Source organism: Ruegeria sp. PrR005 (assembly GCF_010500245.1).
GTDB classification, from domain to species: Bacteria; Pseudomonadota; Alphaproteobacteria; order Rhodobacterales; family Rhodobacteraceae; genus Ruegeria_B; species Ruegeria_B marisflavi.
Window position 1 is genome coordinate 169,529 of sequence record NZ_JAAGOX010000054.1, and the last position, 55,123, is coordinate 224,651.

Below are 55,123 nucleotides of genomic sequence, written 5' to 3' on the forward strand. Positions count from 1 at the left end.
CACGCAAGGATTCGTGCCGCGGCCCGGCGGCGGCACCAAACACATCAACGCCGCACCGGCGGTTTACGGGTTGTTGTCCCGGATGCTCGCTGCACGGCTGTCGGGCCGCTGGCGGGAAACCCCGTTCTTTGATCCGACCACCGGCGATCCGGTGGCGGACCCCCATATCCTGACCAAGGACGAACGCCGGGCGCTCTACCCCTGACGGTCAGGCCGCCAGCCAGCCGCGCAGATGCTCCGTCACCGTTTCGGGAGTTTCCAGCGTTGGCAGGTGGCCCGCATCCTCGATCACCTTCAACTCGGCTCCACTGATCAGCTCCGCTAGGAACGTATGCCGCCGGACCGAGGTCATGCGGTCATGCGCGCCGCACAGGATGAGGGTCGGCACCTTGATCTTGCGCAGGGTGCCCTGCTGATCGGGGCGCCGTTGCAGCGCCTTCATCTGCCGCACAAAGACATCCGGGCCCAGCCCTACCCCCATGTCGCGCACCAGATCCAGCAGCGCCATCCGCCCTGGCCCCGGCGCCAGCGTCTCGGGCCGCATCATCTGGGCCAGGGCCTGGTCCAGCTTGCCCACCCGTGCGCTGATCATCAGCGGCTCGCGTCCGGCGGCGATCTGCGGCGTATCGGTTGTCGCGTCGGTGGACATCAGGCACAGCCGCGTGATCCGCTCGGGTGCCCGCCGCATCAGCTCCATCGCCACGATCCCGCCCATGCTGAGCCCCGCCAATGCAAACCGCGCCGGAAGCTGCGGCAGGATCGCCTTGGCGATCTCCTCGATGCGCTCGGCCTGGGTGATCGGACAGAAGGTGACGGCCCGGTCAGCCGACAAATGGCGGATCTGATGATCGAAAAGCCGCGCGTCACAGGCCATGCCCGGCAGCAAAACCAGGGGTTCGGTCATTGTCATCCCTTCCGCCACTCACCTCAACTGGCGGCAGAATGGGCATTTTCGGGCGACCGGACAAGCCCTCTCAGGGGTACCGGATGCCACGGAAGGGTGGAAAATCGGCATAGGCCGCCTGCCGCTTGTCCAGCGGCACCGGCGGCTCTTCTCCTGCCACCACCAGCCGCCCGCGCGGCGCGATATAGCTGTCGATCCGGCGCAGCGGCACGGGCCGCCACACCAGGTTGAAAGCGCAGAGTTTGGGAAAGAACCAGATCTCGGAATAGTCCAGGTGATCGTGCAGCCACCAGGCCAGATCGCGCCAGTCGCGCCCCTGCGCATAGCGGTCCGCGAACCAGGGGATCACCACCGAGGCCCCGGCGATGCGCGCCTCTCCTCGGCCCCGGTCCCAGATATGGCATTCCAGCGGATGATCGTTGCGGGCACAGTTCAGCCGGTTCTCGTTGCCGAACCGGTTGAGTGCCGCCGAGCGATAACCCGAGCGCACCGCGATACGGCCGAATGTCTCCTCCAGCGGGTCCAACAGCGTCTCGCAAAAGGCCCGCCCGGTCTCGATCGCCAGATCCGGATCGTCGGGAATGTTCTGCTGCGCATGAAAATTGCCGATCTCGGAATAAAGGAAATCGCGCATGAAGAAATGCCGCGACAGGCGCACGCGGCCCAGGGTTTCCAGGCTCCACATGCTGCCCGGGCGGCGCATCAACCGTACCCGTTCCAGCGAAACTCGCCATTGGGTCCCAGCGCCGAAAACGGGTTATGGGCGATCTCCCAGATGCTGCCATCCGGCGCGCGGAAGTAGCCGTGATAGCCGCCCCAAAACACCTCGGACGCAGGTTTGAGGATCTCGGCCCCCGCCGCTTGCGCCCGGTCGAGCAGCGCATCGACCGTTTCCCGGTCGCGGCAATTGTGGCTCAGCGTCATTGCCCCCTGCCCCAGCGCGCCCACCGGCAGGCCGATATCTTTGGCCAACGCGTCCAGCGGGTAAAGGCCCAGCACCTGCCCGATCAGGTCAAAGGCGATCACCCCGTCCGGGGTCTCGACCCGGCGCCATCCCAGCGCCTCGTAAAAAGATGCCGCCGCCTCGATATCCTCGGCGCCGACGGTGATCAGGCTCACCCGCTGGTCCATCACTCTATTCCCTGTTCCCGCAGCCAGGCGAGCATGCCCGCGACCGCGATATCGGTCTGCCCCGGCGACATGATATCGCCCGCGATCACATGCGAGGACGGGTCGTCGCCCGGCCCCATGGTGACAGTGCGCATCTCGGCCGGTCCGCCCCAGCGCTTGGCGACCTCGCCCGTCAGATCGGGGCGCACCACCTTGTCGTCGGGCGAAAACCAGAACAGGGCCGGCACCCGGGCCTGCCCGAAATCAAGCGCCATCACCGTCTTGACCAAAGCCGCCATCGGCACCAGCGCCGACCAGCTGTAACGGGTGGTCCAATAGGTGTTTTTCTCCGGATCGGGGCTGCTGGCATCCCGCTCGCCGCCCATGACCGAGGGCAACCAATAGCGCGCGCCCGGCAGGGTCGGAACAAAGGCCAGCGGATCGTTCACTCCGAAATTGGGCGAGACAAGGATCATCGCAGCCACATCAGCCGACATGCCGGGGTCAAGCGCCGCCGCCGCCGCCAGAGTGCCGCCGGTCGAGGTGGACAGGACGATCACCTTTTCACCAACCGCCCGGCCCGCCGCCAGCGCCTCGGCCGCGTCTCTCATCCAGCCGGACGCCGTGCCTTCGGTCATTGCCGCGCTGCCGCGCCCATGCCCCTGCAACCGGGTATAGACCAGATTGGCGCCCAGCGCCTGGGCGATGCGGTCGGGCACCGGGCGGATTTCCTCCGAGGTGGCCGAGAACCCGTGCAGGTAGACCAGCGCATAGGGCGTCCTCCGCTCGTACCCGTCGGGTGCCCAGATCACGCGTTTCGCCACGCCCGGGGTGATATCGGCAAAGCGGGATTCGATGCTCTCGAAATAGACCTGCACGCCCTCGCCGAACTTGCGCGGGTCGAACCCGGCCTTCAGATCGACGTTTTCATAGGGGCCGAACCACCAGGCCAGCCCCCCCGCCAGCGCAAGCACCGCAAGAGCACGCCCCAGAAACTTTCCAAACCGCCGCATCAGCCACCCCCCCGGACGTCGATCACGGCATCCTCGATGATCTTCAGACAGGTCTCGTCCGAGAACCGGTGATCGGCGTCCTTGACCAGCAACAACCGCATGTCAGGCCCCGTCGCCTGTTGCAAAAGCCGCACCGCAGTATCGACCGACACCGCCGTATCGGCGGTGCCTTGCAGGAAACGCACCGGAAACGGCAGGTGCAGCGGCGCGCGCAGCACCAGGTGGTTCCGCCCGTCCTCGATCATGCGGCGGGTAACGATATAGGGTTCCATATAGTCCGAGGGCAGCTCTACCCGGCCCTCGGCGGCCAGCTGCGCCCTTTGGCCCGCGTCAAACCCGGCCCACCAGCCATCTTCGGTGAAATCCGGCGCGGCGGCAACGGTGACCATGCCCGCGATCCGCCCGGGCCGCGCCCGCGCCAGCAACAGCGCCTGCCAGCCCCCCATCGACGAGCCGACCACGATCAGCGGTCCGTCGGTCAGGGTATCGACAACAGCCAGCGTATCCTCGTGCCAATCCCCGATCGCGCCTTCGTCGAATATGCCTGAGCTTTCGCCATGCCCGGAGTAATCGAACCGCAGAAACGCATGCCCCCGCGCCCGCGCCCAGGCCTCCAGATGCACCGCCTTTGTGCCCTCCATATCCGATTTCAACCCGCCCAGAAACACAATGCAGGGGCCGTCGCCCGGGGTGAGGTGATAGGCGAGGCTGCGCCCCTGGTCGGTTGTCAGAGTGTCGCTCACCGGGCTTTTCCTTTGCTGGTCGTTTTCCCGAGCCTCCAATGCTTTGGCGGCAGGTGCAAGAGCCATTACGTTACCATATTGTCACGTGACTATAGAATCACATATACTGATTCCATGGACACGCTCTTCAAAGCTCTCAACGACCCCGCCCGCCGCGCCATTCTGGACCAGTTGCGCCAGAAGGACGGGCAAAGCCTGAGCGAGCTGGAAAGCAAGTTCGACATGACCCGGTTCGGGGTCATGAAACACCTCAAGCTGCTGGAGGAGGCGCATCTGGTCCTCACCCGGCGCGAGGGGCGGTTCAAATACCATTACCTCAACCCCCTGCCCTTGCAGGACATGATCAACCGCTGGGTGGCGCCCTTCCTGCAACCGCAGGCACAGGGGCTGGCCGCGCTGAAAGACAAATTGGAAACGGAGAACAGAATGGGAAAGCCCGATTTCATGATGCAGACATTCATCCGCTGCACGCAGGACGCGCTCTGGGCGGCGCTGACCGAGACCGAACAGATGGCGGCCTATCACTTCCTCTGCAACGAGGTGCGCGGTGCCGTCTCGCCCGGCGAGACGGTCGAATTCATCACCCCAGCCGGGGGCGCCATGCTGCGACAGGTAACCCGGCGGCTGGACCCGAAATCGCGCATCGAGATGAGTTTCGAGCCGCTTTTCATGGGACCGGGTGCCATGGCCTCTGAAATGGTCTATCTGATCGAGCCGCAGGGCGAGATCTGCAAGCTGACCATCGAGCACTACAACCTTGCCGCCGGGCAAGAGGGCATCGGCGAAGGCTGGGCGCGACTGGCCGCCTCGCTCAAGAGTTATCTGGAGACCGGAACCGCGTTGAAAGGGGCCGCATGATGGAGAGCTTTCCCACCGAACTGGGCATCCTCACCTGCCTGATGATCCTCGCTGCCTCGCTCTGGATACCCTACGTCGTCGGCATCGCAACCGACCCCTCGCACGAAGAGGCCTTCGCCCGGCCCGCGCAGATCTCCAATCTGCGCCCCTGGGTACAGCGCGCCCACCGGGCACATCTGAACCTGTTGGAACAGGCGATGCCCTTTGCGGTACTGGTGCTGATCCTGGCGCTGATGAACGGGTTCTCGACGCTGACCTACTGGACTGCGATCGCCTTCTTCTGGATCCGGGTGCTGCACGCGGCGGGCATGATCTCGGGCTATGCCCGGATGCCACTGCGCCCGATCCTGTTCAGCGCGGGATGGGTATGCACCCTGCTGATGGCCTATGCCATCTTTGCCGCGCGCTAAGCGTGTGGCCTACCCAAAGTTTCACGAAACTTTGGGTACAGACTTTCAGTGAAAGTCTGCTGCCTTGACTTCGTCTGCGGCCCCTGCCAAATCGGGCGGACACCATAACCCGCAACCGGGCGTTCAGTGGGCGCCAAACCGACGAGGAGCCGCCAGCCATGGCCCAGATCTCTCTCACCTTTCCCGATGGCAATGCACGATCCTATGACGCAGGTGTCACGCCCGCGCAGGTCGCCGCCGACATCTCCACCTCGCTGGCGAAAAAGGCCATCTCGGCCACTGTCGACGGCAAGCATTGGGACCTGCAATGGCCGATCGCGGGTGACGCGCAGATTGCCATTCACACCATGGCCGACGAGGCGCAGGCCAACGAGCTGGTCCGCCACGATCTGGCCCATATCATGGCCCGCGCTGTGCAGGAGATCTGGCCCGCCACCAAGGTCACCATCGGCCCCGTCATCGAGAACGGCTGGTATTACGACTTCGACCGCGCCGAACCCTTCACCCCCGAAGATCTCGGCCTGATCGAGAAAAAGATGAAGGAAATCATCAACAAGCGCGAGCCCGTGACCACCGAGGTCTGGGAACGCACGCGTGCGATCGAATTCTACAAGGCTAATAACGAACCCTACAAGGTCGAGCTGATCGAGGCCATTCCCGGCACCGAGCCGATCCGTATGTACTGGCACGGCCACTGGCAGGACCTCTGCCGTGGCCCGCACCTGCAACACACCGGCCAGGTCCCCGGCGACGCGTTCAAGCTGATGTCCATCGCGGGCGCCTATTGGCGCGGCGACAGCAATCGCCCGATGCTGCAACGCATCTACGGCGTGGCCTTTACCGGCAAGGAAAAGCTGAAAGCCCACCTGCACATGCTGGAAGAGGCCGCCAAGCGCGACCACCGCAAGCTGGGCCGCGAGATGGACCTGTTCCACATGCAGGAAGAGGCCCCAGGCCAGGTGTTCTGGCACCCCAACGGCTGGACGATCTATACCGAGTTGCAGGACTATATGCGTCGCCAGCAGCGCAAGGGCGGCTATGTCGAGGTGAACACGCCCCAGGTCGTCGACCGCAAGCTGTGGGAGCGCTCGGGCCATTGGGAAAAATACCAGGAGAACATGTTCATCGTCGAAGTGGACGAGGAACACGCCCGCGAAAAGGCGGTCAATGCGCTCAAGCCGATGAACTGCCCCTGCCACGTGGAAATCTTCAAGGTCGGGCTGAAATCCTATCGCGACCTGCCACTCCGGATGGCCGAGTTCGGCTCGTGCAACCGCTACGAGCCCTCGGGCGCGCTGCATGGCATCATGCGGGTGCGCGGGTTTACCCAGGATGATGCGCATATCTTCTCGACCGAAGAGCAGATCGAGGCCGAAACAGCGGAATTCATCCGTTTCCTCAGCGCGATCTACAAGGACCTCGGTTTCGAAAGCTTCAAGGTCAAGTTCTCGGACCGGCCCGACACCCGCGCCGGGTCCGACGCGGTCTGGGACAAGGCCGAAAGCGCCCTCTTGTCTGCCACCCGCGCCGCCGGGATCGAACCCGAACTCAATCCGGGCGAAGGCGCCTTCTATGGGCCGAAACTGGAATTTGTGCTGACGGACGCCATCGGGCGCGACTGGCAATGCGGCACCTTCCAGGTCGATTTCGTGCTGCCCGAGCGGCTGGACGCCACCTATATCGGCGCCGACGGGGCCAAGCATCGCCCGGTCATGCTGCACCGCGCGACGCTGGGCTCGTTCGAGCGGTTCATCGGCATCCTGATCGAGGAACACGCGGGCAAGCTGCCCTTCTGGCTGGCCCCGCGCCAGGTGGTGGTCGCCTCGATCACCTCGGAGGCGGATGACTATGTGAATCAGGTGGTGGCCGAACTGCGCGCCGCAGGCGTCCGGGCCGAGGCCGACACCCGCAACGAAAAGATCAACTACAAGGTTCGCGAACATTCGGTGGGCAAGGTGCCGGTGATCCTTGCCGTCGGTCAGCGCGAAGTCGAGGAACGCACCGTCAGCGTCCGTCGCCTGGGCGAAAAGGAAACCCGCGTGCAGCCGCTCGCGGATGTTACAAAAGAGCTGGCGCGCGCCGCGACACCGCCCGACCTGCTGTAACAATTCTCACAAAAGACGTGCAGGCCAGCCTCCTCACCGGGGGCTGGCCTGTAACATTTCGGGGGGTTGTCAAAAGAATCCCTTTGTTTACGGCGTGACTTGCCCAAGAATTCTGACAGGAATGTGAGACACGGGGTCGTGAATTCAAACACGCATCCACCCACACTACCTTTGACTTGTCCAAGACGAAAACATCACACGATCATGAAGGGATGAACGAGATGTCGAACACCACGAAGACCCTGGCCATCGCGGGCGCCGTAGCTGCCGCGCTTTCCGCAGCCACTGTCACCACTGCCAGCGCCCAGGCCAAGGAAAAGTGCTATGGCGTATCGCTGGCCGGCAAGAACGACTGCGCCGCAGGCCCCGGCACCACCTGCGCCGGCACTTCGACCGTGGATTACCAGGGCAACGCCTGGACACTGGTTGACGCTGGCACCTGTGCTACCATCGAACTGCCCGCACAGGCCGATGGCTCGGCACGCAAGGGCTCGCTCGAAGCGCTGACCCGCGACCTGCCCGCATAAGACCCAACACCTTCAGGGGGCGGGCCGCCCACCGGCCCGCCCCTTTTCCTACCCCGCCGGGATTGCCGAAAGGACGATGTCATGCTGGATGCTTCTCGCGCCCCGAACGGCCTGCCGTCCGTACCCGGCGTCGGCTACAAGCCACAGCATTTCGCCGAGATCCTCGATGCGCCCGGTCCGGTCGGCTGGCTGGAAATCCATGCCGAGAACTACATGGGCGACGGCGGCCGCCCGCTGGCGCAGCTGCGCCATCTGTCCGAGCGGTTCCCGATCTCGGTGCATGGCGTCGGCCTGTCCATCGGTGGCGCGGGTCCGCTCGACCCTGATCACCTGGCCCGGCTGAAACACCTCGTAAGCTGGCTGAACCCGGCCAGTTTCTCGGAACATCTGGCCTGGTCCACCCATGACAGCCATTTTCTCAATGACTTGCTGCCGCTGCCCTATACCGATGCCACCCTGATCCGCCTCTGCGATCACATCGACCAGGTGCAGGACGTGGTTGGCCGCCGGATGCTGCTGGAAAACCCCTCCTCCTACCTCGCCTTTGCCGAAAGCACCTGGTCCGAGCCCGATTTCCTGCGCGAAATCTCCCGGCGCACCGGCTGCGGATTGCTCCTCGACGTCAACAACGTCTTTGTCTCGGCCACCAATCTCGATTTCTCGCCACAGGGCTATATCGACGCCTATCCGCTGGAACACGTGGGCGAAATTCACCTGGGCGGCCATGACGAGGATCATGACGACCACGGTCGCCCGCTCTTGATCGACAGCCACGGGCGCGAGGTGGTGGACCCGGTCTGGTCCCTGCTCGATTTCGTGCTCGACCGATCAGGCCCGAAACCGATCCTGATCGAGTGGGACACCGACGTGCCCGACTGGCCCGTTCTGCGGGCCGAGGCCGCGCGCGCCCAAACCGCGCTGGAGCGCTTACCGGCATGACCGTGACACAGGATGATTTCCATGCCGCTCTGCTCGATCCGGGCCGAGCGATCCCGGAGGGTCTGTGCGACGCCGACGCGCATCCGGCAGGCCGCCGGTTCAACGTCTACCGCAACAATGTCGCTGTGTCGCTGACCGAGGCGATGCACCAGGCCTTTCCGGTCATCGCCAAGCTGCTGGGCGCGCAGAACATGGACGGGCTCGCGGGACTCTTCCTTCGGCGCCATCCGCCGTCGACGCCGCTGATGATGTTCTACGGCGAGGCGTTTCCCGACTTCCTCGCCGGGATGGAACAGCTGTCGCACCTGGGTTACCTGCCCGATGTGGCGCGGCTCGAACTGGCGATACGCCAGTCCTACCATGCCGCCGACAGCACCCCGCTCGACCCAAAGGCGCTGTCCATCGACCCCGAGGCGCTGATGTCCGCGCGGCTGGACTTCGCCCCGGCCATGCGGCTGATCCGGTCGCCCTGGCCGATTCATGCGATCTGGCGGTTCAATACCGAGGACGGCGCGCCGAAGCCGCAACCGGGCGGTCAGGATGTGTTGATCACCCGGCCCGAATACGACCCGATCCCACAGCCGCTGCCCCCCGGCGGCGGCGACTGGATCGAAGCCCTGCAAGCCGGTGCGACCATCGGCGCGGCCTATGAAGCCGCCGCCGAAACGACACCCGATTTCGACCTGGGCGCCACATTGGCCCTGCTCCTCCAGGGGGGCGCCCTCACCTCACTCACAGAGGAAGGACAAGAGCATGAACCCACTCGTCTCGATCCATGACAAGGTCTTTGGCCTTGTCGAAACCGCCGGAACCTGGCTCTTGCCGCTGCTGGCCCGGTTCACCTTTGCCGCCGTGCTGCTGATCTATTACTGGAACTCGGGCCTGACCAAGCTCGGCGATGGCATCCTTGGCCTGTTTAGCCCCTCGATCGGCGCCTACAGCCAGATCTTTCCCAAACAGCTGGAGGCGGTCGGCTATGACGTTTCGCAACTGGGCCTGTACCACTGGGCCGTGGTCATGGCGGGTACCTATGCCGAGTTCATCCTGCCGCCGCTGATCGTGATCGGCCTGTTCACCCGGCTGGCCGCCCTCGGCATGATCGGCTTTGTGGTGGTGCAGTCGCTGACCGATGTCTACGGCCATGGCGCCACCGATCTGGCCACGCTGGGCGCCTGGTTCGACAACCAGTCCGGCAGCGTGATCATGGACCAGCGCCTGTTCTGGGTTTTCACCCTTGGTATCCTGGTGATCCGGGGCGCGGGCGCCCTGTCGGTCGACGCGCTGCTGCGCAACCGCGCCCAAAGCACCGCCATGGCCTGACCCGCAAGGATCGGCCCGCGCATTGCGGGCCCTTCCCTGCTCAGAAATGCGCCTTTTCCTCGTCCGGCTTGCCGGCTGCCACCGCCAGAACACCGGCCACCCCGGCAAAGGCGATGGGGAACATCGTGAACACGTTGAAGCCAAAGGCATGGTACATGCCCGCCGCCGAGATCAGCAGCAGCACACCGCCCCACAGCGCCCGCGCCCGCGCCATCGCCCCGCCCGCAATCGCCAGCATCGGCGCGATGACCGAAGTCATCTGCACCAGATCGGTATTGGCCACCTGTTCGGCCACGCCCTCGATCTCGCCGAAATACTCCACCGCCTCGACATAGCCAAAGCTGACAAAGCCGACGAGCATACCGATCAAACCGGCAATGATACCAAGGACAAGCGCCGCATTGCGCATTGGGTGACCTCCAATTCAGATACCGGGTTCACATAGGCCCCCATTCAGTCCACGCCAAGGGCGCGCCGGGTGTCAGGGGTCCAACCCAGGTAAAATTCCCCCCCGGCCTCGATCAGCGGCCGCTTCATCAACGCCGGGTGCCCGGCGATCAGGTCCAGCGGGTCGCGCGCCCGCTCTGCCTCGTCCAGCCCCCGCCATGTGGTCGAACGGGTGTTGAGCAGCGCTGCGCCGAATTCCGCCCATGCGCGTGCCAGAACCTCCTTGCCGATCCCATCGTCGCGAACATCGACCAGACGCGCATTCGGCAATGCTTTCAGAGCCTTGCGGCACGTGTCACAGTTCTTCAACCCGTAGATCAGCATGAAACCTCCATCCTTTCCGCCCAAATATCGTGCAAAATGAACCGGGCACAGTCCCTTTTTCTTGATTTTTGGCGGCACCGTGCAATCTTGAGGCCGGATCCGGTGTTTACCACCCTCTGACCCGGCACAAGGGGAAGAGCCCGGTCGCCACCGGCCACCCGCCCATGGCCCCGCATATTCGGGGACGATTTGAATGTCAGAAGGAGACACGGGACATGCCTACCGGCACCGTGAAATGGTTTAACGCAACTAAAGGTTATGGGTTTATTGCCCCCGACGGCGGCGGCAAGGATGTTTTTGTCCACATTTCGGCTGTCGAGCGGTCCGGTTTGACCGGTCTGGCCGACAATCAGAAAGTGTCGTTCGAGTTGCAAGACGGCCGCGACGGCCGTCAGATGGCCGCAGACATCAAGCCGTTGTAAATCCACGGCAGAATCACGTCAGGGGTTCGGCGGCCAGCGGCCGCCGGCCTGTTTTTATGTCCTGAAACCCGGCTGGACCGTGTCAACCGGTCGCTCCGCTATCACGACCGGCCGATGACGTCCTGGAACTCGCGCCATTCGCGCGCCGACAGGCCCGAGTTCTCCTGCGTGACCGTTTCCCCCGCCAGCATCCGGCGCAGGCTGTCGACCATCTGCGCCGACAGGTTTACCGCGCCCAGCCGGTAATCCTCGAACGCCTTGTAGGCGAACGGCACCCAGTCGGCGACGATCCGGCACATGGTTTCGGCATAGACCCGGATCTCGTACTGGGCATGCGCGTCGGCACGCAGCCGCAGGAAATGGAACAGGTTGTGCAGGTCCACCTTCCAGTACCACTGAGTATAGATACTCGCAGGCAGGTTCATCCGCGCCAGTTCGCGCGCCAGCCCCTGCTGGCCCTCCTGCCCGATCATCGCCTCGTAATTATCATAGCAGCGGGCGCTGTCGGCCTTGAGGATCTCCAGAACCCGCGCCGCCTCGGCGCCTTCCAGCGTGTCGCCACGCCCCTGATTGTTGACCGCAGATTGCGCCGCCACATGTTCCGGCGCCGGGATATAGAACTCGCGGTCCAGGATCGAATAGCGCGCCGAATATTCGTTCACATTCGCGGTCCGGTGCCGGATCCACTGCCGCGCGACAAACACCGGCAGCTTCACATGCAGCTTGATTTCACACATCTCGAACGGGGTCGAATGCCAGTGCCGCATCAGATAGCGGATCAGCCCCTCGTCGTTCTGCACCGATTTGGTGCCCTTGCCATAGCTGACCCGCGCCGCCTGGCAGATCGCCGCATCGTCGCCCATATAGTCGATCACCCGAACAAAGCCATGGTCCAGCACCGGGTGCGCGGTATAGAGATGCTCTTCCATGCCCGGCGAAACCACTCGCCGCGTCGTCGCTGTCTGCGCCCGCTGGGCATCGATCTCGGCCAATTGCTCAGGCGATAGCGGCATCGGGGGTCCTTTCACTAGATGAGTCGCCACAATACTATATCTTGCATTATTAGCCACCGAAACCGCGACATAAGGTATGGCTTTTTGGGCACCCTCTGGGGACAAACCCAAGCCCTGCACTCGAACCATTTGACTTTCCACAACCAAAGCCAGACTATGACTGAAAAATCTCTCTAACAAAGAGCAGAGGCAGGCAGTGATGAGACCCTATTTCGTTGCACTGGCAACGTTCGTTGCGTTGTCCGCATGTGGCGGATCGGATGCAGTTTTCGGAACAGACGACGGCACCGATACCGGATCAGGCAGCGGCAGCGGCGGCGGTACGGATACCGGCAATCCAATCAACAGCGATCGCACGGTACCGCCCGGCACCGCATCGCCCTCGCCTGCCGTCGCCATCTTCCGGTCCGAACCGACCAGCACCGACGGAACCTATGACGGCAACGGTTTCGCTCGCGACATCAGCTATAATTCCGCCAACGACACCTTCACGGTGGACAATCTCGGCTTTGATGGCGACAACACCTATTCCCGCGGCACCGCCGTCAGCAGCCTCGGGCCCTTCGCCGTGTACGAGGCGGACGCCCAATACCTTGACAGCTTCGATGGCACCCCGATCAACCAGTTCACCCACCGGGCCATCTACGGCGTGTCCACCTCGGGCAATACTCAATTCGCCATCGTCCGCACGGGCGCCTATGCCGGCTATGGCTTCGGCGGTTTCATCTACCAGCGCGACAATAACGTGACCTTGCCAACCACCGGTCAGGCAGAGTTCAACGGAAAGATCTCCGGCTTGCGCGACTACAACGGGGCGGCCCGCCTTGAATACACCACAGGCGATATCGAGATCGCCATCGACTTTGACGATTTCAATGATTCCACCGGCACGCGCGGCGACGCGGTCCGCGGCGTCATCAGCAATCGCCGCATCTATGACATCGACGGCAATGAAGTGACGTCAGACGTGCTGGCCCGCGTGAACGCTAAAAACAACATCACGCTGTCCAGCATTCCGGCCGCGACCTTTGCCGTAGGCCCGGGCGTCATGGACGATAACGGCGAAATCATCGGCACCCTGCAAAGCTACTATGTCGACTCGAACGGCCAGACACAGACCTTCGAGGAAGGCAATTACTACGCCATCGTGTCCGGCGCCAATGTCGACGAAATCGTCGGCGTGGTCGTGCTGGAATCTACCAAGGATTCGATAGCGTCTACCGTTCGCGAGACCAGCGGCTTCATCGTCTACAACTGAGGCGCATCATGCCGGTCCGCCTCAGGACATTGCTGACCGCCCTGCCCGCGGCCTTGATGCTGCTGGCAGGGTCGCCCGCGACCAGCGAACAGCTGACCGCCGATCAGCTGCGCGCAACCGCGCATCAGGCCCTGCGCGTCGGCGCACCCGAGCGGGCCTATGCCTTTTCCCGGGCCCTGCTGCACCGCGATCCGAACGACCGGCAGGCGCTCCTGATCCATTCCAGCGCGGCTCGCACCTTGGGCCGGTTCGACGAGGCGAAATCGGCCGCGAAATCGGCCTGGGCGCTGTCCACCACCGACGATCAGAAATTCGCCAGCTCCATGCTGATGGCACAGGCCCTGTCCTCTGCCGGGCAACGCACCATGGCGCAATGGTGGCTGCGGCGGGCCGTGGAACATGCGCCCAACGACGACATGACCCGCATTGCGATCCGCGATTTCAAATATGTCCGCGCCCGCAACCCATGGCTGACGCGGCTGTCGTTCTCCATCACCCCGGACAGCAACATCAACAATGGCTCGTCGCAAAGATCCTCTTTCCTGAACTATCGCCTGTCCGAGGCGATTTATGGCCAGCCGGTGGAATACCAGCTGGGCGGCACCGCCCTGGCGCTGTCCGGTGTCGAATACTCGCTTGGCCTGACCACGCGCTACCGGTTCCGCGAAACCCCGACCCGCGCCCATGACCTGATCTTCACCACCGATCTGCGCGCCTATACGCTCTCGTCCGAGGCAAAGACCCTCGCCCCCACCGCCAAAGCCAGCGATTTCGCCTTTGCCTCGTACACGCTGGGCTACGGCCAGCGCGGCATGAACTTCGACCGCCGCGGCGAATACCGGTTCGTCGTCGACCTGGGGCAGAGCTGGTATGGCGGCGACGAATACGCACGCTTCGCCCGGCTCAGCCTGGGCCAGACCTATCAGCTCAAACAAGGCCGCCAGATCAACGCCCGGATCGCCGGGGAGCGCCAGTGGGGCGTGACCCGCAGCGACCAGGACACCGTACGCGCCGATCTGTCCTATACCCTGCCCCTGGGCGGCGGAACCATCCTGTGGACCAACCTGACCGGCGCCGTCGCCACTTCGAGCGTGGCCGCCGACGAATTCACCGAGCTTGGCCTGCGCGCGCAGCTGGTGTTTGCCAAACCGGTATTCGGCGCCACCGCGCAACTGGGCCTCTGGGCGCGCAACCGCGACTACGACGTGTCGCCGCACAGCCGGAATGGACGGCAAGAGGACAAGATCGAGGCTGATTTCACTCTTATCTTCAATGAGATAGACTATTACGGCTTTAACCCGACCATGCGGATTTCCGCCTCGCGCACCGACAGCAACATCGCGCTTTATGACGCCAAGCGGTTTGGCGTGAACTTTGGCATTCAGTCGGCCTTCTGATCGCGCTCTCGACATCGCCGCTCACTGCGCTAGGCTCCGACCCGGAACAATCTGAGGATGGCACGCGATGGCGCTGAAATATCTCCATGTCATGGTCCGGGTGAAGGATCTTGAAAAATCCATGGCCTTTTACGAACTGCTCGGCCTGCGCGAAATCCGCCGCTATGAAAGCGAGCAGGGCCGGTTCACCCTGGTCTATCTGGCCGCGCCGGGGCAGGACGAGACGCCGCTGGAACTGACCTACAACTGGGATGGCGACGAGGGGCTGCCTTCGGACAGCCGTCATTTCGGCCACCTCGCCTATGGTGTCGACAACATCTACGAGACGTGCGCCATGCTGCAAGAGAACGGGGTCACTATCAACCGGCCGCCACGAGACGGGCGCATGGCCTTTGTCCGCTCGCCAGACAACATCTCGATCGAGCTGTTGCAGAACGGCGAGGCGCTGGCGCCGGCAGAACCCTGGGCCAGCATGGAAAGCACCGGCCACTGGTGACCGGGGCCGGGCGGGCGGCGCTGTGCGCCGCGATCCTGCCGTGGTTTCCGGGTGCGGCGGCGGCATCCGACTGCCGGCTCGCGCTGGCGCTGGCGCTTGATGTCTCGCGCTCGGTCGACGCGCGCGAACACGCGCTTCAACGCGGCGGCCTGATCGCCGCGCTCCGCGCCCCCCAGGTGCGCCGCGCCTTTTTTGCCGTACCCCTGCCCGTGGCGTTGGCGGTCTATGAATGGAGCGGTCCGGCAGAGCAGCACCTGTTGCTGGACTGGACCCTGATCCGGGCGCCCGGAGATCTGGACGGGGTGGCAGACCGGCTCGCCCGCGCCCCCCGCAACGGCACCGAGGCGCCCACCGCCATGGGGCAGGCCCTGCTCTATGGCGCGGCGCTGATGGCGCGCGGCCCGGACTGCCTGTTTCGCACCATCGACATCTCGGGCGATGGCGAGAACAACGAAGGCCCGGGTCCGCAAGATGTCTATGCCCTGCCGGATTTCGCCGCAATTACGGTCAATGGCCTGCCGATCAATGGCGCGGAATACGAGACCGAGATCCAGCTCATTCCCTGGTTCCTGGACAATGTGCGCAACGGTCCCGGTGCTTTTATCGAGGTGGCCCAGGGGTTTGCAGATTTCGAACGCGCCATGACCGCCAAGCTCGAACGCGAGCTGTCAGGCCTCGTGATCGGCGCGGTCGTCCCATGATCCGGCTGTTCGCCCTTCTTCTCTACCTCAGCGCCGCGCCGCTTCACGCCGCCTGCCGGCAAGCCCTCGCCCTTGGGCTCGACGTATCCGGCTCGGTCGACGCCACCGAATACCGCCTGCAACTCGACGGGCTGGCGGCGGCGCTCCTGGCGCCCGAGGTGCAGCAAAGGCTCCTGGCCATGCCCTCGGCGCCGCTGCGGCTCGCGGTCTTTGAATGGAGCGAGCCGGGGCATCAGCGCCTGATCCTCGCCTGGCGCGAGATCCGCACCGCCGCGGATATCGCCGCGATCGCCGCCCAGCTCAGCCAAACCCGCCGCGCCCCCGCGCCACCCGGCACCGCCATCGGCCCCGCCATGGCGCATGGCGCGGCTTTGCTGGGGCAACAGACGGAATGCTGGAAACGTACGCTCGATCTGTCGGGCGATGGCAAACACAACATGGGTCCGCACCCCCGCGACATGCGCGCGGCCCTGTCACACAGGGGGATCACCATCAATGGTCTGGTGATCGGGGCCGACAGCACCACCGCAACCGACCGCCGCCAGGTGCAGATCGGTGAATTGTCCGCCTATTACCGCGCCTGGGTGCTGACCGGACCCGATGCCTTTGTCGAGGTTGCCCTGGGATACGACGACTATCAGCGCGCGATGGAACGCAAACTGCTGCGCGAACTCGAAGGGCTGGTCCTGTCCGCCCTGCCCTGAGCCCGCGCAACCGCGCCCCGTCCCCGGCGGCACCTGGTACAACAAACGCCCCTTACCGGGGCGGCACCTGCCACGCCTGCCCCGGCCAGCTCGCCCCTTCGGTATAGCCGCTCAATAGATGTAGCGGATCTGGTCGGTCCAATAGCGTTCAACCCGCTTCAACGCGCTGGTGATCTCCATCACCCCTTCGGGCCCCAGCACGCCGCGCCCCTGCAACCCCTCGGCATGGCGCTGGAACAGATCGGTGACCACATCCCTGATGTCGCGCCCCTTCTGGGTCAGCCGCACCCGCACCGAGCGCCTGTCGATCTCGCAGCGCTGATGATGCATATAGCCCATGTCGACCAGCTTCTTCAGGTTATAGCTCACGTTGCTGCCCTGATAGTAGCCGCGGCTCTTCAACTCGCCCGCCGTCACCTCGTTGTCGCCGATATTGAACAACAACAGCGCCTGCACGGCGTTGATCTCCAGCACGCCGACCCGCTCGAACTCATCCTTGATCACGTCCAGCAGCAACCGGTGCAGACGCTCGACCAGCGACAGTGCCTCCAGATAGCCCGACATAAAGCTTTTGCCGCCGGCCGTCGCAACCTGCATTTCCATACTCATCCGTCTCTCCGACTCGCCCATGCCTGCAAGACACTCTGGGCAGAAAAGCCAAAGATTCAGTTAAGTCGGAATCTGTGTTATTTTTGAAACGTTTGCGAGATATCCTGGATCAGATCGCCAAACCGCTCAGGCGCCGGGACCTGCCCGGTGACCCATTGGTACAGGTCCTGGTCGTTTTCGTGCAGCAGCGCGTCATAGAGATCCAGCGCCGCGACATCCATACCGGCCAGATTACGTTCGGCATAGGCCGACAGGATCAGGTCCATTTCCTTGATCCCGCGTCGCATCGACCGCATCTGCATCCGCTTGATGCGGTTTTCCCGGGTTTCGTTCACGCGTCAACCTCCATCCTCCGGCGCACCGCCTTTTCCAGCTTGGCCACCCGCCCGGCCGAGGCCTGCAACTGCGTGCGCAGCTCGCGCAGCTCCGACAGCCACGTCGCCATATCGCGGTTGCTGTCGTCTTCCCCGTCGGTCATCTCCGTCCCCTGGCCTTCGCCAGTGATCAGCCACATGATCGACACGTTCAGCATTCCCGCCACCATTTGCAAGCGGTTGGCGCGCGGTTCGGACAAATCCTCTTCCCAGCTCGCGATAGTCGACTTTTTCACCCCCAGCCTGCGGGCCAGTTGCGCCTGTGTCATGTCCGCCGCTTCGCGCGCTGCCGCCAGGCGGTCGCCAAAGGTTGCCGAGTCCTGTCCGTAATAGTCGGTCATGTCGCTCATCGTCCTGGTCCTTCCGGGTCTGCATACGGCTTGATCGCCGCTCGGGCGCACCCTATGACAGTCGCGCCCAACATTCAAACCGAGGCCGCCCATGAGTTTCCTGTCTGCGACATTGTCCCGCGTCAAACCCTCGCCCACCGTCGCGATGACCGCCAAGGCGGCCGAGCTCAAGGCCGCAGGCCGCGACATCATCGGCCTCAGCGCGGGCGAGCCCGATTTCGACACCCCGCAGAACATCAAGGACGCCGCCGTCGCCGCCATCGCCGCAGGCAAGACCAAATACACCGCCCCCGACGGCATCATCGAGCTGAAACAGGCGGTCTGCGCCAAGATGAAACGTGACCACGGGCTGGAATACACGCCCGCGCAGGTCTCGGTCGGCACGGGCGGTAAACAGACGCTCTACAACGCCTTCATGGCGACGCTCAATCCGGGAGACGAGGTGATCATCCCCGCGCCCTACTGGGTCAGCTACCCCGACATGGTGCTGCTGGCGGGTGGCACGCCCGTGGTGGTCGAAACCTCGCTCGACACGCGGTTCAAGCTGACCGCCGAACAGCTGGAATCGGCGATCACGCCCAACACCAAATGGTTCATCTTCAACTCGCCCTCGAACCCCACCGGCGCGGGCTACAGCCGGGCCGAGCTCAAGGCCCTGACCGACGTATTGATGCGGCACCCGCATGTCTGGGTGATGACCGACGACATGTACGAACATCTGGCCTACGACGGGTTCGAATTCTGCACCCCCGCGCAGGTCGAACCGGGGCTCTACCCCCGCACGCTCACCTGCAATGGCGTGTCCAAGGCCTATGCCATGACCGGCTGGCGCATCGGCTATGCCGCGGGTCCGGTGGAACTGATCACCGCCATGCGCAAAGTCCAGTCGCAGTCTACCTCGAATCCCTGCACCATCAGCCAATGGGCGGCGGTCGAGGCGCTCAATGGCACGCAAGAATTCCTGGCCCCGAACGCCGAGCTGTTCAAACGCCGCCGCGACCTGGTGATCTCGATGCTGAACGCGGTCGACGGCATCGACTGCCCGACGCCCGAGGGCGCCTTCTATGTCTATCCCTCGATCGCCGGGCTGATTGGCAAGACGACCCCCGCCGGCACCCTGATCGACAGTGATGAAACCTTCTGCACCGCCCTGCTGGAAGAGGCCGACGTGGCCGTCGTCTTTGGCGCCGCCTTCGGGCTTTCGCCGAACTTCCGGGTCAGCTACGCTGCCTCGGACGCGGCCCTGACCGAGGCCTGCACCCGCATCCAGCGCTTCTGCGCGTCGTTGGTCTGAACGGTAAACGAAGGAGAGGCCGCGCATGGGCGCCGAGCTGCCAGACTATTACTTCCGGATCCGCGAGAATGGCGCCTTTGTCTTTCGCGTGGACACCGAGAACCGCCAGCGCCGGATTGAAATGGACCAGATCGCCATGGTCAACATCAAGAATGGCGAGGTGAAACCCCATGGCGGCCGCGACCTCACGCCCGAGGACATGAAGGCCATCAAGCGCTGGATGACTGAACGGACCGAGCTGCTGGCCCGCCGCGACATCGACGATATCCTGCGGGCGGTGGACTACCTCAACCTGACGACCCACTGGGTTCAGTCCAAGGCCAGCGACGCGCAACTGGAAGAGGTCACCGACTCGCTGCTTCTGGCCATGCACGATCTGCGCTCCGTCCTGGTGCGCAAGAAGGCCGACCGCCTGACCAAGGGCTAAGCCCGGCCCTTGCCAGCCCCCACGATTGCCGTACTGTCCCCACAAGGCTTGTTGGAGGAGACAGGACATGGGCTGGCAGGACTATCTCGACACAAACCAAACCCGCTTCGAGCAGGAGCTTCTGGATTTCGTCGCCATCCCCTCGGTCTCGGCCAAGCCCGACCATATGCCGGATGTCGAGCGCGCCGCCCAATGGGTCGCCGCGCGCCTGGACAAGGCGGGGATCGAGAACACCGCGGTTCTGCCCACCACTGGCCACCCGGCGGTTTACGGCGACTGGCTGCATGCCGGGGCGGACAAGCCCACGGTGCTGATCTACGGCCATTTCGACGTGCAGCCTGCCGAGCCCTTCGACCTCTGGCTGAGCCCGCCCTTCCAGCCCGAGATCCGCGACGGCCGCGTCTGGGGACGCGGCGCCTCGGACGACAAGGGCGGCATGTTCATCCCCATCCTCGCCACCGAGGCGCTGCTCGCCACCACCGGCCGCCTGCCCGTCAACGTCAAGTTCCTGTTCGAAGGGCAGGAGGAAATCGGCTCGCCCGACATGCCGCCCTTCATCGCCGCCCAGGCGCGACGGCTCTCCTGCGACATGATCTTTTCCGCCGACGGCCTGCAATGGACAGCGGACGAGGCGCAGCTGGTGATGGGGCTCAAGGGGCTGGTCGGCGTCGAGCTGATCGTCGAGGGCGCGCAGGCGGATCAGCATTCCGGCCTGCACGGCGGCGGCATCAACAACCCGCTGATGGCGCTCAGCCAGATCCTCGCCTCGATGAAGGACGCACAGACCGGCCGGATCACCATCGACGGCTTCTATGACGATGTGGTCGAGCTGACGGTGGAAGACAAAGAGGACATCGCCCGCGTCCCCTTTGACGAGGCAGAGTATTGCGCCGAACTGGGCGTGACAGAGGCGTTTGGCGAGGAAGGCTACACCGTGCGCGAACGGCTCTGGGCCCGGCCCACGCTGGAGCTGAACGGGCTGACCGGCGGCTACCAGGGCGCTGGCAGCAAGACGGTCCTGCCCGCCCGCGCCAGCGCCAAGATCACCTGCCGTCTGGTCGCCAACCAGCGCCCAGAGCGCATCGCCGAGCTGATCGCCGCTCATGTCGCGGCCCACACACCGCCCGGTGTGACGGCCCGCATCGAGCATCTGGCGGGCGATGCCGACCCCTTTCTCGTGCCCCGCGGCCATAATGCCACCCAGGCGGCGGGCGAGGTGCTGCGCGAGGTCTATGGCGCCGATCCCTATGTCACCCGCGTCGGCGGCTCGATCCCGATCATGACGCTGTTCCTGCGCGCGCTTGGCGTGCACGGGGTCATGTTCGGCTTTTCCATCGCCGATGAGAATCTGCACGCCCCCAACGAGTTCTTCCGCCTGGAGAATTTCCGCCGCGGCCAGACCGCCTATTGCCGCCTGCTGGAACGGCTGGGCCGGTAGCGCAACCAGAATTTTGAAAAAATTCTGTACCAGAAAATTTTGAATTTTCTGGACCATTTTCTTTCCAAGAAAATGGGTGCCCGAACCTAGGCCACCGCCTTGATCGACCGGCCCCAGAACCGCGCCATCAGCAGAATCCCGGCAAAAAACAACCCCAGCACCAACCCGGCCCAGACACCGATGCCCTCCCATCCCAGGAGAAACCCCAGGCCGTAAGAGGCCGGTATGCCCACGACCCAATAGCTGACCGCCGCCATCACCATCGGCACGGTGGTGTCCTGCACCCCGCGCAACAGGCCCAGCGCCATTACCTGCGCACCATCGACAAGCTGGAACAGCGCCGCCATCGCCAAAAGTCCCGTCCCGATGGCCAGGATCTGGGGCCGGTTCGGATCGTCCGGCTCCATGAAGAGCGAGATCAGCGGTTCGGCACAGGTCAGAAACAGCGTGATCGTGACCAGCGACATCATCAGCGACATCGCGATCACCACCTTGCCGCCCCGCGCCATATGCTCCCTGTCACGTCGGCCATAGGCATTGCCCGCCCGGATCGTCGCCGCGTTAGACAGGCCCAGATGCACCATGAACGTGGCCGCGGCCAGCTGGATCGCGATTCCATGCGCGGCCAGCGGCACCGCGCCAAGCCAGCCCATCATCACGGCGGAAGCGGAAAACAGGCTAACCTCGGCCAGGTTCGTGAGCGCAATCGGCACACCCAGGCGCACCACCCGGCGGAACATCTCGGTATCCGGCCGCCAAAACCGCCGGAACAGCGTATGTTGCGGCAGCACCCACAGCGCATAGGCCACCACCGCCACCAGCGACACCATCTGGGTGCAGATCGAGGCAATCGCCGCCCCGGTGATCCCCAGTTCCGGCGCGCCCCAGTTGCCGAAGATCAGCGCATAATTCGCCCCCGCATTGACAAGGACCGCCAGGACCGTGATCCAGAACACGACCTGCGTCCGCTCCAGCGCCGCGAGGTAGGATTTCAGCACCATCACCATCAGCGCCGGGATCATGCCCCAACCCGCGACCTGCAAGTATTCCGCCGCCATGGCGGCGATCGCGGTCTCCTGCCCCAGCGCCAGCAGGATCGGCTGCGACCAGATCAGCAGAGGCATCGCCAGCGTGGCAAAGATAAGCGAGGCCCAAAGCCCCATCCGCGTCGCCCGGCGGATGCTGGTCTCGTCCCGCTCGGCCGCCGCCGCCGCCACCATCGGCATCACCGCCCAGCCAAAGCCCGCCCCCATCAGGAACAGCACGAAGAAATAGCTGTGGCCCAGCGTCACCGCCGCCAGCGCCTCGACCCCGTACCAGCCCAGCATGACCGTGTCGGTCAGGCCAATGGCAAATTGCGCCAGGTGCCCGCCGATCAACGGCAGGCCCAGAACGGCAATCGCGCGAGCATGGCCGCCATATGTCATCATCTGGGTCATCCGATCAGGCTTAGGCGGCACCCGCGGCAAGGGCAAGCGCGATCTTTCCCCTTCCCGTTGACCTCCCCCGTGCTAGGCTCGCCCCCAGACGGAGGCCAATATGACCGATCCCCTTGCCCGACTGATCCCCGAAGCGCGCGCCTTTCTGACCGAGCTCGCCGCCAACAACAGCCGCGACTGGTTCACCCTGCACAAGGCGCGCTACGACGCCGGGCTGAAGACCCCCGCGCTGATCCTGCTGGACCAGATCGCCGCGCATCTGGGCCCCGGCACCGCGACCAAGCTCTTTCGCCCGCAGCGAGATGTGCGATTTTCCAAGGACAAGACGCCCTACAACACCCACCTGCACCTGTTGTGGACCGCGCCCGATGGCGCGCAATACTTCTTTGGTCTCTCGTCCAACTATGTCACTTCGGGCGGCGGACGGATGGGGTTCGACGCGGCCGCCCTCGCCCGCTATCGCGACCGCCTGCCCGCCCTCGGCCCGGCGCTGCAAGCCGAGATAGACGCGCTGACCGCCCAGGGCGCGCGCCTGTCCGAGCCCGAGCTCAAGCGCCCCGCACCGCCGATCTCACCCGGCGACCCGCTCGCGGATCTGGCCTGCCGGAAATCCCTCTCGCTCTGGTTCGACCATGACGCCGGTCTGACCGACGTTCTGGCGCACTTGACCAGCGACTTTGACCGGCTCAAACCCTTTCAGGCGGCGCTCTCCGCCCTGCTGGCAGACTGACCCATGTCCCATATCCCCAACCGTATCGACACCGTCCGCCCCGACGCCCCGGAACAGGCCGGATATGGCCCGCATCCGGTGGGTGTGCGGACCTCGCAACTCGACATTCCCGGCCGGATCGACGTGGCCCGCGCCACCGAGGACAGCCAGCCGCTCTATAACCGGCCAATGACGGTCGAGCTCTGGTACCCCGCGGCGCCCGGCAATGCGCCGGGCGATCCTTACGACACGCTGATCCGCGACGGGCAGACCACCACCCGCCTCCTCGGCCGCGCCGCCCGCGATGCCACCCCCGCCCAGGGCCGCTTCCCGCTGGTGGTGATCTCGCATGGCTATCCGGGAAACAGGTTCCTGATGTCGCATCTGGGCGAAACGCTCGCCTCGCGCGGGTTCATCGCTGCCGCCCCCGATCACGCCGACAGCACCTATGCCGACCAAGGCGCCTTTGGTGCCACGCTCTATCACCGCCCGCTCGACCAGCGCGCCGTGATCGACCATGTCGCCGCAACCGTGCCGCAGGCCGATACCGGACATACCGGCGTCATCGGCTATTCCATGGGCGGCTATGGCGCGCTGGTCTTTGCCGGGGCCGGTGTCAGCCGCACCGCCACCACCGCCGATTTCGCGCCGCCCGCCGGGCTGCTGTCCCGCCACATCTCCGGCTCCGAAACCCACGCGGCCCTGATCGACCCGCGCGTGCGCGCCGCCATCGCCATCGGCCCCTGGGGCAATCACCGGGGCATCTGGGACTCTCCCGGCCTTGCCGGGCTGGCCAAACCGCTGATGATCATGGCGGGCAGCCTTGACGAGGTCTCGGACTATGCCGCCATGCGCGGTATCTTCGAGCAGACCACCGGCACCACCCGCCACCTGCTCACCTTTCAGGGGGCCAGTCACAATGCCGCCGCGCCCATCCCCGCCCCGGCCGAGAGCTGGGCCGCATCCCCCGCGCTCGACTTCATCCCGTTCGAACACTACGCCGATCCGGTCTGGGATACGGTCCGCATGAACAACATCGCGCAGCATTTCGCCACCGCCTTCCTGTCGCTGCATCTAAAGGGCGACAAGACCATGCAGCGCTACCTTGACGACAGCTTTGTCGGTTTCGCCCCCACCTCTGCCCGCGCCCTCACATTCGAGACGCTGACGAAAGGTCACTGAACGCCGCATCTTTCCCGCCGGCCCGCAACCTGCTTGACTGCGGCGATCAAATCCCGGAGCGCGCCATGCAGACCGAAACCGTAACGCTCAACGGACAAGGCTTCTTTCTCCGCCGCTGGGGCGATCCCGCGCTGCCGCCGCTCCTGATGCTGCACGGCTTTCCCGAATACGGCGGCGCCTGGTCCGACCTCGCCCCGCATCTCACCCAGCGGTTCCACTGCATCGCCCCGGACCAGCGCGGCTATGGCCAGAGCTGGACGCCCGAGGGCGCCACGCACTACGCCACATCCCACCTCGTCGCAGATATGGCGGCGCTGGCTGAAACCCTTGGCACACCGCTCACCGTGCTGGGGCATGACTGGGGCGCGGCGGTGGCCTATGGGCTGGCCATGTTCCGCCCCAGGCTGGTCGACCGCCTGATCATCGCCAATGGCGTACACCCGGTGCCGTTCCAGCGCGCGCTGGCGGCGGGCGGCGCGCAATCGGCGGCCTCGCAATACATGAACGCCCTGCGCGCGCCCGAGGCCACACAGCACTTTGCCGCCAATGATTACAAGGCGCTAAGTGATTTCTTCACCCGCCACATGGGCGGGCATGGCTGGCTCAGTCCTGGACGGCTGGCGGAATACAAGGCCGAATGGGCGCGGCCCGGCAGGCTCGACGCCATGCTCAACTGGTACCGCGCCTCGCCACTGGTGATCGCCGCCCCGGGCCAGCCGCGCACCGATCTGCCCGCACTGCCGCTCGACCGGCTGCACGTTGGCTGCCCGCATCTGCTGCTCTGGGGGCCGGACGACCGCGCGCTGCTGCCCGAGGCGACCGAGGGGCTTGAAGAATTCGCACCAAACCTCACCCGCATCACCATCCCCGGCACCGACCACTGGCTGTGCCATCAGGCGCCCGACCGGGTCGCCGCCGCCATCCTGAACTGGATGCCCCAACCGGAGACCGCCCCATGATCACCGTCCACCACCTCGCCCAATCCCGCTCGCTGCGCATCCTCTGGCTGCTCGAGGAACTGGGCCTGCCCTATGAGGTCATCCGGTACGAGCGCGACCCCAAGACCCGCCTCGCCCCGCCCGAACTGCGCGCCGTCCACCCGCTGGGCAAATCGCCGGTGATCGAGACCGACGGTATCCGGCTGGCCGAGTCCGGCGCCATCGTCGACTATCTCTGCACCCGCCATGCACCACAGATGATGCCGCCGCAGGACAGCCCGGCCTGGGCCGAACATCTGGAGCTGATGCACTTCGCCGAAGGCTCGGTGATGACGCCGATCCTGCTCAATCTCTATGTCGGCCTCTTGGGCGAGGCAGGCGCGCCGCTGCATCCGCGCATCCAGTCGGAACTGACCAGCCATTTCCGCTTCATGGAGGACAGCCTGCGCCCCTCGGGCCATTTCGTGCTGGATGGGCTCAGCGCCGCCGACATCCTGCTCAGCTTTCCCGCGGGCGTGGTGGCGCGGCTGGGCCGCGAAGCCGAGTTTCCCCGGCTCGCCGAGTTCGCCGCCACCATGCGCGCGCGTCCGGCTTTTCAGCGCGCGCTCGCCGCGGGCGGCGGCGACTGATCTCAGTCCTGCCTGGCCCGCTGGTCGGGATGCAGGGCGGTACCCAGGATATGCTCGGACTTGTGGATCACGTGATGGGCGCGACCCACGATCAGCGGATCGGGCGCGCCCACCACCTCCATATCCTTGCCGGGATAGTCGATGGTCGACAGGAAATGCCGCATGCAGTTCAGGCGCGCACGTTTCTTGTCGTTCGACTTGATGATGGTCCAGGGCGCGTCAGCGGTGTCGGTATAAAAGAACATCGCCTCCTTGGCCTCGGTATAATCGTCCCACTTGTCCAGGCTCGCCTTGTCGATCGGCGACAGTTTCCACTGTTTCAGCGGATCGGTCTCGCGCGCGGTGAACCGGCGCTGCTGTTCCTCCTGCGTGACCGAGAACCAGTATTTGTACAGCCGGATGCCCGAGCGTACCAGCATCCGCTCCAGTTCCGGCGTCTGGCGCATGAATTCCAGGTATTCGTTCGGTGTGCAGAACCCCATCACCCGCTCGACCCCGGCCCTGTTGTACCAGGAGCGGTCATAGAACACCATTTCCCCCACCGTGGGCAGCTCCTGCACATAGCGCTGGTAGTACCACTGGCCCTTTTCCTCCCAGGTGGGCTTGTTCAGGGCGACAACGCGGGCCTGGCGCGGGTTCAGGTGCTCCATGAACCGCTTGATGGTGCCGCCCTTGCCCGCGGCATCGCGCCCCTCGAACAGCAGGACAAAGCGCTCGCCGGTCTCCTGCGCCCAGAGCTGTACCTTCAGCAGCTCCGCCTGCAAGCGCGCCTTTTCCGCCTCATAGGGGCGGCGCGCCATCCTGCGCACATAGGGGTATTTGCCGCTCTCGAACGCGTGGCGCACATTCTCGGGCGTCGGCATCACCACCCGGCGCGTCCGCGCCGGCCGAGGCTCCGTCACGAGGTCAGCCGACGCATCGGCCACAGGCTCCGGAACAGCCTCCAGGGCCGCGACCGGCGCCGCCACCTCTGCCGGAGCCTCCAGGCTGGCGGTGGTTTGCTTGTCTTCCTGCGGAACGATGCGCTTTGCTGTATCCAACGGTTCTGTCTCCTCGCTAACGGTCTGGTCTGTCTGGTTCGCGCGTCACTATATCCGCCGCGCCCGCAGCCCGCGTTGATCCGTGTCAAGAAAACGTTACAAATCGGCAAACCTTTCCGTCGCAGTGCCCGCCCCGCCTCTTCGCTTTGCTGCAAATACTCCGGGGGGAGGTGACAGAATTCTGCGATTTCTGCACCGGGGGGCAGCGCCCCCTAGCGGTGTCCCCAGTCATCAGGATCCTCGGAATTGCCCGGGGACAGGCCCAGCACGTCGCCATCGGTCGAACAGCCCAGCCCCAGCACGGTGCGATTGGCATAGGAGAAATAGGCGCAGACCTGGTTGATCTCCAGGATCTCGCCATCCTCCCATCCCGCCGCGCGCAGTGCTTCCACATCGCTCTCGACCATCAGCGCCGGTGTCTCTGTCAGCTTGCGCGCATAGACCATCGCCGCCCGCTCGCGCGCATCCAGGGGCGCCCCATCCGGGGCGCGATCCTCGATTGCCGCCCGAATGGCGTCGCTGCGGGCGCCGTCGCCCAACAGCCGTACCAGCCCCGCGAAATGATGCTCCACGCAATAGGCGCAGCCATTGAGCGAACTGACCCAGACCCCAAGCGTCTCCAGAAACCATTTCGGAATGGCGTTGCCGGTATGGTGCAGCACGTTCTTGTACAGCACCATATGCCCTTCCATCGAATGCGGGCGCAGGGAATGGGCCATCATGATGTTGTCGACATTGCCCCCCGGCCCGGTCACCCGGTCATAAAGCTTCCTCAGCTTGCCGGTGGCCTCGGCAAAGGGAATGGTCCTGATCCAGCTCATGCGGTTCTCTCCGTTCGGGTTCACGCTCACCCTAGGTGTGATCGGCCGCTGGTGAAAGTCCCCCTCACCGGCAACCGTCCCGACCCAAACCGAAGCGCCCCGCGCGATAGACACCAACCCCTGCGCCACATAAACTTGACCCGCAAGGGAGCGCTCGCACATGGCCGACGAAGCTGTCCAGCGCAGGCTGACCACGATCCTCGCCGCCGATGTGGCAGGGTACAGCCGCCTCGTTGCGCGCGACGAAGAGGCGGCCTTGCGCACCCTGAAATCGCACCGGGACATCCTCATGGACCTGATCGCGCGCCATCGCGGGCGGGTGTTCGGCACCGCCGGAGACAGCGTCATCGCCGAGTTCGGCAGCGCCGTGGAAGCCGTCCGTTGCGCCATGACGGCGCAGGAAAGACTGGCCGAGGAAAACGCGAAACTTCCGCCGGATCACCAGATGCACCTGCGCATCGGCATCAATGTCGGCGATGTGATGGTCGATGGCGACGATCTGCTGGGCGACGCGGTCAATATCGCCGCCCGTCTTGAAAGCCTGGCCGAACCGGGCGGCATCACGATTTCCGGCAGCACCTTCGATCAGGTCAGAAACCGGCTCTCGGTCGGGTTCCAGGACCTGGGCCCCCAGAAGGTCAAGAACATCCCCGAGCCCGTTCGAACCTTCCGGCTGGTCGAGGCCACGGCGCACCCCCGCCCCACCCCACGGCCCGCACGCAGAACAGCGCTGATCCTGGCCGGTCTGGTGCTGGTCGCGGGACTCGCCCTGGCTCTGTTTCCCCCCTGGGCAACCCGGTCCGAACCCGCCTCGATCAATCGGATGAAGCTGAGCCTGCCCGACCGGCCCTCGGTCGCCGTCCTGCCCTTCGTCAATCTCTCTGAGACCGACGATCAGGACTATTTCGCGGATGGCATCACCGAGGATATCATCACCGATATCTCCAAGGTCTCCGGCATCTTCGTGGTCGCGGGCAGCTCCTCCTTCTCCTTCCGGGGCAAGGACGTGATAATCAGCGACGTGGCCGAGGAATTCGGCGTGCGCCACGTCCTGCAAGGCAGCGTGCGTCGCTCGGGCGGCAATGTCCGGATCACTGCGCAACTGACCGATGCCCTCCGGGGCAACACCATCTGGGGCGAGCGTTACGACCGTGACATCAGCGATGTCTTTGCGGTTCAACTGGACGTGACCCGGCAGGTCGTCCGCGCCATGGCCGTGACCCTCAAGGCGTCGGAACACGACCGGCTCCTGCAAAAGTACACGACCAACATTGACGCCTACGATGCCTTCCTCCGGGCCCGCCGGCTGGTCCAGTCCCCGGGCCGGGAAAACGTCGAAGAGGGTGAGAGACTGTTTTCCGAGGCCATCGCGCTCGACCCGCAATTCGCCGGCGGCTATGCCGGTCTTGCCTTCAACCACTCGGTCAAGGCGCGGCTCAGGTTCGGCCCCTCGCCCAAGGAGGACGCGCGCAAGTCGCTGGAGTTTGCCGAGAAAGCCATCGAGATCGACCCCGAATTCGCCTGGTCCTATATCGCGCTGGCCGGGGCGCAACTGTCCAACGGCAACCATGACGCGGCCGTCCGCGCGGCCCGGCGGGCGCTCCAGATCCAGCCCAACGGATACGAAGAGAACCTCTTCATGGGCTTCCAGCTCTACTTCGCGGGCGAGGCGGCCGAGGCCGTCCGCCACCTGGAACTGGCCCGCCGCATCAGCCCGCATGACACGATCCGGGGGGTGGCGTTCCTTGCCAACGCCTATTTCATGAACGGCGACTATGCCAAATCCGAAGAGTTGCGCCTGCAACGGATCACCGGCTTTGCCGTCCGCAACCCCAATGCCTATGTCTGGCTGGCGGCGACCCAGCAGCAGCTTGGCAAACAGGACGAGGCCGCCGCCACCGTCGCGCAACTGCTGGAACTCTGGCCCGATTTCCGCCTGTCCGAATGGGGCCTGGTAAAGGCGTTCAAGCTGGCCGAGAACCGCGAACGCCTCTACAACGCAGCCGCCGCAGCGGGTGTGCCAGAGTAACCCTCGCGCGCCACGGTGCGCATCTCCTTTCCGGTCGTTATGAACAGGTGGATCCAGCCCCCAAACAGACCTTTGTAGCCGAGGTTTTCCGAAAATGCGAATTGCATGCTAGAATGCGAATATTGATCTCGAGATTTGGAGCCTTTCATGCGACACACATACCTCATCTCCGCGGCTCTTTGCATCTTTGGCGCATCTGCGGCCACCGCGTTCGAACCGACCCCGGACGGATCCAGCCTTTCCAAGGCTTTTCCGGGCAAGTCCTATTCGCCCTACGCGCATCGGGGCATCCCCGACAGGCCGCTCTGGGGTGATACACACCTCCACACCTCGACCTCATTCGATGCGGGCGCCTTTGGCAATCGGCTGGATGCGCGCGCGGCCTATCGCTTTGCCAAGGGGCAGGAAGTACAGGCGACGACCGGCTTCATGGCCCGGCTGTCGCGCCCGCTCGACTGGCTGGTCGTGGCCGACCATTCCGACAACATGGGCCTCTTTGACATGATCTATGCCCAGGACCCGGCCATCATGTCCGACGCCGAAGGCAACCGTATCGCCACGATGGTGGCCAATGGCGGCGACGAGGGCGTGGCCGCCGCCCTTGAGCTGATCGACGCCTATTCGCGCGGACAGGTCCTCTCTCCGGCCCTCGCGGTCGAGGCGGGAACCAAACCGTTCCGCTCGGTCTGGCAGCGCCAGATCGCGGCCGCCGAAGAAGCCTATGAGCCGGGACTTTTTACCAGTTTCATCGGCTACGAATGGACTTCGCTGATCCAGGGCGGCAACATGCACCGGGTCGTGATCTACCGCGACAATGGGCAAAAGGCGGGTATGCTCGACCCGTTCACCACCGAAAGCCCGGCGGGCTCCATCAACCCGCGCGACCTGTGGAAATGGATGGCCAATTACGAGCAGGTGACGCGCGGCGATGTCCTGGCACTGGCGCATAACGGCAACCTCTCGAACGGCATCATGTTCCCGGAAACGGCGCAATACGACGGCACCGAGCTGGACGAGGAATACGTTCAAACGCGGGCAAGATGGGAACCGATGTACGAGGTCACCCAGATCAAGGGCGACGGCGAGACACACCCCTTCCTCAGCCCCAATGACGAGTTCGCCGATTACGAGACATGGGACAAGGGCAACCTGAACCTGTCCGAACTGAAGGAAGATTCGATGCTGGCGGGCGAATACGCCCGTGAAGCGCTGAAAACCGGGCTCAAGCTCGAAGCCCGCCTTGGCACCAACCCCTACAAGTTCGGCATGGTCGGTTCGACCGACAGCCACACCTCGCTTGCCACCGCGCAAGAGGACAACTTCTTCGGCAAGCACTCCGGCGCCGAACCGAACCCGCAGCGCCCCTCTCATATCGTCGGCCAGTTCGGCGATGTCGCGATCCTCGGATGGGAGATGGTGGCATCGGGTCTCGCTGCGGTCTGGGCCGCCGAGAACACCCGCGAGGCGATCTTTGACGCGATGGAGCGCAAGGAGGTCTATGCTACCACCGGTTCGCGGATCGGGGTCCGTTTCTTCGGCGGTTGGGACTACACGATGGACGACCTGACCTCGCGCACGCCCGCAGCGCTGGGGTACGCCAAGGGCGCGCCGATGGGCGGCGATCTGTCCGCAGCCCCCGAAGGGGCCACAGCGCCGAACTTCATGGTCTATGCGCTCAAGGACCCGATCGGCGGCAATCTCGACCGGATCCAGATCGTCAAGGGCTGGATGGACAGCGCGGGCGAAACGCACGAACAGGTGTATGACGTGGTCTGGGCAGGCGACCGCGAACCCGACGCAAACGGCAAGCTCCCCGCCATCGGCTCCACCGTGGATGTCGCACGCGCGACCTGGACCAACACGATTGGCCTGGGCGAAATGGGAACCGTCTGGACCGATCCCGATTTCGACCCCTCGCAACCGGCGTTCTACTATGCCCGCGTGATCGAGATCCCGACACCGCGCTGGACAGCCTATGACGCCTTCCGCATGGGCGCAGAGGTGCCCGCCGAAAGCCCGATGGAAACGCAGGAGCGCGCCTATACCTCGCCCATCTGGTACACCCCCGGCTGAACCGGGACCAATTCGGCAACTTGGAATGCCGGCCTTCGGGCCGGCATTCTTGTTCCAGCCACCCCGAGTTGTCCACAACCCTTAGCGTCCCTCTTTCCCCCGACCACATCACCTGCCATAATGCAGGCCAACCCAAGAACAAGAGCAGCGCCATGCCCGAAGATCTTCTCAGCGGAGCCAACACCGCCACCTACGACGCCTCCTCCATCGAGGTCCTCGAAGGGCTGGAACCCGTCCGCAAACGTCCCGGCATGTATATCGGCGGCACCGACGAGCGCGCGCTGCATCACATGGTGGCCGAAATCCTCGACAACTCGATGGACGAGGCCGTGGCCGGTTTCGCCAACCGGATCGAGGTGGAACTGCACGCCGATTACGCGCTCACCGTGCGCGACAACGGGCGCGGCATCCCCGTGGACCCGCACCCGAAATTCCCCGGAAAATCAGCGCTCGAAGTCATCCTCTGCACCCTGCACGCGGGCGGCAAGTTCTCGGGCAAGGCCTATCAGACCTCGGGCGGCCTGCACGGCGTCGGCGCCTCTGTGGTGAACGCGCTCTCCGATTCCATGGTCGTACAGGTGGCCCGCGACAAGCAACTCTACGAGCAGCGTTTCTCGCGCGGAGTGCCCCTCGGACCGATCCAGCAGATCGGCGCAGCCCCCAACCGGCGCGGCACCACCGTCACCTTCCACGCCGACGAGGAAATCTTCGGCCACCACCGGTTCAAGCCCGCGCGCCTGTTCAAATCCATCCGCTCCAAGGCCTACCTCTTCTCGGGCGTCGAGATTCGCTGGAAATCCGCCATCGACGACGGCGAAACGCCCACCGAGGCCACCTTCCACTTCCCCGGCGGCCTGGCCGACTACCTCAAGGAGACGCTCGGCAGCGCCTCGACCTATGCCGAGCAGCCCTTTGCCGGTACCGTCGACTTCACCGAGAAATTCAACACCCCGGGCAAGGTCGAATGGGCAATCAACTGGACCCCATCCCGCGACGGCTTCATCCAGTCCTATTGTAACACCGTCCCCACCCCCGAGGGCGGCACGCACGAGGCCGGGTTCTGGTCCGCCGTCCTCAAGGGCATCCGCGCCTATGGCGAGCTGATCAACAACAAGAAGGCCGCCCAGATCACCCGCGAGGATCTGCTGACAGGCGGCTGCGCGCTGGTCTCCTGCTTCATCAGCGAGCCCGAATTCGTGGGCCAGACCAAGGACCGCCTCGCCACCGTCGAGGCGCAGCGCCTGGTCGAAGGCGCCGTGCGCGACCATTTCGACAACTGGCTCGCAGCCGATACCAAATCCGCGGGCGCCATCCTCGACTTCCTGGTGCTGCGCGCCGAAGAACGCATCCGCCGCCGCCAGGAAAAGGAAACCCAGCGCAAGACCGCCACCAAGAAGCTCCGCCTGCCCGGCAAGCTGGTCGATTGCTCCGCCACCTCGCGCGAGGGCACGGAACTCTTCATCGTCGAAGGTGACAGCGCCGGTGGTTCCGCCAAGATGGCGCGCGACCGGCGCACCCAGGCGCTGCTGCCGCTCAGGGGCAAGATCCTGAACGTGCTGGGCGCGGCCAGTTCCAAACTCGGCTCAAACCAGGAGATCAGCGACCTGACCCAGGCGCTGGGCGTCGGCCTTGGCACCCGGTTCAACATCGACGACCTGCGCTATGACAAGATCATCATCATGACCGACGCCGATGTGGACGGCGCGCATATCGCCTCGCTCCTGATGACCTTCTTCTTTACCCAGATGCGCCCGATGATCGACACGGGGCACCTCTACCTCGCCTGCCCGCCGCTCTACCGCCTGACGCAGGGGGCGAAGCGGGTCTATTGCCTGGACGAGCGCGAACGCGACGACTGGCTGGCCAAGGGGCTGGGCGGCAAGGGCAAGATCGACGTGAGCCGGTTCAAGGGTCTGGGCGAAATGGACGCCAAGGACCTCAAGGACACCACCATGAACCCCGAAACCCGCAAGCTGATCCGCGTCACCATCGACGAGGACGAACCCGGCGAGACCGGCGACCTGGTGGAACGGCTGATGGGCAAGAAACCCGAATTGCGGTTCCAGTACATCCAGGAGAACGCGCGGTTCGTGGAGGAGTTGGATGTTTAGGGGATAACGATGGAAGTTATTGAATCCAAAAAAACACCTGAGTTGACCGTTCCACCATTCCGAATGACCGACGAAGAATTCTTGAGTATCATCAAGACGGTAGCGAGAGAAACTGACGAAATTCAATTAACAACAGGAAGTTATCTTGACAATCGACGATATGTTTTGACAGATCTAGATGATCTCGAGAAAAATAGATCGAAAATTAGCAGTCCGCTCACCTTTAGAATTAACTCAATCAAGCTAAACATAAACAGAATACACTCACAGCTAACATTCGAAGAGAAAGATCGCTCGACGGCCGAAGAGTTACATGAGCACCTAAAGCATTACAAGATATGGTACTCTTTTATTGGGAACCCATTCTTAGCGCTTGCCTTAGTATTCCCCGCCTATTTTTATATTTCTTTTGGCAAAAAGCTCGAACTGATTCAGGAGATTCTTCTGCTTTTCGCGGTCGGCAGCCCAATATTTTTTCTTTCATTTCTAACCCACATGGGACACCTTGCTCCAAAAGTGATCTTTCGACCAAATGACACCTTTCTCAAAAGAAACAAAGACAAGATTATCCTTGCGGTACTTTCGCTAGCGGCAGGAATAGCATTGAATGAAGCAGTTCCCTTTATCAAAAGCATGGTAAATGCAGACACGCCAAAGTTAGAAACCCACCAAAATTAGCCAGCGTAGGGTGGGCAGTCCTGCCCACCGCCCCCTGCCCACCGCTTCCTGCCCACCGCCCACACATCCCCACAAAAATACCTCTTCCATCCCCCTTGCGGCAACCTAAACCCAAGCATAGATTCCCCGTGCAGGCGGCGGTTGACCGCGAGGCCCCGCGCCCCTGCTGCGTCGAAAGTCTCATCGCCCTGACCCGATCGGCTCAGGCAACCCTGACACCCAGAGCAACGGCCAAGCTACCCCTCCCGGCAGGCATGGTGCCCGCCGGACCCGTCAGGAGAAAACATCCATGTCCAAGGAAAAGAATCGCGGCAACCGCGAGGCCAAGAAGCCCAAGAAGGAAAAGCCCAAGGTCCTGGCCACCGCCGGAATGGCGAAACCCGCCCCGGTCGCAGGCCGCGACAAGGGCAAGTAAGCCCCCAGTCTTTCCCCCCAGAATGTCACTGGACGCGGGGCGGGGTCACACCCGCCCCGTTTGCCATTCCGGGGCCGGGAAACCGGCGTACAAAACGGTCAATCGGGCTGCCAGCGCGGGTACAAAACGGTCAATTCGCGGTACAGAACCCGCGTCACTCGTGGATCACCACCCGCGTTTCCTCCTTGCCCACCTCGCGCACCCGGTTGAACAACGCTTCCGCATTCTCCGGATCCAACCGCACGCACCCGGCCGAGGCAGGCGTGCCCAGACGGTCGGTCTGCGTCGTGCCATGGATGGCGTAATTCCCTGAAAAGAATATGGAAAACGGCATCGGCGCACCGTCGTAAAGGGTCGAGTAATGTTCGCGCTTGAGGAGGTAAGGGGTAAAGGTTCCGGTGGGCGTACACTTGCCCGGACGCGCCGTGGACACCGGCCAGTCATGCGTCACCGCACCACTGTCCAGCACCTGCATCCGCTGCTCGGACAGATCGATATCAATCAGGAGAAGCTGCGCAATCCCCTGATTTACATACATAAAAATAATGACACCAAAGATCGCGATCCGCTGAAGCACCCGCATTCTCCCTCCATCCCCGGGACCAAGTCTATCCGACCGGCGCCCTATCACAAGTCGGTTTGACCTCTTGCCCATTCCGGGGCAAAGCCCCTAACGTCGCGGAATGATTTTCATTGCCGACAACCAGTTACCCCTGATCCTCGTCTGCTTCCTGACCGGCTGCGTCGGAACCGGATGGCTCTTGCTGCACAAGCCCGCGGGGCATAAGGCCTGGAAGCTTGCGGACCTCGTCTGGGTCGTCCTGGGTGGTTTGGGGGCGCTGGTTGCGGTGCTGGCGGGTTTGTACAAATCGGACCATTCCCGCCTGGACCGCCAGATCGACATCGCCTACGCCGTCACAACCGCCTTCGATCGCGATGCCGCGCGGTTCAGATTGCGCTTTTGCGACCCAGCATATGACACTGATATTAAAGAGTTATGTAACAAAGTAGAATTCCTGTCAGCGTCCACAGCCACCAATGCTGAACTGCCGCTCTTTATCGAGGTCACAAACGAGGTCGCCCCACTGGCCAACCTGCATTTCCTCTTCGGCGGCACCGGATCGGCGTCCGACGACATGCGCGGTATGACAGAAAAAGTGGACGCGTTCGACGTCAGCGAGTTCCTGGTGTTCACCACCCTCGACGAGCCGACCCAGGCGGCATTGCAGAACATGCGCCGCAAAGTGCCTGTCGTTGCTGGCGATTTTCAGATTCTCGCCTATACCTATGACGATCTGATCGAACAGATCGGCAAGCTGAAGTCGGAATGGGAATACCTCAAGGCCAATGCCCATATTCTGGTTCTGCAAATTCTGGCGCTTTGTTTCGTCAGTTTTGCCGCACCCTTCCGGCTTGGAAAATCAATCATCGAGTTGCGTTAGCTAAGCCACCCAACCAACTGCCGTCGCAAGGTTTTATCCTTTCGCAATCCGTCGGGCGATGTCATTCACCAGCTGCCGCATCGCCTCGGTCTGGGCCTGGGCCATGGCCTGTATGCTGGGCTCGGCCATCGCCACGGAATAGGAGTACCGATAGGCTTTTTCCAAGTTCCCATGGGCGGGAGAGGTCAGGAAGTACTGCCCGGAAAAGACCAGGTTTTGCCCGGGAACGCCGGACAGCCGATGCACCTTGACCGCCACCTGAACATCGGCGGGGGTCTCGAACGGCCACGGATCGGCGGCGACCGAGGCGCTGAGAGCCTGATCCAGTCCAGCCGCCAGCATCTCGCTCATGGCGCGCTCGGGTTCGTCGGCCCAGAATCCCGCCTTGGTCGGTCGCAACACGCCGTCGTCACCCAGCAGCGTGATCTCGCTGTCGCTGACATAGGCAGGCAGATCCATCCGGGCGACCTGTACCGTGCGTACCCCTGTCCGATAGGTGTCGACACCGGTGATTTCCGGCAAAAGATATCGCTCCTCGGGCGCACTACAGGCCGCAAGTGCAATCAGTGCAACGGAAAACAGCTTTCTCATAGGTCAACGTCCTACCAATAGGGAATTGGGTTTTCGCCGGATGGCCTCGACCAGCGCGTTCAGCGACCGGACCGTGGCGCGCAGATCGCCGATGGCGGCCTGTACCTCGCGATTGACCGGAGAGCCCGGCCCATAGGCTCCGATGGTCGCTTCGGCGCTGTCGGCCAGATCGTCCAGCCGCTGGGCAAGCTCGGGCAGATCCTTGACCGCAAGCGCCACCGACTCCGCGGCCGAACTTGCGGTTTCCAGGGTGCGGTTCAGGTTTTCGACCGCACCACCCGCCTGCAACTCGGCCAGTACCTGCTGCACCTGCTCCAATGCGCCCGACAGGGCGCCGGGCACCTTTTCCATGTCTTCGTTGCGCAGGAAGGCGTCCGCCGACTGCATCACCTGATCGGCCGAGGCCACCACATCGCCCAACGGCAATTCATTCGCCGTTGCCACCAACCTGTCGATGTCTTCCACCAGCGACGGCAACCCGGCGCTGGCATCCTCGACATTGGCGGCGGCTGTGCGCACGTCGTTCAATGCGTCGATCAGGGTCTGGGACACCTGCTGTTCCTCGAACCGGCCAAGTGTTTCGTTGACCGAACCCACCGTCGTGTCGATCGAGGCCAGGGTTTTCTCCGCCTGCTCCAGCGCAGCAGAAAGCGCGGCAGGCACGCGGGTTACATCCTCTTTCTCAAGGAACGCATTGGCTGTTTGCAGGACGTCACCCGCCGAAGCCACCACATCCTCCAGCGGCAGTGCATCGGCCTTGGCCACCAGCCGGTCGATATTGGACACCAAAGCCGGCAGTTCTGCGCTGAACTCCGTCACATAGGTTGCGGCCAGACGCACCTCTTCGAGGGCGGCAACCAGTTTCTGCGAGCCCTCATCCTGTGTGAACCGGTCCAGAACCGCATTGACCGAGGCCACGGCCTGACGCAGATCGTCGGGCAGCGTCCGCAGGCTTTCCGAGCCGGCCACCGAATTCACATTGTCGAGCACGCTGCGGATATCGGCAGGCAAGGCGCGTGTATCGCCGTCGGCGACGATGGAATTGACGTTGTCCAACAACGTGATCGCGCGCTGCATCAATTCTTCGACCGGCAGGGCGGCCACCCGGTCCAGCACGTTCTGGGACGCGACGGCCAGCGTGTCCGGCGGTGTCGGCAAGGAGGGCATGATCGGGAACGGCGCCGCCTGCTTGTCGATGACTGCTGGCTCTGCCTCGTCATCCTCGACAAGCTGCACCACCAGCCCGCCAGAGAACAAGGAGGCGGGCATAAGCCGCGCCCGCAACCCGCCCCGCTCCACCATGGTGGACAGCAACGACAGGGTATCCTCGGCGGTCTTTACGTCGTGCAGCCCCAGGCGAGAGGGCTCGACCGTATAAAGGACCTGCATCCTGATTTCCGGGGACTGGCCTTCGACTTCGTCGACCTGGGCAGTCATATGCTTGACCTGACCCACCTTGACGCCGCGAAACAAGACCTCAGACCCGACTCTCAGCCCGCGCACGGACCCTTCGAAACTCGACATGATCTCGACCGTCGCCTGAAGGGTGTCCCCCAGAAGGGCGTCGCGCGCAGATGCCTCGTTGGGATAGAGGTCGAACACCGGCCGCCGGCCCACCGCCTCGCCACCCGATACCGGCGTGTCAAAGGCGATCCCGCCCTGCAACAGCGATGCCAGGCTGTCCACTTTTAGCTGAATGCCGCCCTCGCCCAGTTCCAGGCCGATACCCGACACATTCCAGAACCGCGTGCCCGAGGTGATCATCTTGTCATACGGCGCCTCGATGAAGCCACTGATCAGAACCGAGCCGCTGAGCGGGTCGAAGCGCACGGCGGCAACCTTGCCCATCTGCACCCCCTTGTGCAGGATCGGCGCCCCGACCGAGACCGAACCGCTGTCGGGCGCCACCAGCACCACGGCCCGCCCCTTGGTTCCCGGTGGCACAGCAGGCGAGACCTCTTCGGCGACGAAATCCCGTGACGGGTCTCCGGTTTCCGCATCCCAGTCCGCAGCGATATAGGACCCTGACAACAAGGTATTGAGCCCGCTGATACCGCCCGGGCCGACGCGCGCCGTCACCAGCCAGAACCGCGTGTCCTTATCCAGATAGCGGGCCAGGTCACGATTGATTTCCGCATGCGCCACGACCTGGCTGAGATCGTCGCTGAATTGCAGCGACCGAACCGTACCAACGCCAACTTCGCGATACCGTATCTCGGTCTTACCGGGTTCGATCCCGGTTGCGTCGGCAAAGGCGATGCGGATCGGGACGTCGCGATTGGCGTAGTTCTGCCACGCCAGCCCCATCGCACCCGCAACCGCGGCGACAGGCACAAGCCAGACCAGAGACAGGCCGCGCCAGCCACGCGCCCGGCTGGTTTCCACTTCGGGACGGGCAAGTTCCATGTCGTCATTCATTCGTTACACCGTCCCAGATCAACTTGGCGTCAAGCGCCTGCGCCGAAAGCATTGTACAGATCACAGACAAAGCGAAACAGATCGCCCCCGCCCCCGGCAGAAACGCCAGGATTGCCCCCAGATGCACCAGACCGGTCAGCAATGCCACAACAAACACGTCAATCATGGACCAGCGCCCGATGAACTCGACAAACTCGTAAAGCACGTGCCGCAGCCTTGGGGACAGCTGCCAGCCATGCTGTATCGAAAGGGCCAGCGTCGCGATCACCGCGACCTTGAAAAACGGGATGACAAAACTGGCAAGGAAGATCACGCCGGCGACCAAGTAGTCCCCGGACTGGGCAAAGAGAAGGATCCCTTCAAGGATCGTGTGGCCTTCCTCATGGCCGAAGATCTCGTTGCTCAAGAGCGGGTAAAGATTGGCGGGGATCAGGAAAAAGATACCGGTGAGCAGCCAGGCCCAAAGCTTCTGCATGCTGTTGGGCAACCGGTGATGCAGGGCCGAACCACAGGTGCGGCACGTCTGCCCTCCCTTGGAATGAACGGCGCCACAATTGTGGCAGCCGATCCAGCCGAAATCCGAGGCCCGCATCATTCCTGCCGCTCCCGGATCATGGTCCAGATCGTCCATCGGCAGACCGAGGCATTCTTGAGCGCCAGCACAAGAACCATCACGCAGAAGATCCAGAATGCCTCCTCAAAGCCTACACGCGCCAGTCCGGCCACCTTGACCAGGGCAACCCCGGTCCCGATCAGAAAGACCTCGGTCATGGCCCAGGGCGCCATCGCCTCGGCCAGGCGAAACACCTCGCGCGCAGCGCGCGGCGGGCGTTTCTGGCGCAGCCCCCAGACTACATAGATCAAGGCAGCCGCGCGCAGCATAGGCACGCCGACCACGAACATCGCGACAACAATGGCCAGCAGCATGTACCAGCCATGCGCCAGGCCACCAATCATACCAAGGATCGACACCTCGTTGGACAATCCCTGCCGGGTCAGGGTCAGAAAGGGAAAGCTGAGCATGGCCACCATGAGCATGGCCGAGGTGAGCGCCAGCGCCAGGGTCCGGTTCAGTGTATCCCGTCGCGGGGCGATCAGGGTGAAATGGCAGCGCTTGCACCGCGCGACCTGCCCCGGCGCGATCGTCTCTGCCACATGCAGCGTATCGCAGGACGGACAAGCGATCACCCCATCGGGATCGGCCTCGAAGAGGCGGGCCCATGCCCTCCGTTCCAGATCGTCGCTGGTCGGTGTCACATCGGGCAAGCTTGTCATGAACCTGTTTCTTCTCTGGGTACCAATCTGGACCGCCCCCTATCGCCTGTAGGCCCGCGCCAGCCGTTCCGGCGAGACACCACCGAAATACCTGAGCAGCGTCCACAGATTGCGCGCCCCGCGCCCGAACCATCCGTCCCGCAGGTACCTGTCGGCCCCGGTCACGGCGCCCGACGGGAGCAGGACAGGCGGGGCGGGCAGCGCCCGCACCAGATGCACATCTTCCATCAAGGGCTGGTCAGGATACCCGCCTGCGGCCTCATAGTCCTCGCTGCGGATCAAAAGACCCTGATCGCCATAGGGGAGCCCGAGAAATCGCGTCCGCAGGTTGGCCCAGCCCGCGACCCAGGCAGGCCCAAGACCCCGCGCGGCGAAAGCCAGTCGAAAGACCGCCGCCCTTTCGCTGCTGGCGATGTGATCCGATACCACCTCGGACCAGCCGGCATCCAGCACCGTGTCAGCATGCAGGATCAGGATCCACTCGCCCCTTGCCACGGCGCAGCCTCGCCTGAGCTGCCCGCCACGCGATGGCGACCCTTGCAGCACGACGGCCCCCGCCTCCTCGGCGATATCAAGGGTGCGGTCCCCCGATCCGCCATCGGTCACGATCACCTCTCGGATCAGGCCCGTGGGCAGCCCTTCCATCAGGGCGGCAAAGACCCGAGGCAGGGTTACCTCGGCCGCAAGGGTCGGAATCACGATGCTGAGCTTGGCTGGCAAGGTCTGTTTCCTCTGGCCTCTGGTCAGTTGGGCGGGTTCTCCTATATCACGGGTCTGACGGCGATGACGAGGACCAAGACATGCCCACCCGACGCATCCTGCGGCTAAGCGGAGCCGACACGGAAGACTTTCTTCAGGGGTTGGTCACCAACGACACGCGCAAGCTGGATCGGGGGCTGGTCTATGCGGCCCTTCTGAACCCGCAGGGAAAGTATCTGGCCGATTTCTTTTTGAAACGGGACGGCGCATCGATCCTGCTGGATGTGGCAGAGCCATTGGCGGACGGGCTGGTGAAACGCCTGTCCATGTACAAATTGCGGGCGGATGTCACCATTGGTGAAAGCGGCCTGCATCTGCAACGCGGTACCGGCCCCGCGCCCGAGGGCGCACTCATGGACCCCCGCCATCCCGCGCTGGGCTGGCGCGCGTATGCCCAGGCCGCAGAGAGCGACGACGGCAGCGACTGGGATGCGATCCGGGTGGCCCATTGCATTCCCGAAACCGGGATCGAACTGACTGGGGACAGTTACATTCTGGAAGCCGGGTTCGAGACGCTAAACGGAGTCGATTTTCGCAAGGGATGTTATGTCGGGCAGGAAGTCACCGCCCGCATGAAGCACAAGACCGAATTGCGCAAAGGCCTTGCAAAAGTCACCGTCGAGGGCCCCGCAGACCCAGGAACCGAGATCACGACCGACGGCAAGACTGTTGGCACCCTGCACAGCCGGTCCGGCGATCAAGCAATTGCCTATCTCCGTTTTGACAGGGCCAAGGGAGATTTGCAGGCAGGCACAGCGCGGGTGCGCATGGACTGATTGATCTTTGCGGCGCGGCGCGGCAGATTTCCCTTAAACGATCAGGGGACCGGGGATGTTTCAGCTTTACGCCGCAATCTGGCGGGTCAGCGCGCGCCGTCAGGTGGTGTTGATCATACTCTCCCTGGCGATCGCCGCTCTGGCCGCCGCCCCGCTGGAGTTTCAACGGGACATCGTCAACCACCTGACCGAGGCCTCGCTCGACACCGGCCAACTGTTCTTGCTCGGCGCCGGGATGGGCGCCGTTATCCTGCTCAGCCTGCTGCTGAAGTTCCTGATGGGGTTTCTGTCGGGCACGCTGGGAGAGCATGTCATCCGCCTGATCCGCAGACGGCTGGTTGAACGCGCCTCTGCGCAAAGCAACGATCTGAGTCAGGGCACCCTGACCGCCGCGGTTACTGCCGAGGCGGAAGAGCTTGGAAAGTTCGCCGGCGGGGCCTTTTCCGACCCGGTGGTTCAGATCGGTACGCTGATCAGTGTAATCGGCTATATCTCCTCCACCCAGCCGGGATTGGGATTGATCGCGGCGGGCATGATCCTGCCGCAGATCGCCATCGTCCTGCTGTCGCAACGGAAGGTGAACCGCTATGTCGCCCTGCGCGTGAAACTGCTGCGGGCCGCAAGCGAGCAATTGAGCAGGCAGGACATCACCGACGAAATTGCCGGGATCGAGGCCAAGTTCGACGAGATCTACGACACCCGGCGCAACATGTTCCTGTGGAAACTGTCGACCAAATTCGTGCTCAGCGCCATCAATGGCGCGGGCACGGTCGCGGTGCTGATGCTTGGCGGCTGGCTGGTTCTACATGGTCGTACGGACGTGGGAACCGTGGTTGCCGCAGTCAGCGGGTTGGGCCGCATTCAGGGGCCAACCGCCTTTCTGATCGCGTTCTACCGCCAGGTCAGCGCCAACAGAATCAAGTTCGAATTACTGCGCGACCTGATCCGGTGAGGTCCAGTAAGGGCCGCAGGGGAGATGAAACGAAAAAGACCGCCCAACGGGCGGCCTTGTGACGCAACGTTATGCGCGTTCGGAGTACTCCATGGTCTCGGTATTCACGACGATCATTTCGTCCTGCCCGATGAACGGGGGCACCATCACCTTGACGCCATTGTCCAGCAAGGCGGGCTTGAAGGAGTTGGCCGCGGTCTGGCCTTTGACCACCGGCTCGGTCTCGACGATTTTGCAGGTCACCTTCTGCGGCAGCGTCGCATTCAGAGCCTCGCTCTCGTGAAACTCGACCAGGATCGTCATGCCATCCTGAAGGAAGGGCCGGCGCTCTCCCAATAGTTCGGCGGGCAGTTCGATCTGTTCATAGGTTTCGGCATCCATGAACACCAGCATCCCATCGGATTCATACAGGAATTGCTGGTCTTTCTGCTCCAGACGCACACGCTCGACCTTGTCGGCAGAGCGGAACCGTTCGTTCAGCTTTGACCCGTTACGCAGGTTGCGCAGTTCGACCTGAGCAAAGGCCCCGCCTTTGCCGGGCTTCACATGGTCGACCTTCACGGCCGCCCACAGCCCGCCATTGTGCTCCAGAACATTGCCGGGGCGGATTTCGTTTCCGTTGATCTTGGGCATGACATATTTCCTTCACACGACGGTTGATGCACCCATTTGCGCCCCTATATCTGGCGGGACGATCCCTGGCAAGACAACGAAACCTAGTGCTGCAATCGCAGCAGTTATGCAAAACATGCAACTCATCTATGCATTAATGGGGTACCCGAATCGAGTCCGATCGGTCATAAGCAACGCTACGCCGAAAATTGCAAGAGCAAGAACAACAAGGAAGACGAGATGAAAGATTTCGTTGACGGCACCGCCTACAACAACGAGCAAGGCAACCGTGCTAGAAAACTGTTTGCGGCCGTTGTGTTGGCCGCGCTGGATGACGCCATCGCCGACGACAAGAAGTACGGCAATGGCCCCGAACAGATCGCCCGCTGGGCCCGCTCGCGCGATGGGCGCGAGGTGCTGAGCTGTGCCGGTATCGACCCGAACGAACGCGTCGTGCGCGGGTTGATGGAATTCGTGGGACGTGGGGTCCGTACCTCTGTCGCGCTGTCGCGCGAAGAGAGCGAGCGCCGCAACGCCGCACAGGCCGAAGCCGCCTGACACATCAAGGCTGTCGACAACAGGCGCGCTCCGTGGGGGGCGCGTTTTTCGTTGGTTCGAGGCATGACGGCAACCGGACACCGAATGCCGCAGGGGGACTGGTCACGGCACCGGATTTCGGATCATCTGCCAGCGACGGACAACGGGAGCACGCATGGTTCGCGCGATCATGATTCAGGGAACCGGCAGCAACGTCGGCAAGTCGATGCTGGTCGCGGGCATGGCGCGGGCCTTTGTGCGGCGGGGGCTGCGCGTGGCGCCCTTCAAGCCGCAGAACATGTCGAACAACGCCGCCGCCACCGAGGATGGCGGAGAGATCGGCCGCGCCCAGGCACTGCAAGCGCGGGCGGCGCGGCGCGTGCCGCATACGGACATGAACCCGATCCTGCTGAAGCCTGAAACCGATACAGGCGCCCAGATCATCGTACAGGGCAAGCGGGCCGGTACGATGCGGGCAGGCGATTATCGCCGCAACAAGGCGCATCTGCTGGACAAGGCGCTGGAAAGCTTTGGCCGGCTTTGTCGCGACGCCGACCTGGTGCTGGTCGAAGGCGCGGGCAGCCCGGCGGAAACCAACCTCCGGGCCGGCGACATCGCCAATATGGGGTTTGCCTGTGCCGCCGGTGTGCCTGTGGTCCTGGTCGGTGACATTCATCGCGGCGGGGTGATTGCCCAGATCGTGGGCACCAAGGCTGTTCTGGACGCAGGCGATCTGGCACAGATCCGCGCCTTTGCCATCAATCGGTTCAAGGGCGACATCTCCCTCTTCGACGAGGGCCGCGATGATATCGCCCGTCGCACCGGTTGGCCCTGCCTGGGCGTGGTTCCGTGGTTTAACGATGCCTGGCGCCTGCCGGCCGAGGATATGATGGATATCCGCTCCAGCGCGGGCGGCACCTTCAAGGTGGCGGTGCCGCAGTTGGAACGCATGGCGAATTTCGACGACCTGGATCCGCTGTCCGCCGAACCCGGCGTGACGGTCGAAATCATCCCGGCGGGCCGCCCCCTGCCCGGCGATGCAGATCTGGTCCTGTTGCCGGGAAGCAAGTCGACCATCGGCGATCTCGCCTTCTTCCGCGCCCAGGGCTGGGACATCGACCTCTACGCCCATGTGCGGCGCGGCGGCCATGTGCTGGGACTCTGTGGCGGCTATCAGATGCTGGGACGCAGCATCGACGACCCTGACGGAATCGAGGGGCGCCCGGGCAAGGTCGACGGTCTTGGCCTGCTGGATGTCGACACCATCATGACCGGCGACAAACAGGTCACCCTGCGCCATGCAACGGCGCTGCCGGGCGGCGAACCGGTCACCGGATACGAGATTCATATCGGCCGGACCTCTGGCCCCGATTGTGCCCGGGCGTGGTTAGAGATCGACGGGCGCCCGGAAGGCGCCGCATCCACAGACGGGCGGATTCGGGGCAGCTATCTGCACGGGGTATTCACCTCGGACCCGTTCCGCGCGCGCTATCTGGCGGAATTCGGGCAGGAAGCGCTGGTCGGATACGAAGACGGCGTGGACCAGGTGCTGGACGCGCTGGCAGAGCATATAGAGGCCCATCTGGACCTCGACCTGTTGCTTGAGCTTTCGGAACCGCCGCGAGGGGCCTGATCACTCGAATTCTTGTGCTGTCAGCGCGCGATGGATCTCGCGGCGTACCAGCTTGCGCACATTGCGGGTGATCCTCTCACCCAACGCGCCCTGAAGCTCTTCGCGCACGATATCCGCCACAAGCTCGCGCAGGCTCTCTTCGTCGAGATAGCCTTCTTCAGGCGACAGGATGGACCGCTCGTCTTCGAGCTCGTCTTCCATTTCCGGGTCATCGACATCGTGATCGAAAGACACAGGCGCGTCGTCAGTTGAAAACTCAACCTGCGTGGCTTCCTCTTCGGCCGGGGCCAAATGATCCTGCCACTCCATCGCTTCGACCCGCGTCCCGGAATAGGCGTCCGGGCTCAACCCGTCGGGCTCCCAATCGTCGTCCGTCTGGGCGATCACCGCTTCCAGCACCTCGATCCGGGCGCTGAGCGGTTCTTCAGTGTCCAGCGCCACGTCGATATCCGGCACATCCAGTTCGGCAAGCATCGCCGGTTCGGGGATATCTTCCTCTTCCACAACGGGGTTAGTCTTGATGATCGGCTCGCCTGCGGCCTGGGCCGCTGAAAACAGCGTTGCATCCGGGTCGGTCCAAGGCGCGGATGCCTCATCCGCCCCGCCCTCGGCCTCCGCATCCGCTTGCAGCACCGGTTCTTCCGCGGGGGTTTCATCCTCGGACCGGTCAGCGACCCGCAGCGCAGGGGTCAGCACCAGCTTTCCCGGCCGAGTTGCCGGTCCCTTGGAACGCCCCTCGGAACGGCCTTCTTCGCTTACCAATCTTCGGATCGAAGAAAGGACATCCTCGATCTCTACGGACTTTGCAGGATCAGACATTTGTTGCTACCACTCTTGGCCTCGCCCGCGAGTGTAGCGAACATCCGCCGATCCGACAACAAATGAAACCATTTGTCACTTCTTGCCGAGTGCTTCCAGGACACGGTCCAGGTCGCGGCTCTGCTTTGACATCGCGGCCGGGGCGCTCTTGACCAGATTGTAATAGAGCGTGGGATCGTAAATCTGCACCGCCAAACCCAGCCGTTCCGCCGTCAGCAGACCCTGAGCAGCCAAAAGCTGATAAGCCGCCAGAGAGCGCTCGGTGCGGGCCGAAACCTGGGACAGTTTCGCATCGAGCAGATCCTGTTCAGCGGTCAACACATCAAGCGTCGTCCGTGCGCCCAATGTCGCCTCTTCTCGGATCCCGTCAAAGGCAACCTGCGCGGCACGGACCCGCTCGTTCGAGGCGTTCAGGCTGGCGTTGGCGGTCTGAAAGCGGACATAGGCGTCGCTGACGTCCTGTGTCACATCCTTTTGCACATTCAACAGGTTGGCACGCGACGCATCCCTTTGTGCCATGGCGCGGCGGACTTGCGACATCAGACGTCCACCGGCGTAAACCGGTTGCGAGTAAATGATGCGCGCCGCAGCGGTATCAGAGAAATCGGTGCCGCCAAAATCGTCCGTGAAGCCGATTTCGGCATTGAAACGCACAGTCGGTCCAAGCGCGGCACGTTGCCGGTCGACGGCCAGATCCAATGCGCGCACCTGATGCTGAGCCGACAGAAGCGAGGGATGGTTGCGCAGGGCCAAGGCGGCGGCATCTGCCTCGGACCGCGGAAGCCCGGGGAGCGACGGTTGCCCCGTTGTGCGGCCCGGGTGGTGCCCGACTGCGTTGATGTATTCCGCATGCGCCGTGGTCAATGCCCCGTTGGCGTCAGCCAGGTTCGCGCGCGCGTTGGCCAGCCGGGATTCGGACAAGGCAACGTCGGTCCGTGTCACTTCCCCCACTTCAAATCGGTCTTGCGAGGCGCGAAGTTCCTCACCCAGCAGGTTCACGTTGTTCTGCCGGATCGAAACGGTCTCTTCCTGCAACAGCACGTTCAGATATGCCGTCACCGCCCGAAAAAGAACTTGCTGCTCGACCTGAATCAAAGCCTGCCGTGTCGACAGCACCGTTTCCTGCGCGGCGTGTTTTCCCAATACCGATGCGCCGCCGTCATAGATCAGCTGCGTCAGCTCGAGCCCGGTAAAGAACGTGTCCGGATGACTCGTTGAGGAAGTAAGCGCGTTGCCGACCTTGTTGTAATTGCTCTGGATCCGCGCAGTCCAATCTATGATCGGGCGCAATGTGGAAAGTGCGATGGCAACGTCTTCGTCGGCAGCGCGCAGCAAGGCGCGGTTCTGCTCCAGCAGCCCACTGGTATTGTAGGCACCGATCAAGGCGTCCGCGATATTGTCCGCCACAGCGGTTCGCGGACCCAGAGCCAGCACGGCGACGCCCGCGGCCAATGCAGCCATTCTCGCCACGCGTCCCGAAACCAGTCTCAGCATTGCCCTGCCTCCCTCGAAAATTCGTTTCTGCCTTCTGCGAGCATGACCGTGTCCCGGCAAAAGGCAAGGACACACGTCGCCTCAGGCGCCGTTTTAGAGCGCAAATTCCGGCGCCCGTTCAAATCCGGGCAGTACCGGCGCCGTGGCATTGAACACGAACCGCCAGGACACCTGAGCGCCGGCTTTCCGGCCCAGGCGGACCACGCCCACCGCGCCTTCGTTGAACACCGCGACGATCCGACCGCCATCCTTGAGCTGGTCGAGCAGCGCCTGCGGCATGGTTTCCACCCCACCCTGGATCAGGATCACGTCATAGGGTCCATGCTCGGACGCGCCCTCGGCCAGGGGGCCTGTATGGACAATGGCATTGTCGGCCCCGGCATCCATCAGCTGCGTCTGCGCCTCTTCGGCCATCGCCTCGTCTTCTTCGACCGCGACAACAAGTTCTGCCATCCGCGCCGCCACTACCGACGAGTACCCCAGCCCGGCCCCGATATCGAGCACCATCTCGGTGCGCCCGATATTCGCCGCATCCAGCATCTTGGCCAGCGTGCGGGGCTCCAGCTGATGCCGTCCGCCGCCCAGATCGACCATGACATCCGCATAGGCGGCTTCTCGCTGTGCATCCGGTACGAAATTCTCTCGTGGAACCGTCAGCATCGCCTGGATGATCGGAAACTTGGTGACATCCGAAGGGCGGACCTGGGTATCAACCATCATGCGGCGGCGATTGGCGAATTCGGTCATTTTGCAGCTCACTAGCAGATTACTTACCCGGCTTTTGCCACAACGGCAGGCCAGCGGCAACGTCCCATTGCCCAAAAGCCCGCGGCACCGCGGCGCGGTCGGCCCGCAAATTTGGCACTGAATTTGCGAATGCCATCTGGACGACGATCCGGAAAGCTGGTAGAACCCGCTCCACACCACCTCAAGTAATTGATTTTACTTAGAAAGGCGAGTTGGCGGAGTGGTGACGCAGCGGATTGCAAATCCGTGTACACCGGTTCGATTCCGGTACTCGCCTCCACACAAAATCAATGACTTAGACGAATGCCGTGATTAGCCGCTCATTGTGGTCTAAACAAACGTCTAAACATTCCATTTTTGTTCCGTTCTCTTTTGCTGCGCCTGAATGGCCCTGATCTTCTGCCGAACCTTCTTAGTGTAGTGCAGGACCATGGCCGGACTCTGGCCCGTGACAGCGGCGACCAGGTCGTCGCTACAGCCAGCTTCAACCAGCTCACAAGCCGCGTTGTAGCGCCAACTGTGGATGTCGTAATCGACAGCGCCGATGCGCTCTCTGACGTTCCTTACCGCCTGCGATGCACCACGATAGGACCAGCGATTAGTTCCGCGCTCATTGGTCAGTATGAACACAGAATGCCGACTTGCTGCGCCAAGGGCTGCGTGCAGCTCTGGCAGGATTGGCACCCAGAGTTCCTTGCCGGTCTTATTTTGCCGAATGACAAAGGCACCGTCCTGAATATCGGACCAACGCATTTCCAGCACATCTCCGATCCTCTGCCCTGTGCCGACACATAGCTCCATCACCAGCCGTTCCCTGGTGCCGAGTGGGCAAGCCGCCCGATAGGCCTCCAGCAGCTCCAGCGGCCACGGCTCACGCTCTGACTTCTCGGTCTTCAATTCGGGAACGCCCTTCGCGGGGTTTGTTTCCCGCCACCCGAGATCGACGCAGTACTCCATCAGGACGCGGAGAACCCGCAATGAGTAGTTTGCGAATAAGCCTTTTCGGCGTTTGCATCGCGCAACCGGATCACATCCTTGCGCTTCATTGCCGCCGGGTTGGCATCGCCCATGATTGACTTGAAGAAATCGAGATACTTGTCGTAGTCGAGCGCGGTACGCGGCTTCAGGCGCTTGTACTTGGGCGATCTGCGATAATGGTCAACTAAGGCGGAGAAATTGCGCGATACAACGCGCGGGGCCTGCCTCTCGCCCGACAGAATGTCCGCGTATTCTTTCCAAAACTCTGGTGTCCCGAATTCGTTCTGGAACTTGCGGGACGGCCAGCCACGACGTTGAAAGTAGATCCCGTTCCTTTGACGGTAGACGTGCTTGGGTAGCTCACGCTTTGCCATGACGCATCTCCAGCTTGTCGAACTCGTCGATGGCCTCTCCGGTGGAAAGCAGTATCTCGATCCTGCGGCCTTCGACCGCGACAGAGCTGACCGACTTGCCCGCCCTCTCCAACGCACTGAGCAAACTGAGTGCCTTTTTCTCAATTGTTCCCAACGACATCGCCAGCTCCTTGACCCTTGAGTTCGCGCAGCCGGGTGGCTGAATGAGGCCTCGTCCTCATGCAAACTACTTGTAGGGTTGAGTCTAGAAACGCGATTCCGGGCAAGCAACCGAGCTTTTCAGTTGGTGTCACTAACTGCATATACCGCTTGAAACAATTCGTGATCGAAAATGGCACTTTTTGTAACGTTCCACCACTTCTGACGCCGCGCTGACGCGTCGAACAGAAGTGGTGTCACTAACTGCATATCCCAACAAGTAATGTATGCATGAGGTGGCCCGCCCCGCTCCTCCTCCGATACTTGAGGTCTCCGGAGGAACGGGGCTGTGTTGCTGCGAGGCCGCAGGACCAAGGCAGCGTCAATCAATGGAGCAACCGCGATAAACAGCTCGTGGGAGCGCCTTTACTCCATTTTGCACCCCAAGGGTCACGGTATAGCCTTTACGCGCCTCTAGAGCGCCGTCTAAACTGTTCTCCGCACGAATTCGCGTTGGGTGGGGAGCGGACCTTCGCTCTGATCGCCCCAAGTGACTGCTTTGCTACGCCCTAGTTTTCGTATTGCTGCGACAAGACGGTCAGCCGATTGAAGCTCGGGTGATTTGAGAGGGCAGGATTGGCGTTCTGGATAATGGCCAACAAAGGACCCAAACCGCCATACAAAAAGGGAACTTCTTGAGGGATTGTGGCATTCAATACAGCCAGTATTTCGCTAGGATATTTAGCGGCGAGTTCACCGTCTTTCAAAAGGTTGAGTAGATAGCTAAAATCACTTGTCTGTCCTAGGTGATTTTTGAAACAGGCGTACCCCTCTTCAAACCCGTTTCGAGATACTGCTGCCATCTGCGCGAAGTACCGGAACGTAGCTGGGGTCCGCGCTTCGGGTTTACTGGGCCAAAAACTTTTCACAAATGGTATGACTCGGTTATTTAGGTACTCCTCTTGTTGTTCCCCTGCGCCCTGCAAGGCTTGGAACAATGTTTTTGCGACGGTTTCGAGATTCTCGGCAGGAAGCTTGGTAAATACTTCCTTAAGTTCACTGGAGCTAAAAACCGAAGCTTCGCCTAGCGCAATATAGGTTAAGAACCACGTGTATTGCTTAAGGCACTGTCCTTCCAGAACATCAATGTGGTCAGGAACTACCAAAAATGGGGATTTTAGCAATTCAAGCATTGGTAGATAGATTCTTGGGGTATGTAAAAAACTGCCCCACATCGCGGCGGCTTTTGCAACGCCTGCGTCCCACTCAAACGCTGGTATCAAATACTTTTTGGTCCAGTTCTGATCCACACGCAGTAACGGGATGATTTGTTGGGCGAGAATAACAGAACCTATCCAAAGGGACTGATTATCGGCATTGCACATCTCTGCAAATCGGTCCTTCAGCTCGTCTGGAAGACCCTGATCATCTTCAAGTTCCTTTGAGAACCACCAGTTCAAGAGTGAAATTGCGGCATATCCAACCGGATGGTTTATGGCGTAATTGAGCGAAAAATCGTCGGAAGCTCCGACGGTTTTGGTGCCGGTGTCTATTATTCGATCGACGAGCGCGAAGAACGCCTCTTCATGCTCACGAATGTCTTTTGATATCCGACTTAACCACAAAGCAATCGCATGCAGAGCTTCAGCAAAGCTAGCGTCAGGCATATCTAGAAGAATTGGTACTACGTGCTGCCATGTTCGAGGGCTATTTTCGTCATTGGCCCAAGCATAAAGCGCTTGCCTCCAACGTTCTGGATACCATTGATCTTCTTCAGAAAGCTTCTTCAATACCTTTATCGCGAGGTCAAAGTTGTCTTTACATATCTTCGCCCAATCATCCGGCGCGTGGAGGTCATCGACGCTTGGCTTTCCCCTAAGTCTAGAAATTAGGCCGTCGAAATCTCGAGGAAGTTGCTCCTCAACAATGTCGGCCCCGTTGGAACTCCACATAGGGAATTCATCGCGGTCATCTGGCGCCAATTGCCATTCAGGATAGCGCTTTTCTATAGATGCGATGAAAGCTTCAGTGTTTCCTGTTGCGGCGCCTCCATTTGAAAGGAGCTTTTTCAATCTCAACCAGCGCATACGATCTGAAAAACGTTCAAAATCATCATCGCTAATATCATCTCTGAAGCGTGTCCTAGGAGGTCCTTCGACTATTGCATCTTGGAGCCTCTGCATGTGACCAGCGGTCAAAATTGGGCCAAATGAAACCAGCAAGCGCATTACCTCTCGCATTGTCGAGGTCGACCAAAGCCAATGCCCGCCGTCTGCCAAGAGCCACGACATCGATGTGTCAAACGAAACGAGGTTGGGACTCTGCGCTAACGCGAAAAAAACTAGTCTGCGAAATACGGGATGCTTGGAACTCGCCCAGATCGTTAGCATCGCTTTTGCGATTTCGCTATTGTGATCTTCGGTGGCCAACCAAGAGTCGCGACACAGGGTCACCAAGAGCGTCCAGTCGTTGTAATCCTTGTTCTGTTCATGATCTGAAATCGACGGGAGTTGTATGTAGCTGTAGTCTTCAAGCTCAGATGAAATTTCAGCTTCGCACATAAGCCCGAGTGTTTCCGACAACAGCTCTGAAATGTCGGTCAGAATATGTGCTAGAAAGCCTTCGAATTTTTCAATATCCCGAATGCCCTCATATGCCGAATGAACGTGATCGGATGCTAGTGCCACTTCAACGTTAGCAATCGATGAAATCCTTTCGCCAGTATCACTGGAGCGAGCTGTTCTTAAAGAATATGGGCGAGAAATCTTAAGTGAGGGTCGTAGTGCCTCCTTGAACTCTTGCCTTACAACCGGTGTGTCCCCGTGTGTCGTGAAGCGCTCTTTCCACCCGTAGAGGCCACCATTGTAGTGGCGTGATCGCGCGTAGCCCGAAACTACAAATTCCCAAAGCTTTCGCATGGCTTGGCTAAGGTGGTTTGCATCCTCTAAAGCTCTGTTGAGGTACCGTTCGAAACGTGGACTTAGATTGCTACCCTGCCCAATAACCCAGAATAGGGCATCGGATTGTTCCAGGTGTCTTGCCAACCACCTCCCCAGCGCATCCATCACCTTGTCCCAATCGGAACCTTGCCTACGATTGAGGTCAACAAGCGACATTCGAGGAGCCAGATGGGATGGAGCAGGTCTGGACAGAAGGCTGAATTTGAATTCTGGGTTATGACCTGTGTTGAAGAGATCACTCCTAGGCACACCAAATCTAGGGAGATCCTCAATGCCAAATCTCCTGTTGGAGAACTCGTCTAACCATTCGATTGGTGGAACAGGATCGAGTTGCGAAAAGTGCTTTGCCGGCAGACCTGTAGGGTCGCTCAACGCCCATATCATCCTTTTAACGAAATCGTCCTGTACGGTGCTTCCACTTGGTTTGTGGTATGCATGGCGCGCCACGATAGCTGACTTGCCGTTGACACCATCTCGATAGCTATTGGCCCAAGCATGAAGCGTTTCATGCAGGTAATAGTGGCGTCGGTAGTTTTTATATAGGATGGGAACAACATTCTTGGTGGCCCACTCGCTCTCGGTCTGGTCCTTTTTGCCTCGTGAGTAGTTCCCAAAAGCATATGCGATCGGTGTATCTTCGCCCATCATGCTGTCGGCAGCCAAAGCGTCCATCATGTAGCGGAGAATGGGATCGTTGATGCTGTACCCAACAAAACAGACTGTATAGTTGCGAAACAGTTCGGATACAAAGCGCGCAGCCCATCTCTCAACAAGGTAAGCCAAGCCAAAGTCACCACTTGTAGCAACCAAGCTGTTTAGGTTCGTTTCGGAGCCTGTTCCGTCTAAAAGTCCATGCAGGTAAATCAAACCGTCCCACCTGTTCTTTGGAACTGGTAGCAGCGGGGCCGCGTGGGTTGGTGTTTGGGTCTTTTTCGTCTCTATAACTTCTTCAAAAACCCGATCAAAGTTTGTTGTAATGAGCCGGGTGGCACCTGAGCGTGTCTTGCCAAGTCGAAGAAGAGCCTCATGGGTCTGCGTCGATTTTTTCCCGATTAAATTTGGTTGGAGAGCGCTTGCAATTGCTTCACGCACTCTCTGTCTACCGTTCGGGAGCCTTCGCTCCAAGAGGCCTAAGGTTGTATCATACTTGTACGCTTTGAAAGCTTCGGCTTCGGCACCATCGTATGTCTCGTTGAGTTCACGATATACGGCTTTTACCAAACCGTGGAAGGTTGGTAGTTTTGCGGGGTAAGATATTCCTGCCCCGCAGAAGAAAACCACTTTCCCATCTTCATGAGCTTCTAATAGGGCTTCTGGAATGTCTGGGCCATTGGGAATGTACTGCATCTAATACTCAAAAAAATCGGAATG

59 protein-coding genes and 1 tRNA gene (1 of these 60 only partly in view) are annotated in these 55,123 nt (G+C 62.3%); 32 read left to right on the top strand and 28 right to left on the bottom strand.

Annotated elements, in window-relative coordinates:
- Window positions 1-205, top strand: the 3' portion of a protein-coding gene (locus tag G0P99_RS20945) for a DUF6151 family protein (RefSeq protein WP_164132430.1). 380 nt of this gene lie to the left of the window's left edge; only the last 205 of its 585 coding nucleotides appear in the window; the start codon falls outside the window, past its left edge; its stop codon occupies window positions 203-205.
- A 3-nt stretch (window positions 206-208) separates the two neighbouring features.
- On the opposite strand, the gene G0P99_RS20950 is transcribed toward G0P99_RS20945, so the two are convergent.
- From G0P99_RS20950 to G0P99_RS20970, 5 genes are all read right to left on the bottom strand, one after another.
- Window positions 209-904 (bottom strand): alpha/beta fold hydrolase, encoded by a 696-nt coding sequence (locus tag G0P99_RS20950; RefSeq protein ID WP_164132431.1) that lies wholly within the window; start codon window positions 902-904, stop codon window positions 209-211.
- A 70-nt stretch (window positions 905-974) separates the two neighbouring features.
- Complete coding sequence (locus G0P99_RS20955; protein WP_164132494.1) at window positions 975-1,589, bottom strand: hypothetical protein; 615 nt, start codon at window positions 1,587-1,589, stop codon at window positions 975-977.
- Window positions 1,590-1,606: 17 nt separating this feature from the next.
- Window positions 1,607-2,035, bottom strand: coding sequence for a VOC family protein (locus G0P99_RS20960; RefSeq protein ID WP_164132432.1), 429 nt, complete (start codon window positions 2,033-2,035; stop codon window positions 1,607-1,609).
- The gene (locus G0P99_RS20965; protein WP_164132433.1) at window positions 2,035-3,027 is read right to left on the bottom strand and encodes a carboxylesterase; all 993 of its coding nucleotides are present in this window, start codon (window positions 3,025-3,027) and stop codon (window positions 2,035-2,037) included. Before G0P99_RS20965 ends, G0P99_RS20960 begins: the two co-directional genes overlap by 1 nt.
- A complete protein-coding gene (locus G0P99_RS20970; protein WP_164132434.1) occupies window positions 3,027-3,770 on the bottom strand; it encodes an alpha/beta fold hydrolase in 744 nt (247 codons plus the stop codon). Before G0P99_RS20970 ends, G0P99_RS20965 begins: the two co-directional genes overlap by 1 nt.
- A gap of 114 nt (window positions 3,771-3,884) precedes the next feature.
- Between G0P99_RS20970 and G0P99_RS20975 the strand changes: the two genes are divergently transcribed.
- From G0P99_RS20975 to G0P99_RS21005, 7 genes are all read left to right on the top strand, one after another.
- Entirely contained in the window at window positions 3,885-4,628 is a 744-nt protein-coding gene (locus tag G0P99_RS20975) for a metalloregulator ArsR/SmtB family transcription factor (RefSeq protein ID WP_164132435.1), read from the top strand.
- The gene (locus G0P99_RS20980; protein WP_239059893.1) at window positions 4,628-5,038 is read left to right on the top strand and encodes an MAPEG family protein; all 411 of its coding nucleotides are present in this window, start codon (window positions 4,628-4,630) and stop codon (window positions 5,036-5,038) included. Before G0P99_RS20975 ends, G0P99_RS20980 begins: the two co-directional genes overlap by 1 nt.
- 158 nt (window positions 5,039-5,196) lie before the next feature.
- Entirely contained in the window at window positions 5,197-7,143 is a 1,947-nt protein-coding gene (thrS, locus tag G0P99_RS20985; protein ID WP_164132437.1) for a threonine--tRNA ligase, read from the top strand.
- A 221-nt stretch (window positions 7,144-7,364) separates the two neighbouring features.
- Entirely contained in the window at window positions 7,365-7,670 is a 306-nt protein-coding gene (locus G0P99_RS20990) for a DUF2282 domain-containing protein (RefSeq protein ID WP_164132438.1), read from the top strand.
- An 81-nt stretch (window positions 7,671-7,751) separates the two neighbouring features.
- A complete protein-coding gene (locus tag G0P99_RS20995; protein WP_164132439.1) occupies window positions 7,752-8,609 on the top strand; it encodes a DUF692 family multinuclear iron-containing protein in 858 nt (285 codons plus the stop codon).
- Window positions 8,606-9,388, top strand: coding sequence for a DNA-binding domain-containing protein (locus G0P99_RS21000; RefSeq protein ID WP_164132440.1), 783 nt, complete (start codon window positions 8,606-8,608; stop codon window positions 9,386-9,388). The genes G0P99_RS20995 and G0P99_RS21000 overlap by 4 nt, the downstream gene beginning before the upstream one ends.
- A complete protein-coding gene (locus tag G0P99_RS21005; protein ID WP_164132441.1) occupies window positions 9,363-9,929 on the top strand; it encodes a DoxX family protein in 567 nt (188 codons plus the stop codon). The genes G0P99_RS21000 and G0P99_RS21005 overlap by 26 nt, the downstream gene beginning before the upstream one ends.
- Window positions 9,930-9,969: 40 nt before the next feature.
- On the opposite strand, the gene G0P99_RS21010 is transcribed toward G0P99_RS21005, so the two are convergent.
- Complete coding sequence (locus G0P99_RS21010) at window positions 9,970-10,338, bottom strand: hypothetical protein (RefSeq protein ID WP_164132442.1); 369 nt, start codon at window positions 10,336-10,338, stop codon at window positions 9,970-9,972.
- Window positions 10,339-10,382: 44 nt separating this feature from the next.
- A complete protein-coding gene (locus tag G0P99_RS21015; protein ID WP_164132443.1) occupies window positions 10,383-10,700 on the bottom strand; it encodes an arsenate reductase family protein in 318 nt (105 codons plus the stop codon).
- A 215-nt stretch (window positions 10,701-10,915) separates the two neighbouring features.
- On the opposite strand from G0P99_RS21015, the gene G0P99_RS21020 reads away from it, so the two are divergent.
- Window positions 10,916-11,122, top strand: a complete 207-nt coding sequence (locus tag G0P99_RS21020) for a cold-shock protein (protein WP_164132444.1) — start codon at window positions 10,916-10,918, stop codon at window positions 11,120-11,122.
- Between the two features lie 101 nt (window positions 11,123-11,223).
- On the opposite strand, the gene thyX is transcribed toward G0P99_RS21020, so the two are convergent.
- Complete coding sequence (gene thyX / locus G0P99_RS21025) at window positions 11,224-12,135, bottom strand: FAD-dependent thymidylate synthase (RefSeq protein WP_164132445.1); 912 nt, start codon at window positions 12,133-12,135, stop codon at window positions 11,224-11,226.
- A 199-nt stretch (window positions 12,136-12,334) separates the two neighbouring features.
- Between thyX and G0P99_RS21030 the strand changes: the two genes are divergently transcribed.
- The 5 genes from G0P99_RS21030 to G0P99_RS21050 all read left to right on the top strand — a co-directional run bounded on the left by G0P99_RS21030 (window position 12,335) and on the right by G0P99_RS21050 (window position 16,691).
- Window positions 12,335-13,393, top strand: coding sequence for a hypothetical protein (locus G0P99_RS21030; RefSeq protein WP_164132446.1), 1,059 nt, complete (start codon window positions 12,335-12,337; stop codon window positions 13,391-13,393).
- Window positions 13,394-13,401: 8 nt separating this feature from the next.
- Window positions 13,402-14,790 carry a surface lipoprotein assembly modifier gene (locus G0P99_RS21035; RefSeq protein ID WP_164132447.1) on the top strand — a complete coding sequence of 463 codons (1,389 nt, stop codon included), beginning with the start codon at window positions 13,402-13,404 and terminating at the stop codon, window positions 14,788-14,790.
- 67 nt (window positions 14,791-14,857) lie between these two features.
- Complete coding sequence (locus G0P99_RS21040) at window positions 14,858-15,286, top strand: VOC family protein (protein ID WP_164132448.1); 429 nt, start codon at window positions 14,858-14,860, stop codon at window positions 15,284-15,286.
- Window positions 15,283-15,987 carry a DUF1194 domain-containing protein gene (locus G0P99_RS21045; RefSeq protein ID WP_370462862.1) on the top strand — a complete coding sequence of 235 codons (705 nt, stop codon included), beginning with the start codon at window positions 15,283-15,285 and terminating at the stop codon, window positions 15,985-15,987. The genes G0P99_RS21040 and G0P99_RS21045 overlap by 4 nt, the downstream gene beginning before the upstream one ends.
- Window positions 15,984-16,691 carry a DUF1194 domain-containing protein gene (locus tag G0P99_RS21050; RefSeq protein WP_164132449.1) on the top strand — a complete coding sequence of 236 codons (708 nt, stop codon included), beginning with the start codon at window positions 15,984-15,986 and terminating at the stop codon, window positions 16,689-16,691. Before G0P99_RS21045 ends, G0P99_RS21050 begins: the two co-directional genes overlap by 4 nt.
- Before the next feature lie 111 nt (window positions 16,692-16,802).
- Here G0P99_RS21050 and G0P99_RS21055 read toward each other — a convergent pair whose 3' ends face one another.
- From G0P99_RS21055 to G0P99_RS21065, 3 genes are all read right to left on the bottom strand, one after another.
- A complete protein-coding gene (locus tag G0P99_RS21055) occupies window positions 16,803-17,300 on the bottom strand; it encodes a MarR family winged helix-turn-helix transcriptional regulator (RefSeq protein ID WP_370462863.1) in 498 nt (165 codons plus the stop codon).
- 77 nt (window positions 17,301-17,377) lie between these two features.
- Window positions 17,378-17,635, bottom strand: a complete 258-nt coding sequence (locus G0P99_RS21060; protein ID WP_164132450.1) for a succinate dehydrogenase assembly factor 2 — start codon at window positions 17,633-17,635, stop codon at window positions 17,378-17,380.
- Window positions 17,632-18,024 carry a helix-turn-helix transcriptional regulator gene (locus G0P99_RS21065; RefSeq protein WP_164132451.1) on the bottom strand — a complete coding sequence of 131 codons (393 nt, stop codon included), beginning with the start codon at window positions 18,022-18,024 and terminating at the stop codon, window positions 17,632-17,634. The genes G0P99_RS21060 and G0P99_RS21065 overlap by 4 nt, the downstream gene beginning before the upstream one ends.
- 91 nt (window positions 18,025-18,115) lie before the next feature.
- On the opposite strand from G0P99_RS21065, the gene G0P99_RS21070 reads away from it, so the two are divergent.
- From G0P99_RS21070 to G0P99_RS21080, 3 genes are all read left to right on the top strand, one after another.
- Window positions 18,116-19,318: a pyridoxal phosphate-dependent aminotransferase gene (locus G0P99_RS21070; RefSeq protein WP_164132452.1), complete on the top strand. Its 1,203-nt coding sequence runs from the start codon at window positions 18,116-18,118 to the stop codon at window positions 19,316-19,318.
- 25 nt (window positions 19,319-19,343) lie between these two features.
- A complete protein-coding gene (locus tag G0P99_RS21075; RefSeq protein WP_164132453.1) occupies window positions 19,344-19,745 on the top strand; it encodes a hypothetical protein in 402 nt (133 codons plus the stop codon).
- A 67-nt stretch (window positions 19,746-19,812) separates the two neighbouring features.
- Entirely contained in the window at window positions 19,813-21,183 is a 1,371-nt protein-coding gene (locus G0P99_RS21080; RefSeq protein ID WP_164132454.1) for a dipeptidase, read from the top strand.
- Between the two features lie 86 nt (window positions 21,184-21,269).
- Here G0P99_RS21080 and G0P99_RS21085 read toward each other — a convergent pair whose 3' ends face one another.
- Window positions 21,270-22,622, bottom strand: a complete 1,353-nt coding sequence (locus G0P99_RS21085) for an MATE family efflux transporter (protein ID WP_203583190.1) — start codon at window positions 22,620-22,622, stop codon at window positions 21,270-21,272.
- 100 nt (window positions 22,623-22,722) lie between these two features.
- On the opposite strand from G0P99_RS21085, the gene G0P99_RS21090 reads away from it, so the two are divergent.
- The 4 genes from G0P99_RS21090 to G0P99_RS21105 all read left to right on the top strand — a co-directional run bounded on the left by G0P99_RS21090 (window position 22,723) and on the right by G0P99_RS21105 (window position 26,080).
- Entirely contained in the window at window positions 22,723-23,352 is a 630-nt protein-coding gene (locus G0P99_RS21090; RefSeq protein ID WP_164132455.1) for a TIGR02453 family protein, read from the top strand.
- Window positions 23,353-23,355: 3 nt separating this feature from the next.
- A complete protein-coding gene (locus G0P99_RS21095; protein ID WP_164132456.1) occupies window positions 23,356-24,513 on the top strand; it encodes a dienelactone hydrolase family protein in 1,158 nt (385 codons plus the stop codon).
- Between the two features lie 65 nt (window positions 24,514-24,578).
- Window positions 24,579-25,472, top strand: a complete 894-nt coding sequence (locus G0P99_RS21100) for an alpha/beta fold hydrolase (protein WP_164132457.1) — start codon at window positions 24,579-24,581, stop codon at window positions 25,470-25,472.
- Window positions 25,469-26,080, top strand: a complete 612-nt coding sequence (locus tag G0P99_RS21105; RefSeq protein WP_164132458.1) for a glutathione S-transferase family protein — start codon at window positions 25,469-25,471, stop codon at window positions 26,078-26,080. The genes G0P99_RS21100 and G0P99_RS21105 overlap by 4 nt, the downstream gene beginning before the upstream one ends.
- Before the next feature lie 2 nt (window positions 26,081-26,082).
- Here the strand turns inward: G0P99_RS21105 and ppk2 are convergent, their stop codons facing one another.
- Both ppk2 and G0P99_RS21115 read right to left on the bottom strand, forming a co-directional pair.
- Complete coding sequence (gene ppk2 / locus G0P99_RS21110) at window positions 26,083-26,982, bottom strand: polyphosphate kinase 2 (RefSeq protein ID WP_370462864.1); 900 nt, start codon at window positions 26,980-26,982, stop codon at window positions 26,083-26,085.
- 350 nt (window positions 26,983-27,332) lie between these two features.
- Window positions 27,333-27,941, bottom strand: a complete 609-nt coding sequence (locus tag G0P99_RS21115) for a carboxymuconolactone decarboxylase family protein (RefSeq protein ID WP_164132459.1) — start codon at window positions 27,939-27,941, stop codon at window positions 27,333-27,335.
- A 160-nt stretch (window positions 27,942-28,101) separates the two neighbouring features.
- Here G0P99_RS21115 and G0P99_RS21120 point away from each other — a divergent pair, with 160 nt between their 5' ends.
- The 5 genes from G0P99_RS21120 to G0P99_RS24970 all read left to right on the top strand — a co-directional run bounded on the left by G0P99_RS21120 (window position 28,102) and on the right by G0P99_RS24970 (window position 35,247).
- The gene (locus tag G0P99_RS21120) at window positions 28,102-29,970 is read left to right on the top strand and encodes an adenylate/guanylate cyclase domain-containing protein (protein WP_164132460.1); all 1,869 of its coding nucleotides are present in this window, start codon (window positions 28,102-28,104) and stop codon (window positions 29,968-29,970) included.
- Between the two features lie 147 nt (window positions 29,971-30,117).
- Window positions 30,118-32,043, top strand: a complete 1,926-nt coding sequence (locus G0P99_RS21125; protein ID WP_164132461.1) for a DUF3604 domain-containing protein — start codon at window positions 30,118-30,120, stop codon at window positions 32,041-32,043.
- Window positions 32,044-32,195: 152 nt separating this feature from the next.
- Window positions 32,196-34,154, top strand: a complete 1,959-nt coding sequence (gene parE, locus G0P99_RS21130; RefSeq protein ID WP_164132462.1) for a DNA topoisomerase IV subunit B — start codon at window positions 32,196-32,198, stop codon at window positions 34,152-34,154.
- Between the two features lie 9 nt (window positions 34,155-34,163).
- On the top strand, window positions 34,164-34,832 hold the full coding sequence (locus G0P99_RS21135) for a hypothetical protein (protein WP_164132463.1): 669 nt from the start codon (window positions 34,164-34,166) through the stop codon (window positions 34,830-34,832).
- Between the two features lie 289 nt (window positions 34,833-35,121).
- Window positions 35,122-35,247 (top strand): hypothetical protein, encoded by a 126-nt coding sequence (locus G0P99_RS24970; RefSeq protein ID WP_255455806.1) that lies wholly within the window; start codon window positions 35,122-35,124, stop codon window positions 35,245-35,247.
- 154 nt (window positions 35,248-35,401) lie between these two features.
- Here the strand turns inward: G0P99_RS24970 and G0P99_RS21140 are convergent, their stop codons facing one another.
- The gene (locus tag G0P99_RS21140) at window positions 35,402-35,830 is read right to left on the bottom strand and encodes a L,D-transpeptidase (protein ID WP_239059895.1); all 429 of its coding nucleotides are present in this window, start codon (window positions 35,828-35,830) and stop codon (window positions 35,402-35,404) included.
- A gap of 100 nt (window positions 35,831-35,930) precedes the next feature.
- On the opposite strand from G0P99_RS21140, the gene G0P99_RS21145 reads away from it, so the two are divergent.
- Window positions 35,931-36,689 (top strand): hypothetical protein, encoded by a 759-nt coding sequence (locus G0P99_RS21145; RefSeq protein ID WP_164132464.1) that lies wholly within the window; start codon window positions 35,931-35,933, stop codon window positions 36,687-36,689.
- A 33-nt stretch (window positions 36,690-36,722) separates the two neighbouring features.
- Here G0P99_RS21145 and G0P99_RS21150 read toward each other — a convergent pair whose 3' ends face one another.
- Genes G0P99_RS21150 through G0P99_RS21170 form a run of 5 tightly spaced genes read right to left on the bottom strand, consistent with a single transcriptional unit; the run spans window position 36,723 to window position 41,693 of the window.
- Entirely contained in the window at window positions 36,723-37,280 is a 558-nt protein-coding gene (locus G0P99_RS21150; RefSeq protein ID WP_164132465.1) for a membrane integrity-associated transporter subunit PqiC, read from the bottom strand.
- A gap of 3 nt (window positions 37,281-37,283) precedes the next feature.
- Window positions 37,284-39,698 (bottom strand): MlaD family protein, encoded by a 2,415-nt coding sequence (locus G0P99_RS21155; protein ID WP_164132466.1) that lies wholly within the window; start codon window positions 39,696-39,698, stop codon window positions 37,284-37,286.
- Window positions 39,691-40,293, bottom strand: coding sequence for a paraquat-inducible protein A (locus tag G0P99_RS21160; protein ID WP_164132467.1), 603 nt, complete (start codon window positions 40,291-40,293; stop codon window positions 39,691-39,693). Before G0P99_RS21160 ends, G0P99_RS21155 begins: the two co-directional genes overlap by 8 nt.
- Window positions 40,290-40,973, bottom strand: coding sequence for a paraquat-inducible protein A (locus tag G0P99_RS21165; RefSeq protein ID WP_164132468.1), 684 nt, complete (start codon window positions 40,971-40,973; stop codon window positions 40,290-40,292). Before G0P99_RS21165 ends, G0P99_RS21160 begins: the two co-directional genes overlap by 4 nt.
- Window positions 40,974-41,012: 39 nt before the next feature.
- Window positions 41,013-41,693: a TIGR04283 family arsenosugar biosynthesis glycosyltransferase gene (locus tag G0P99_RS21170; protein WP_164132469.1), complete on the bottom strand. Its 681-nt coding sequence runs from the start codon at window positions 41,691-41,693 to the stop codon at window positions 41,013-41,015.
- A gap of 80 nt (window positions 41,694-41,773) precedes the next feature.
- Between G0P99_RS21170 and G0P99_RS21175 the strand changes: the two genes are divergently transcribed.
- Window positions 41,774-42,508, top strand: coding sequence for a folate-binding protein YgfZ (locus tag G0P99_RS21175; RefSeq protein ID WP_164132470.1), 735 nt, complete (start codon window positions 41,774-41,776; stop codon window positions 42,506-42,508).
- A gap of 55 nt (window positions 42,509-42,563) precedes the next feature.
- Window positions 42,564-43,460: an ABC transporter ATP-binding protein gene (locus G0P99_RS21180; RefSeq protein WP_164132471.1), complete on the top strand. Its 897-nt coding sequence runs from the start codon at window positions 42,564-42,566 to the stop codon at window positions 43,458-43,460.
- A 69-nt stretch (window positions 43,461-43,529) separates the two neighbouring features.
- Here G0P99_RS21180 and efp read toward each other — a convergent pair whose 3' ends face one another.
- Window positions 43,530-44,093, bottom strand: coding sequence for an elongation factor P (gene efp, locus G0P99_RS21185; RefSeq protein WP_164132472.1), 564 nt, complete (start codon window positions 44,091-44,093; stop codon window positions 43,530-43,532).
- Window positions 44,094-44,312: 219 nt separating this feature from the next.
- Between efp and G0P99_RS21190 the strand changes: the two genes are divergently transcribed.
- Together G0P99_RS21190 and G0P99_RS21195 are read left to right on the top strand one after the other, a co-directional pair.
- Window positions 44,313-44,630: a DUF6280 family protein gene (locus G0P99_RS21190; RefSeq protein WP_093030065.1), complete on the top strand. Its 318-nt coding sequence runs from the start codon at window positions 44,313-44,315 to the stop codon at window positions 44,628-44,630.
- Window positions 44,631-44,784: 154 nt separating this feature from the next.
- Window positions 44,785-46,242, top strand: a complete 1,458-nt coding sequence (locus tag G0P99_RS21195) for a cobyric acid synthase (RefSeq protein ID WP_164132473.1) — start codon at window positions 44,785-44,787, stop codon at window positions 46,240-46,242.
- Here the strand turns inward: G0P99_RS21195 and G0P99_RS21200 are convergent, their stop codons facing one another.
- The 3 genes from G0P99_RS21200 to G0P99_RS21210 form a co-directional block, all read right to left on the bottom strand.
- Window positions 46,243-47,061: a hypothetical protein gene (locus G0P99_RS21200; protein ID WP_164132474.1), complete on the bottom strand. Its 819-nt coding sequence runs from the start codon at window positions 47,059-47,061 to the stop codon at window positions 46,243-46,245. It lies immediately after the preceding gene.
- Between the two features lie 75 nt (window positions 47,062-47,136).
- The gene (locus G0P99_RS21205; RefSeq protein WP_164132475.1) at window positions 47,137-48,555 is read right to left on the bottom strand and encodes a TolC family outer membrane protein; all 1,419 of its coding nucleotides are present in this window, start codon (window positions 48,553-48,555) and stop codon (window positions 47,137-47,139) included.
- A gap of 93 nt (window positions 48,556-48,648) precedes the next feature.
- A complete protein-coding gene (locus tag G0P99_RS21210) occupies window positions 48,649-49,302 on the bottom strand; it encodes a protein-L-isoaspartate O-methyltransferase (RefSeq protein WP_164132476.1) in 654 nt (217 codons plus the stop codon).
- A 206-nt stretch (window positions 49,303-49,508) separates the two neighbouring features.
- Between G0P99_RS21210 and G0P99_RS21215 the strand changes: the two genes are divergently transcribed.
- Window positions 49,509-49,582, top strand: a tRNA-Cys gene (locus G0P99_RS21215).
- 62 nt (window positions 49,583-49,644) lie between these two features.
- Here G0P99_RS21215 and G0P99_RS21220 read toward each other — a convergent pair.
- The 4 genes from G0P99_RS21220 to dsr1 form a co-directional block, all read right to left on the bottom strand.
- Entirely contained in the window at window positions 49,645-50,199 is a 555-nt protein-coding gene (locus G0P99_RS21220; RefSeq protein WP_164132477.1) for a tyrosine-type recombinase/integrase, read from the bottom strand.
- Window positions 50,200-50,258: 59 nt separating this feature from the next.
- Window positions 50,259-50,654 (bottom strand): hypothetical protein, encoded by a 396-nt coding sequence (locus G0P99_RS21225; protein WP_164132478.1) that lies wholly within the window; start codon window positions 50,652-50,654, stop codon window positions 50,259-50,261.
- Window positions 50,641-50,814 carry a hypothetical protein gene (locus G0P99_RS21230; RefSeq protein WP_164132479.1) on the bottom strand — a complete coding sequence of 58 codons (174 nt, stop codon included), beginning with the start codon at window positions 50,812-50,814 and terminating at the stop codon, window positions 50,641-50,643. The genes G0P99_RS21225 and G0P99_RS21230 overlap by 14 nt, the downstream gene beginning before the upstream one ends.
- Window positions 50,815-51,361: 547 nt before the next feature.
- The gene (dsr1, locus tag G0P99_RS21235) at window positions 51,362-55,099 is read right to left on the bottom strand and encodes an anti-phage defense-associated sirtuin Dsr1 (protein ID WP_164132480.1); all 3,738 of its coding nucleotides are present in this window, start codon (window positions 55,097-55,099) and stop codon (window positions 51,362-51,364) included.
- Window positions 55,100-55,123: the final 24 nt, after the last annotated feature.

Excerpts from the sequence above, each read along its gene's own strand:
- G0P99_RS20960 (WP_164132432.1), bottom strand. The coding sequence starts at position 2,035 with ATGGACCAGCGGGTGAGCCTGATCACCGTCGGCGCCGAGGATATCGAG.
- G0P99_RS21005 (WP_164132441.1), top strand. The coding sequence starts at position 9,363 with ATGAACCCACTCGTCTCGATCCATGACAAGGTCTTTGGCCTTGTCGAA.
- parE (WP_164132462.1), top strand. The coding sequence starts at position 32,196 with ATGCCCGAAGATCTTCTCAGCGGAGCCAACACCGCCACCTACGACGCC.
- G0P99_RS21160 (WP_164132467.1), bottom strand. The coding sequence starts at position 40,293 with ATGATGCGGGCCTCGGATTTCGGCTGGATCGGCTGCCACAATTGTGGC.
- G0P99_RS21190 (WP_093030065.1), top strand. The coding sequence starts at position 44,313 with ATGAAAGATTTCGTTGACGGCACCGCCTACAACAACGAGCAAGGCAAC.
- G0P99_RS21090 (WP_164132455.1), top strand. The coding sequence starts at position 22,723 with ATGACCGATCCCCTTGCCCGACTGATCCCCGAAGCGCGCGCCTTTCTG.
- G0P99_RS21125 (WP_164132461.1), top strand. The coding sequence starts at position 30,118 with ATGCGACACACATACCTCATCTCCGCGGCTCTTTGCATCTTTGGCGCA.
- G0P99_RS20990 (WP_164132438.1), top strand. The coding sequence starts at position 7,365 with ATGTCGAACACCACGAAGACCCTGGCCATCGCGGGCGCCGTAGCTGCC.
- G0P99_RS21140 (WP_239059895.1), bottom strand. The coding sequence starts at position 35,830 with ATGCGGGTGCTTCAGCGGATCGCGATCTTTGGTGTCATTATTTTTATG.
- G0P99_RS21000 (WP_164132440.1), top strand. The coding sequence starts at position 8,606 with ATGACCGTGACACAGGATGATTTCCATGCCGCTCTGCTCGATCCGGGC.
- G0P99_RS21165 (WP_164132468.1), bottom strand. The coding sequence starts at position 40,973 with ATGACAAGCTTGCCCGATGTGACACCGACCAGCGACGATCTGGAACGG.
- G0P99_RS20980 (WP_239059893.1), top strand. The coding sequence starts at position 4,628 with ATGGAGAGCTTTCCCACCGAACTGGGCATCCTCACCTGCCTGATGATC.
- G0P99_RS21070 (WP_164132452.1), top strand. The coding sequence starts at position 18,116 with ATGAGTTTCCTGTCTGCGACATTGTCCCGCGTCAAACCCTCGCCCACC.
- G0P99_RS20955 (WP_164132494.1), bottom strand. The coding sequence starts at position 1,589 with ATGTGGAGCCTGGAAACCCTGGGCCGCGTGCGCCTGTCGCGGCATTTC.
- G0P99_RS21195 (WP_164132473.1), top strand. The coding sequence starts at position 44,785 with ATGGTTCGCGCGATCATGATTCAGGGAACCGGCAGCAACGTCGGCAAG.
- G0P99_RS21055 (WP_370462863.1), bottom strand. The coding sequence starts at position 17,300 with ATGAGTATGGAAATGCAGGTTGCGACGGCCGGCGGCAAAAGCTTTATG.
- G0P99_RS21065 (WP_164132451.1), bottom strand. The coding sequence starts at position 18,024 with ATGAGCGACATGACCGACTATTACGGACAGGACTCGGCAACCTTTGGC.
- G0P99_RS20975 (WP_164132435.1), top strand. The coding sequence starts at position 3,885 with ATGGACACGCTCTTCAAAGCTCTCAACGACCCCGCCCGCCGCGCCATT.
- G0P99_RS21085 (WP_203583190.1), bottom strand. The coding sequence starts at position 22,622 with ATGACCCAGATGATGACATATGGCGGCCATGCTCGCGCGATTGCCGTT.
- G0P99_RS21100 (WP_164132457.1), top strand. The coding sequence starts at position 24,579 with ATGCAGACCGAAACCGTAACGCTCAACGGACAAGGCTTCTTTCTCCGC.
- G0P99_RS21035 (WP_164132447.1), top strand. The coding sequence starts at position 13,402 with ATGCCGGTCCGCCTCAGGACATTGCTGACCGCCCTGCCCGCGGCCTTG.
- G0P99_RS21175 (WP_164132470.1), top strand. The coding sequence starts at position 41,774 with ATGCCCACCCGACGCATCCTGCGGCTAAGCGGAGCCGACACGGAAGAC.
- G0P99_RS21050 (WP_164132449.1), top strand. The coding sequence starts at position 15,984 with ATGATCCGGCTGTTCGCCCTTCTTCTCTACCTCAGCGCCGCGCCGCTT.
- G0P99_RS21200 (WP_164132474.1), bottom strand. The coding sequence starts at position 47,061 with ATGTCTGATCCTGCAAAGTCCGTAGAGATCGAGGATGTCCTTTCTTCG.
- G0P99_RS21225 (WP_164132478.1), bottom strand. The coding sequence starts at position 50,654 with ATGGCAAAGCGTGAGCTACCCAAGCACGTCTACCGTCAAAGGAACGGG.
- G0P99_RS21115 (WP_164132459.1), bottom strand. The coding sequence starts at position 27,941 with ATGAGCTGGATCAGGACCATTCCCTTTGCCGAGGCCACCGGCAAGCTG.
- thrS (WP_164132437.1), top strand. The coding sequence starts at position 5,197 with ATGGCCCAGATCTCTCTCACCTTTCCCGATGGCAATGCACGATCCTAT.
- dsr1 (WP_164132480.1), bottom strand. The coding sequence starts at position 55,099 with ATGCAGTACATTCCCAATGGCCCAGACATTCCAGAAGCCCTATTAGAA.
- G0P99_RS21155 (WP_164132466.1), bottom strand. The coding sequence starts at position 39,698 with ATGAATGACGACATGGAACTTGCCCGTCCCGAAGTGGAAACCAGCCGG.
- G0P99_RS21150 (WP_164132465.1), bottom strand. The coding sequence starts at position 37,280 with ATGAGAAAGCTGTTTTCCGTTGCACTGATTGCACTTGCGGCCTGTAGT.
- G0P99_RS20995 (WP_164132439.1), top strand. The coding sequence starts at position 7,752 with ATGCTGGATGCTTCTCGCGCCCCGAACGGCCTGCCGTCCGTACCCGGC.
- G0P99_RS21230 (WP_164132479.1), bottom strand. The coding sequence starts at position 50,814 with ATGTCGTTGGGAACAATTGAGAAAAAGGCACTCAGTTTGCTCAGTGCG.
- G0P99_RS24970 (WP_255455806.1), top strand. The coding sequence starts at position 35,122 with ATGTCCAAGGAAAAGAATCGCGGCAACCGCGAGGCCAAGAAGCCCAAG.
- G0P99_RS20950 (WP_164132431.1), bottom strand. The coding sequence starts at position 904 with ATGACCGAACCCCTGGTTTTGCTGCCGGGCATGGCCTGTGACGCGCGG.
- G0P99_RS21015 (WP_164132443.1), bottom strand. The coding sequence starts at position 10,700 with ATGCTGATCTACGGGTTGAAGAACTGTGACACGTGCCGCAAGGCTCTG.
- G0P99_RS21095 (WP_164132456.1), top strand. The coding sequence starts at position 23,356 with ATGTCCCATATCCCCAACCGTATCGACACCGTCCGCCCCGACGCCCCG.
- G0P99_RS21210 (WP_164132476.1), bottom strand. The coding sequence starts at position 49,302 with ATGACCGAATTCGCCAATCGCCGCCGCATGATGGTTGATACCCAGGTC.
- G0P99_RS21075 (WP_164132453.1), top strand. The coding sequence starts at position 19,344 with ATGGGCGCCGAGCTGCCAGACTATTACTTCCGGATCCGCGAGAATGGC.
- thyX (WP_164132445.1), bottom strand. The coding sequence starts at position 12,135 with ATGCCGCTATCGCCTGAGCAATTGGCCGAGATCGATGCCCAGCGGGCG.
- G0P99_RS21180 (WP_164132471.1), top strand. The coding sequence starts at position 42,564 with ATGTTTCAGCTTTACGCCGCAATCTGGCGGGTCAGCGCGCGCCGTCAG.
- G0P99_RS21120 (WP_164132460.1), top strand. The coding sequence starts at position 28,102 with ATGGCCGACGAAGCTGTCCAGCGCAGGCTGACCACGATCCTCGCCGCC.
- efp (WP_164132472.1), bottom strand. The coding sequence starts at position 44,093 with ATGCCCAAGATCAACGGAAACGAAATCCGCCCCGGCAATGTTCTGGAG.
- G0P99_RS21205 (WP_164132475.1), bottom strand. The coding sequence starts at position 48,555 with ATGCTGAGACTGGTTTCGGGACGCGTGGCGAGAATGGCTGCATTGGCC.
- G0P99_RS21145 (WP_164132464.1), top strand. The coding sequence starts at position 35,931 with ATGATTTTCATTGCCGACAACCAGTTACCCCTGATCCTCGTCTGCTTC.
- G0P99_RS21030 (WP_164132446.1), top strand. The coding sequence starts at position 12,335 with ATGAGACCCTATTTCGTTGCACTGGCAACGTTCGTTGCGTTGTCCGCA.
- G0P99_RS21040 (WP_164132448.1), top strand. The coding sequence starts at position 14,858 with ATGGCGCTGAAATATCTCCATGTCATGGTCCGGGTGAAGGATCTTGAA.
- G0P99_RS21135 (WP_164132463.1), top strand. The coding sequence starts at position 34,164 with ATGGAAGTTATTGAATCCAAAAAAACACCTGAGTTGACCGTTCCACCA.
- G0P99_RS21105 (WP_164132458.1), top strand. The coding sequence starts at position 25,469 with ATGATCACCGTCCACCACCTCGCCCAATCCCGCTCGCTGCGCATCCTC.
- G0P99_RS21010 (WP_164132442.1), bottom strand. The coding sequence starts at position 10,338 with ATGCGCAATGCGGCGCTTGTCCTTGGTATCATTGCCGGTTTGATCGGT.
- G0P99_RS21080 (WP_164132454.1), top strand. The coding sequence starts at position 19,813 with ATGGGCTGGCAGGACTATCTCGACACAAACCAAACCCGCTTCGAGCAG.
- G0P99_RS21020 (WP_164132444.1), top strand. The coding sequence starts at position 10,916 with ATGCCTACCGGCACCGTGAAATGGTTTAACGCAACTAAAGGTTATGGG.
- G0P99_RS20965 (WP_164132433.1), bottom strand. The coding sequence starts at position 3,027 with ATGCGGCGGTTTGGAAAGTTTCTGGGGCGTGCTCTTGCGGTGCTTGCG.